The sequence below is a fragment of the Microbulbifer halophilus genome, from assembly GCF_026183675.1.
Classification (GTDB): domain Bacteria; phylum Pseudomonadota; class Gammaproteobacteria; order Pseudomonadales; family Cellvibrionaceae; genus Microbulbifer; species Microbulbifer halophilus.
In genome coordinates this window covers 102,466-153,149 of record NZ_JAPIVK010000007.1, presented here as the reverse complement: position 1 = coordinate 153,149, position 50,684 = coordinate 102,466, and the positions used below count along the sequence as shown (strand labels likewise).

Below are 50,684 nucleotides of genomic sequence, written 5' to 3'. Positions count from 1 at the left end.
ATTCGATATGCCGCATGATGCCTATTTGAATGCCGGGTTAATAGTCGACCTTTTGGCGGCCGTTCACAGGCAACTCAGACCGTAGAAGCCATAGAAGAAAATACGAACCAACTCGAAAAACTGACAGAAGACAGCAAAGCGCAAACCAAAGCTATTGGGGAGTTGACACAAAAGCTCGAAGCAGATTCCGCAATGACAGTCGTGGACACAGCAGTTATCGATTGCGAGGTAGCACGGCAGTTGGAACGCTTGCGCAAAGGTCGATTATTTGGTGTCTTTGACACAATACTCGAAACACGAAAGCTCGTTGAGAGCTTACAAAGTGGCGGCCTCGCTCTGGCAAGCAGGAGCGCCAAGGCTGAGGCCCTCGCCTGGTGCGCAAGGTTTCTTTCAATGCCAGTGCCTGATGAAGCCCAGTCAGTACTTGAAGCTATAGCGAGCCCAGTCAATGAGCTGACAGCTATCGCGCGCGGGCTAATCACGGCCGGACGCGGCCATCTAAACGAGGCACTAGGGGAGCTGACCAATGTCGGTACGCCAATAGGGCGTGGCGCTGCGTATATCAGTGTACTTAAGGTGAAGGGCTTCGATAAGGCCTACCAATGGCTCCAGGAAGCGGAGCTGGCCCCTGCCAATCTCGATAGTGATGCAAAGTTCTTCTACCTCAAAGAAGCGCTGGAAAACGGCGAATGGACTCGTGCATTTGAAGCAGCGACAGCCCTGAGCGATGCCGACTTTGAGCGCTCTCCCGCGCTAATCCTCGCAGCCGCCGACGCATACCTCATGCAGGCGGTTCCCGATGAACTGCGTATGCTGCTGATACAGCACGTCCCCTTTGATGTTGCAAACTTCCCCTTACGGAGTGAACCTGAGAGCCTTGCTCACCGGCAGGCAGCTGCCAATCTCTACAAGCGTATGCACTCGGTCGCGGAAAATCTTGGGTTGCACGCTATAGCCGGACACGCGGCCGATCGGAGTCTCTGGTTGCGACTCACGAACCCAGAGACGGCGACGGAAGCACAGAGCGAGTTGGTCGAAAGCCTAAAGGATCGGACGACACTTCTTCGACGCCTCAACTTCGCGCTCCAATTTGGTATCACTGTTGATCTAGTGCAGGTAGAAAAGGAGGTCGATCGCCTGACAGCTCTTAGCGGAGGAGCCTCCCGCGATGCGGCGATCGCCCGCTTCGCTTTGGCGGTCATGCAGAAGAGCCACGCAGATGCTGCTGACTATGTCGAACGGCATCGCGAGCAGCTCCTAGAGCACATTGGTTGGAAGAGTGTCTACTTTTTTGAGATCGAGATGCTCGTCAAATCCGATCAAACCGCACAGGCGCAGGTACGCTTGCAGGAGTCCATAGATCGGGGCCTTACCGACGCTGAGGCAAGGCGGCTTCGGCGCCAGCTGGCGGAAGCCACAGGGAGCGACCCAATCGCTGAACGGCTCGCGACTTACGGGAAAAGTAGATCCATCACCGACTTGCGTCTCCTAATTGACGCATATGAGGAGGCAAAAAACTGGGAGAAGATCGTTGCGTACAGAAAGCTGCTACTGGATCAGACAGGTGATATCACCGATGCGCGTCGCTATGCGATTGCGCTATACAACCAAGAACATCTTAGTGACGTACTCGCAGTATTTGCGGAGTATCCAGCTCTCACAGACTACGACGATGGAATTCATCTACTTCACGCACAGACATTGTTTGAGCAAGGTAACATTGAAGAAGCGCGTTCAGTGCTGGACTCACTGCGCCAGAAAAGCGACTCGGCTGATGCACGCCAATTACTAATCAATCTCACCATTGCTTCCGGAGACTGGGAGTCGCTGCAAGGATTTATCGAAAGCGAGTGGAGTGCCCGCAACGAGCGGACAGCTGTTGAGCTAGTCAGGGCTGGCGAGATCGCCCAGCATATTGGCACTGCGCGAGGAAAAGATCTTGTTCGTGAGGCAGCATGGCAAGCCTCTGATGATCCGGCCATCTTGCTAAGCTGCTATCAGGCAGCATCTACAGCCAGTTGGGAGCATAACCCCGAAGTTCATCAATGGTTCGAACGAGCGGCCACGCTCTCAGAACAGGGCAGTGACGGCCCCGTTCAGAAGTTGTGCCTTGAGGAGCTAGTTAATCTCAAACCAGATTGGGAAAAGCATGAAACCGATACTTGGAACCTACTTGTCAAGGGTGAGATTCCAATCTTCACCGCAGGCCAGCTTCTCAACCAGTCCCTCATCAGCCTCTTTCTGTTGCCAGCGCTCAGCAATCTGAGTGAGATGGATGTTCGCAAGCGGCCACTAGTTTATGGTTTCAGCGGTGGACGCGGTAAGCACACAGTCGATCCAAGGGTTATCGCCATGGATCCAACATCGCTCATGACAGCTGAATTCCTAGGTCTCCTCGATGTCTACATCGAGATATTCGATAGAATCATCATTCCTCACAATACACTCGCGTGGCTCTTTGAAGAGAAAGCAAGGATTCTTTTTCATCAGCCCAGCCGAGTAGCAGCTGCTCAGGATCTCAGGCGTATGATCGACGAACGCCACCTACAAGTCTTCGAGGGCAGCACGATCCCCCCAGAGAGCCTTATCCTTGAGGTTGGTGAAGAACTTGCCGCTCTGGTTGCTGAAGCTTCATCCAAAGATCATCTGGATTCAAGACAACGGCTAGTTGTCCGAGGACGACCCGTGCATAAGGTCAGTACGTTCATGAAGGAGGAAGCCGATCTTGGCGCTTATGAATCCTATTTCTGCAGTAGCTTGGAAGTAGTGGACAAGCTTGTGCAGAAGGGGATACTCACAACGTCAGAGGCCGAGCTTGCTCGCGCTGCACTGCAGATACGTGAAAGATCTTGGCCATCCAATCACGAGATCACCGATGGAGCTATTCTCTATCTAGATGATGTCACCATTTCACACCTCGAGCCTCTTGGTCTCTTGCCCAAACTGCATCGCGCCGACATCACAGCGGTTGTCTCACACAGAACAATTGAACAAACTGATGCTTTAATCACATACGACGCGAAAGGTGCCGATGTTGTTAACATCGTTGAACGAATGCGCATGCATGTAAAGAAGGGATTGGAAAACGGCAAGGTCAAACTTGGCAGGGTGATCCGGGGCGGCATTGAGGATGGGCCACAAAATATGATGGCGCACCCTACGGTCGCCATGCTGAAGCTTGTGGATCAGGCTGATGCAAGTGTTGTTGATGACCGTTTTGTCAACCAGCACGCCTCAATTTCGTCAGAAGCTGCCAGTAGACCGCTATTGACAACACTGGATATCTTAGACGTGCTGCAGCGTAGAAACGTACTCTCGACTGAACGCAAACAGGAAGCGCGAACCACATTGCGACGAGCAAACTTTGCCATGATACCGCTCGACTCTGCAGAGCTGTCAAGGTTGATATCCTACGCCTCCATCGCGAATGGGGTCCTCACCGAAACCGCAGAATTGCGGGCGGTACGGGAAAGCATCCTGAGACTCCAAATGAGTGAGGTTCTCCAGTCGCCAAAGGAGCTCTCATGGTTAAATAACATACTCGGCGCGTGTCTTCTAACACTGAGAAATCAATGGAAGGATGGCCTGGATGAATCTGTGACCGTTGCTCGATCAGATTGGCTTCTCACGCTGAGTGATGTGAGAGGCTGGACGCACCGCCTGAATGAGGATGCACATCATCTTATGAAGCGGTATCGGAACTGGGTTGCGCTTTTAATGATGGCGCCCGTAGCCGAGCCAGAGCCTGTCAAAGCGGCATATTGGCGCTGGCTCGACTCGCGCGTACTTGGTCCGATAGAGGAAGAAGACCCCGAGACCTATTCATTCCTGATTGGACATGCAAAGTTGCAGGTCTCACAAGGAATAGAATCTTTAGTCAAAGATCTGGAGTATTCCGATGACTAGTGAGCCGATACTTGTAGATGCGGCTCTTAAGTTGCTACCACCACGCATCAGGCATGCCCTTCTCGATGACAGGCTCTTCATTGAGCGGTGGGGTATTTCGACTGTAACCCAGGTAACGCTGGGAAAGGGCGGACCGTCGTTCCGGCGTGACCGATTCTACGATGCTATTCGTAAGGCTATTCGGAAACCTGAGATCTCGGTTCACGTTGAGGCTCAAGGCGACTCCAACTGGACTGTGCTTGTGCAGCCGCAAGACAAATCGCTATTGTTTTCAATTAACAGCGGTGACAAACACTATTCCATCACGGACCACTCTGCGATCGCAGAAGATGCAGCCGTTAGAACTGCTTGGTTTGAGAGGACCGCCAAGGAAATCAATTTCGAGGGCGCAGCCTACCAAAGCTGGTTGGCCCGGATCCCCGGCGCACCGCTCAGCGATGACGAGTTTGCGGAGTTGATGACTGACATCGAGTGGACACCCGTAAGCGTCTACCACACTCTTCACTCCAGCATGGAACAGGCAGATTTCGATGTAACAACATTGGTACCATGCGAGCTTCGCTACTATGAACGACTCGTAGGTCAGCTCGGCTCTGCCACTTCGGTCGAGGAGTTCATAGACGCCCAAGCAAAGCCGCAGATTTCAGGCCTTCAGCGCTGGGACAGTTTTCATGGATTGCTCTATGCGCTGCTAACCTGTTCAATGGAGCAGATCGCAGACTACATTCAGATCGAGAACCTCAGCTGTGATGAGCTGACCAAAGCTTATCAATGGTTGACTGAACACGGTGATCCAATTTCTCAGGTCGGCGCGGTGGAGGTTGCTCTATCACATCTTGATACCCATCCAGAACTCGCGCCGTTCATTGAACAGATGGTCGAAGGGCTTATTGCAGACGACCCGGAGAATGACAGCAGTGGCTTTGCACTGCTGTCGGCGATGATCGTTATGGTAAGCTCAGAATTGGCTAGGAGGTGCACACTAGGAAGTCCACCTCCGTTCTATCGGAAGCAGGCTGCAATAGCACAGGCTTCGCTCATAGTTCGTTCGATAAATTGTTCACGCATCGACCCTGCAAGCGTCGTACAGTGGGCTCGAAACTCAGGTCTCGGCCATACCTTCCTTCTCCAAGGGCTGATTGACCTTCGCTGTGAACCGCGCTGGCTCCCGGACTTCGCGAGTGCTGATCAACTCCGAGCCGAGTTTGTTGGACGCATCTCGAATGCAGCGACCCGGAATAAAACAAAGATCCAAACCGAGTCTTTGCGGACACTTCTTCTCGAGTCGACTTCAAAGCTTGCAAATGCCGCCCGCTGGCCGTTCTCAAACTTTCCGGGCCCACTGGAGGGCGGGGTAACGCCCAGACATGCGATCCCTGACGATATTTTGAAAGATGTCAGGGTGATGCTTGAAGCCGACCACCTCGAAGCAAACTCCTTCGCAGGCTTAGTAAATACCGCTCTGCTCTTCAATTTACCAGAAGGCCAGTCGAGCCTTGCTGCAGACGCCCTGCGCAGAGTCAAATTCTCAATTGAGAATGTGGGGGATGAAGACAAGTCATTCGGGCTCATTGGAGGCCTCGCAGTTGTAGCCGCAGTAACGAGAGGCACCGACCTAGCCAACGCGCTTCGCGTCCTTACACGCGTGATGCGGCGTCGCAAACGGCTCATGGCTAATCCCAGTGACGAGATACGCATCGCCATGATCAGTGCAGCCTCGCACGAAAACCTTGACGACTGGGCGCGATTTGCCGGTGAATGGATGACTGAAATCGCCTTCGAGACTGCAGACAAGGATGCAGCTAAAGACTTTCTCCTCACGCTGCGTAGTCTAGTTCAGATGGAGCCAGCGCTTGCTCGGCATTGTGCAATAGCTGATGCTGCCTTGGCCGCGTTCGCGTCTTGAAGACACAGCCGCAGTAGGACTAGCTTCAAAGGGTGAGAAAGGCTCACCTGAAGACACCTGAGATGTGTATCGACTGCACTTTGTATTTTGGCGGAAGTGGTACAGAACCTTAAACAGAATTCGCAACAGAATAGCTAAAGTGTTCTGGCTTTAGCCTTGTCACTGCAGGACCTAAGCTAACCACATGTGAGAATAATGTTGGGGAGATCTACATTCCCCCGGTGCCTCTGCCATTCTTGCGCGAACCGGATTGAGGTCGATATAGGTCAGGCAAGCCGCCAGAGCCCTCTCGCCCAGCTCTGGCGATTGCTGATATCTGTGCATTTATCCAGTAGAATAGCGCAAAGTTCCAATCCAAGCCTCAACCCAGAACAGTCTCTTGCCTCAAGGATTTCTCCTCAGCCGCCACAGCTTTGATCATCGCGGCAGCACCTGCTCCACTACTGGCCACGCCCGAGGGCCCGGCCAAGCTGGTCATTGAAGGTGAGCGCCCTGTCTTTATGGGGAAGGTCGAGGACCGCGCCCAGGTGACCGAGGCTCTGGCCGGCGTGCCCTACGATTGGCAGCAGCTGAGCTTCCAGAGCTTTGGCCGTGCGGAGCGGCCATGCTGTATTTTTCGACGATCGACGCCCACCGCCGGGCCCAGACTCTATTGCAAAATCGCGGCATCCAGGTGCTGGAAGGGGATTTTCGTCTCCATGACCGTTAATGCCTGCCCCTGCCTGTTCAATATTTAACCGAAATACAACTTGTAACCATCTAGTAGAGCGGCATCTGAGGTCAAATTCATTGCAGGGAAGTTAAGCCGTTGACTTAAAGGGGGACTCAAATACTATCGAAAGCAGCCATATCCAGAATTATAAAGATGCTGCTCTGCATGTTTCTTCGGAAAGCGATCTCAGTTATGGCGGCTGGTTGATTTTTAGGCTGCTTTTGTGGGCCGATATAGATTTCACATTCCAGCGACTTTTTAGTCACATTGGCGTTGCTAACCTCCCAGCGTTTCATCAAATAAATACGGCAGATGGTTGGAGGGATAGCAATATGAGCAGGCAATTGAGGCAGGTATCGCGGTTGACTCTATCGGCGCTCCTGATTGGGTGTCCACTTTTTACCCACGCAGCAGAGGCGCCCGGTGCGTTGACTTTCGTAGTCAAAGATCAGAATACTGACCGGCCACTCCCAGCCGTGCAGGTCACGATTGAGGAGCGGGATACCAATTCCACACGATCTGTAGAAACCGACGCACAAGGTCGCATCGTCGTTGAAGAGCTCGACCCGGGCCTCTACTCGGTGAGGATAGCCAAAGGCGGGTTCAATGCATTGTATGAGCCAAGCGTACGCGTGGTTACGCGCAAAAATATCAAGCTTGAATTCGAGCTTGGAGGGCAGGCAATTGAGGAAGTGTCGGTTCTCGGACAGCAGGCTGAGGCATTATCAGCTAACAGCACCTACCTCGATAGAGAAGCATTGCGAGGTGCTGTTGGCGGTGGCGCAGATCCGCTCCTCTCGCTGGACGGTTTGCCTGGCCTGGCATCCTCCAGTGAATTCGCGAGCTTTAGCGTACGCGGCCGTGGCCCAAGAGATAATTTGCTATTCGTCGATGATTTTCCCTTTGACAAAGCGATACACTTTGATGCGACTCTGGGTGAAGAAGAAGATGTCGGTGGTGGCGGCCGTTTCTCGATTTTCGCACCGAACGTGATCAGTGGTGCAGAATTTTCACCGGGTGGGTGGAGTGCGGCTTATGGTGGCCGGGCGGCATCGCTACTAAAACTGGAAGTCGCTGATGGCAATCCAAGCCCTTCAGCAAGTCTGCGCCTCGACCTTGCGGGCTATGAAGTTGGTTACGACGGCCCTACCGGTATCACTGAAGACTCTACTTTGCTCGTTTCTGCTCGACGACTGGATTTCGGTGCTTTATTTGAAACGATCGAAGAACTCGATATTGGGGAGCCTGTCTTAAGAGACGTCATCGTAAAGTCGGTCATACCAGTCAACCAGAACCACACCTTCGAAATTCTACTGATGGATACACACGAAGACTATACCCGCGGCGTGACTCACGTTTTTGCGTCACCCAATTTCGAAGATACTGCACTTCAAGATTCTGAACAAGATAGTGATTTGTACGGTCTGACATTGCGATCATTGATTGGTGAAGAAGCTGTCTGGACCAACAAGGTTTATTACCGCACAAGCGACAAGATCAGCTCAGAGGGGGAATCATTTCCTGATCTCGTACCTGCGGGATCGCCGGCGTCTAGCTTCCCGGTGCGGGAAGACATTATTACCATCGGTGAAGATGAGACAGAGATCGGCTGGAGAAGCGACTTCGAGACAGTGAATCAATGGGGCGTGTTCACTGCCGGTGCGCGGGTAACGCAAATGGAACTGGACTACAACACCGTCCTGGATGGCGATTGGATCCAATTTGTCTACGACGACGATGATTTTAGACCGGACCCCGATCAGCATTATATTGTGCTAACGCCCGCGAATATCAACTCTTCACTAATTCAGAAAGAAACGAGCTATGCAAGTTATGTAGAACAACTTTTTGAGCGGGGCGATTGGGATTTTCGCACAGGCGTGCGGTTCGAGCGGGACGGTTTTGCAGACCAAAGCTTCGCGTCGCCCAGGTTCAGCGTCAATTGGTGGCCGAGTAAAACGGTTAGATATTTTGCGACTGCAGGACTCTTTCATCAGTCGCCACGGTTTTTAGATCTTGCCGCTAACGAGTCGAACGACCTTGAGAACGAAGAAATCACGCACGGTAGTTTGGGTTTTGAGTATTTCCCGAATGATAGCTGGTCGGTGTTGACTGAAGCCTATTATCAAAACCTCGACAACCTGGTGGTAGACCTTGATCGAGCAAGCGGAACCTTTGCAAACATTGGCGAAGGTACATCGTACGGCGTCGATATCGTGGCCAACGGTACGATTCGTGAGGGTATTTACGCTACCGCGACCTATTCTTATAACGATGCCAAAGTCGACCGAAAAGACGGTCGCGGTGACCTAGCCGCCGAATTCAGCCGCGAGCATGTCGCTACCCTCGGCCTGACCTGGGAAATCAACGACCGCTGGAAGGTCGCCGGACGCTACAAATATCTTTCCGGCAGGCCAGACGATGTGTTTATTGTTCACTCAGACGTATTGGGAGCCGGACAACCTCTACGCTTCTCGAAAGAGATCACTGAGCGCAATGTCGGTCGCAATAGCGGTTCCGGCTCGTTGAATGTTCGCGTTGACTACCGGCGCGCATTTGGCCCTATAGATACAACAGCCTTTCTCGATGTCATCAACGTAACGGCAGCGTCGTCGAGCGACGACAACGAGTTTGACTATCGCCGAGGCATTGAAGTGGAAGATGAGAGCGAAGCCGAGCCGCTTATTGGCCTGCGGCTGGACTATGCCTGGTAAGTCGTGCCTGGTAAGGGGGAGCAGCAGATGGTACACGCGCTTGGTGCCGTGCCGATTAGAGTGTTGATTGTCGAAGACAACCGCGACATTTGCGAGAACATTGCCGCGTATCTTGAAAAGCATAGCTACGTTATGGATTTTGCCTATGACGGTATAAGCGCGATGCACCTGGTGTTGACGAATCGGTTCGACGTTATTGTTCTGGACCTGATGCTTCCAAGGATGGATGGCCTAAGTTTCTGCCAAAAGCTGCGAACTGATGCCGGAATAGAGACGCCCGTGCTTATGCTGACGGCGAGAGACACTCTTGACGATAAACTCAAGGGGTTCAAGGCGGGAGCCGATGACTATCTGGTCAAGCCATTCGCATTGCAAGAGCTCCATGCGCGACTGCAGGCGCTGTACAAACGTAGGCACGGAAAAGCCGACAATCTGTTGACTGTTGGTGATCTAACGATGAACAGGTCCACATTACAAGTGCATCGCGCGGGGCGGCGCATCGATCTCACCCCTGCTGGCATGAGACTACTTCAACGATTGATGGAGGAAGCGCCGTCTGTTGTGGCCCGCGATGATCTCGAAACTTTGTTGTGGGCTGACGAGCGCCCCGATGGTGATGCGCTTCGCTCGCACATGTACAAGCTGCGGCAGGCTATCGATAAGCCGTTTGATAGCCCGCTAATTCATACGGTGCATCGCATAGGGTACCGAATTGCAGAGGGTGCTCAATAATGTACCGGTACAGTTTACGCAAGCGTGTCGCAATTGCATTCGCGATGTGTGTTGCTGTGCTCAGCGTGGCCTGGGGATTCGCTTTCTTCGGTGCGATCAGGTTGAGCGAAGACCGGGTACTGGCGCAACAGCTACAGCGTGCCGCCGAAAGCTATCCCTCTCTGGCGACGAACCTTCGCGGATACGATGAGGTTGGTAGCTTGCCGGAATCACTCAGGGAATGGGCGCAGACCAACCCCGATGAAGGGTTGTACGAATTCGAAGCGGAAGAGTTGCATGTCGCGGTAATACCTACCGACAATGAACAGCAGAACGCATTTGTGGTTTTCGACGTTGCCGGGATTGAGGCTGCGTCGTCAGAGGATTGGTGGTTACTGCTCGTTATCACCGGTGTCGTGGGTACGCTGGGTGCTCTTGGTTTCGGGCTGGGGGTTCTTGTGATGCGTAGAGCGGTGGCCCCTGTCGCGCAACTCGCCAAAGTGGTCGCGGACATCGATCCGGAAAAACTATCGGCCGAAGATCACAAACGCATAGAATCCAGCCGGTTCGGCGATGATGAGGTTGGCGTGCTCGCCAGGACCATTGAGAAGACGCTTGAGCGTATCAGTGCATTTGTAGAGAGGGAGCGATATTTTACCAGTTCAGCCAGTCATGAGTTGCGGACGCCGATCACAGTGATAATAGGCGCGCTTGAGCTGCTGGAACAAAGCAATCTGTCAACGGCCGATGCGAAGGTGGTAGAACGAGTGAGGCGTGCGACGTTCGAAATGAAAGCCATGATTGAAATGTTCCTGTGCCTCGCTCGCGAAACCGACGATGGGTTGTATGAAGAGCAGTTTTTAGTGATGCCGCTGGTAAGCCAGGCGATAGATCAGCAGCGCCACCTGTTGAACGGCAAGTTCGTCGATGTTGAAATCGACTTGATCGATGTGGAAATCGATGACCTAGCAAAACCCATTGCCTGCGGGCATTCACAGGCTTTTTCTATCGCGGTCAATAATCTGGTGCGAAATGCATTCGAGCACACGCTTGACGGGCAGGGACCGATCACGATTCACATCAAAGAGCAGGTGCTATTCGTCACCAATCAGGTGAGTAGAGAAGCTGATGAGCGGAGCACACCGACCGAGGTGTCGTCGCCTAACGGGTATGGTCTGGGCCTGGGTATCGTTCAACGGCTGTGTGAGCGCAATGGCTGGTCGTTTTCGCTGCACGCTGATGAGGCGCGCGTAGCCGCCCGTCTTTCGTGGTGACGACGGCAGGCCACCAGAGCCCTCCCGTTCAGCTCTGGCGGTTGCTGATATCTGTGCATTTATCCAGTAGAATAGCGCCGATCACCAACACAAGCCTCAACCCAGTACAGCCTTTTGCCTCAAGGATTCCTCCTCAGCCGCCACAGCTTTGATCAGCGCGGCAGCACCTGCATCCACTACTGGCTGGCCACGGCCGAGGGCCCGGTCAAGCTGGTCATTGATGGCGAGCGCCCTGTCTTTATGGTGAAGGTGGCGGACCGGACCCAGGTGACCGAAGCTCTGGCCGGCGTGCCCTACGATTGGCAGCAGCTGGGCTTCCAGACCTTTGGCCGCGAGGAAGCGGCCATGCTGTATTTTCCCACGATCGACGCCCACCGCCGGGCCCAGACCCTGTTGCAAAATCGCGGCATCGACGTGCTGGAAGGGGATTTTCGTCTCCACGACCGTTACCTGATGGAGCGCTTTGCCCGGGGTGGCCTCTACTTTGAAGGTGTGGCCCGGGCCAGAGACGGCTATACGGAATATCGCCAGGTGCGCCTCAAGGGCGCCGAGGTGCAGCCGGATTTCAAGGTGGTTTCCCTGGACGTGGAGTGCTCCGGCCAGGGCGAGCTGTATTCCATCGGTCTCTACGGCGATGGCGTGGAGGAGGTGCTAATGGTGGGGTTAGCGGAGGGCCAGCCGCAGAGCGCCGGTACCGCCATCCACTGGGTGGATGACGAGCGGGCCCTGCTTAAAGCGCTGGAGGCCAGGTTCAAACAACTGGACCCGGACATCATCATCGGCTGGTCGGTGGTGGACTTTGATTTTCGGCTGCTGCTGAAAAGGGCCGGGCGCCACGGCCTGCGCCTGAAGCTGGGGCGTGGTGGCGCTGATGCCCGCTGGCGGGATGGCCGGGAAGGCAGCCAGGGCTTCGTGACGCTGCCGGGCCGCGTGGTACTGGACGGCATCGGCGGACTGAAGAGCGCTACCTACAACTTTGAAAGCTTCAGCCTGGAATTCGTGGCACAAACCCTGCTGGGCAGGGGCAAGGACACCGAAGACGTGGACAACCGCCTGGCCGCGATTGAACACGACTTTCGCCACAATAAACTCAAGCTGGCCGCCTACAACCTGGAGGACTGCCGCCTGGTTTGGGACATTTTCCAGCACACCCGGCTGCTGGATTACCTGCGCCTGCGGGCCCAGCTCACCGGCCTCGAGCTGGATCGCAGTGGCGGCTCCGTGGCGGCCTTCACCAACCTCTACCTGCCCAAACTGCACCGCAGCCGCTATGTGGCCCCCAACCTGCCGGCCGACGGCGGCCTGGCCAGTCCGGGCGGCTATGTGATGGCTTCCCGGCCGGGCCTTTACGACAACGTGCTGGTACTGGATTTCAAGAGCCTTTATCCCAGTATTATCCGCACCTTCAAGATCGATCCTATGGGCTTGGTTGAAGGATTGGCTGAGGAGCTGGAGGAGGGCGATACCATCCCCGGTTTTCGCGGTGCGCGCTTTTCCCGCGACAGGCACTTCCTGCCGGACATCATTACCAACCTCTGGGCCCAGCGGGACATCGCCAAGCGGGAGCGGGATGCCGCCCGCTCCCAGGCCATCAAGATCATCATGAACTCCTTCTACGGCGTGCTGGGTTCAGGGGGCTGTCGTTTCTACGACACGCGCCTGGCCAGCTCCATCACGCTGCGCGGTCACGAGATCATGCAGCAGACTGCCCGCTGGATAGAGGAACAGGGCCATCGGGTAATCTACGGCGATACCGATTCCATCTTTGTCTGGCTGAGCGGCCGACCCAGCGTTGATGAGGCAGATGCGATCGGCAAGGGCCTGGCCAGCGAGATCAACGGGCGCTGGCGGCACAAGCTCAAAGGGGAGCTGGCGTTGGAGTGCGAGTTGGAGCTGGAATTCGAAACCCACTACCGGCGCTTTCTGATGCCCACCATTCGCGGCTCGGAGGCCGGTTCCAAGAAACGCTATGCGGGTCTGGTGGTGAAAGGGGGCGAGGAAAAGTTGGTATTCAAGGGCCTGGAAACAGTGCGCAGCGACTGGACCGCCCTGGCCAAGCAGTTCCAGACCCAACTCTACGCGATGGTGTTTCAGGGGGAAGATCCGTCCGACACTATCCGCGAGACGGTGGAGAAAACCCGGGCCGGGGACATGGACGAGCAGCTGGTATATCGCAAGCGACTCAGGCGCAAGCTGGAGCAATACGTAAAAAACGTGCCACCCCATGTACGCGCAGCGCGACTGGCTGACGATATGCGTCGCCAGCAGGGGCTGGCACCCCGCTACCAGAACAAGGGCTGGATTCGTTACGTGATTACCCTCAATGGCCCGGAGCCAGTGGATCACCGCCAGTCGCCGATGGATTACCAGCACTATATCGACAGGCAGCTCAAGCCGGTGGCCGATGCCATATTGCCCTTCATAGAACTGGATTTCGACAGTCTGGTGGATGGCCAGTTGGGCCTGTTCGGAGTGACCGATTGAGCATCGGGATCACATCCCGCGCAAAAGGTCCGCTATTGAAGTCCCGCTCGCCATCAGTACTTCAGGCAGCGCAATTGGATCTGCAGGCAGAAATAGCGGAGAGTTGCACAGCTAGCTGAGCGTGCCCAGGGTGGCGAGAAAGAGCCAGCAGTTCCGCGTGGCGCGGATCGTGGAAGTGCTGCTGGTTAAATCGTTAACGATTTTTAACGATCAACCGAATTTCATTGTTATCCGGGAACAGTTGCTCGACAAATGCTACCGCTCGATTCAGGTCCGCCCAGCGGTGCGGCTCATTTCGGGTAGTAATTAGCTGGGAAGCTTTTTCAGTACCGCGAGCGTTCAGCACAAATTCAATCTGGTAATAGCGTTTACCTTCGTGCCTCACACGGACCAGCTTCAGGTTGGAAGCCTTGGCTCCACCCTCTATCAAAAGCGTCGTTTCGCGAGTTGTCAGCGCCTGCATCGTCAAACTACCAGCCGATCATGTGAACACCTCCGTATTGTGAATATCCTCAAAGCAGGGTAGCCATCATCGTTTTATCAATATAGTATACTTTGATTGATCAATATGGTTTATTTTGATAAATTGGTGGCCGTACAGTAGGGCTCTTCTGCGCAGTCGGTTAGAGGTGGGGCCTGGGCGAGGCTTCGGCAGTAGCTATTTGCTGACGGAGTAGTCGGCCTGCTGAGAGGTGGGATATGGGCGAAATAGATGAGCTGTTAACAGCTATGCACGGAGTTGCCGAAAACGCCAGACTGCTATCCATGGAGCTGTGCGATTTCATCACCGCCGAGTCGCTTTCCATTGCCGACGTGATATCGGATTGGTTTGATCAGTGTCCGTTAACAGATCGGCCAATTAGTGAATGGGCCATTGCGCGGCTTGTCGAACAACGTCAAACCGCTACGCGCATCAAGGCATCCCGGCGTTTCTCAGGGGGAGAGCTAGCGATACTGGACGATTGGCAGGGGCTGGAAATCAAGGCATTAACATTCTCCCTGAATGCGTTATTGAAAACCTCTTGCGTATTCCGGCGAGCATGAACACCTATTCCAGAGCGTCGTGAATACCCGGATATCCCAAGGAGGTAAGGGGCCGTTTGATGGGTGTTCAATTTGCCCTCCATAGAACTGGATTTTGACAGTCTGGTGGATGGCCAGCTGGGCCTGTTCCTCTAGTAGAGCTTGTTACCAAGACAGTTTTGTCTTCAAGTCTCAGTGTGCAGTCTCTGGATTATTCAGAAAGTCCATAACCACTTTATTAAATATTTTCGGTTGATCCATGAGCGGGAGATGGCCTGCTTGCTTTATTTTCAATAATGTAGCGTTAGGCATAACTGCTACTGCTTTAGCGCCGTATTCAGCTGGGAATAGCTGGTCATTCTCACCCCAAATCACTAATGTTTTATTGTGTATATTGCTTAGCGAGCTCTTATGAATGGTTGAAACAGCTGAACCCCGGCCTTGCGTAAATGCATTTTTTCTACCTTTACTTTTTAGCACCTCTATGGAATAACGCTCGTGATTTGGGTCTCTATTATTAGGATCAAACAAAATATAACGAGAAAAGAATCGGCTCGTTAGGGTGGAAGGGAAGATGTTCTGCAGAACCATCCCGATTGTTGCCAATGGAGGCGATTTTGCACCCAGTGCTCCAGAGTCAATAAGAATGAGCTTGTCAACCATCTCTGGATAGTCGATCGAAAACTGAAGGGCAATTGCTCCACCTTGAGATAGCCCTAAGATATGTGCCTTGGAAATTTTTAGCTTCACGAAAAACTGCTTTAGCCAAGCGGCGAAGTATTTTTTGTCATAGGTTGCATCAGGTTTATCGGACTCACCATAGCCGACAATGTCAGTAAGCGATCGATAAACCCCACCTAAAGCCCAGCGCCTCTTCCGGGTACGCTCCTGATTTTCAACAATTAGGAGATCCACATGACCACCACACAGAGCAAATCCGATTTCTGGCAGCAGCACATCAGCAGCTGGAAGGAGAGCGGCCTGTCCCAGGCAGCCTACTGCCAGCAGCATGACCTGAAGCTCAGCACCTTCACCTATTGGCGCAACAAGCAGAACAAGGGCCGGCGCAAACTGGTGCCTGTGTCGATGCCAGTCCGGGATGCCCCGGTGGAGCTGGCCCTGCCCGGTGGTATTCATATGCAGCTGCCGGCATCGGCCCTGGAACAGACCCTTCCGTTATTGTGGCGCCTCATCCGGGAGCAGGCCTGATGCTGCGGCCAAGGCAGTCGGCACAGGTCTACTTGTACATGGCGCCGGTGGATATGCGCAAGTCCATCGACGGCCTGGCGGCGCTGGTCGAGCAGGAGATGGAACTGTCACCGGCCCAGGAGGTCCTCTTCGTGTTCTGCAACCGCGGCCGGGACAAGATCAAACTGCTGTACTGGGAACGCAACGGCTTCGTGGTCTGGTACAAGCGCCTGAGTACCGGCAGTAGCCATATTGCCGCCCTCACGTTGTCCTGAATAATCTCAAATACTCGTCAAAAACAAACAGCCGGTTGCGGTTTTGCCCGGTAATTTCCAGCAATACGCCTGCCTGAACCAGGTCGGTGATCAAGGCGGCGGCGGTGTTGGTGGCAGTGCCCAACGTCTCTGTAGCCCATTTCACATCCACTACCGGCTGGGCGTAGAGTTGGCGTATCAGCTCGTGCGCCTTGTCCTGGCGCCGGGTACTGAAGCGCGGTAGCACGTCGCGTTCAATGCGCTGCTTCAATTCAATGATGGCGCGGAATACGCTGGCAGAAGCGCGGGCAGTTTCTTCAATGCCAAACAGGAAGAACACCAGCCATTCGCGCAGCTTGTTTCCCTGGCGCACCGCCATCAGGTGATCCACATAGGCGGTTTTGTTGCGTTCAAAATAATCCGACAGATACAGCGCCGGTTTATGCATCAAGCCTTCTGCCGCCAGGTACAGGGAGATCATCAGGCGTCCCAGGCGGCCATTGCCATCCAGAAAGGGGTGAATGGTTTCAAACTGGTAGTGTGCAATGGCGATACGCACCAGTGGATGCACAAAAAACTGGTCGGCGTGCAGGAATTTCTCCAAATCCCCCATCAGGTCTGGGACATGCTCATGGTGCGGCGGCACGAATACGGCGTTTTTCAGGCTCACGCCAATCCAGTTCTGGCTGCTGCGAAACTCACCGGGCAACTTTTGCTCACCGCGTACGCCCAGCATCAACTGGGCATGGGTTTGCCGTAGCAGGCGAATGGACAGTGGCAGTGACTCGAGCGTGGCAATGGCATAGTTCACCGCGCGGATATAGTTTTGTACCTCCGACCAATCATCACGCGCTTCGGGGTTCAGGTCGTCAGCGGCCTTGAAGGCATCTTCGATATTGGTCTGCGTCCCCTCGATACGGCTGGATTGAGTTGCCTCCTTGGCCACATAGGTGCGGATAAAGAAGTCGACATCGGGAATCAACTGACTAAAGGCATTCAGCTCACCCAGGGCACGGTCGGCCCGGCCCAGCAAGTCCGTCAGTTCCGGGTCGGCAATCAGCCACTCATGGCAGATGGGTTCCGGCAGGAAAGCCTGGTACTGGTAGCGCTGTTCATAGCGACCGGCCTGAAAATCCACGATGTTCATATGTCAGAAACTCTGCGTTTTTTGACGTATTGGGAATCTTATGTCAGGTTCTTGCCCGGAAGCAAGTGTTATGTCAGAAATCGGGTCATTTTTGATATATGACTTTTTGTATGTCAGAAACTCAAACCGCAGCGCCTTTACATATCCTCCATGTCAAATTCGCTATCCGTTGGATTGATGGCGAGGCCGTCGCACCGTTGGGCCAGTTCCCGGAGCAAACGCTGGTTTTGTGTCCTGCCCACGATGTTTCAGATCGAATGTTAGAATGCCTGCCTCGCTTATCACCGGAGAACAAGCGCAATGAATACGGCCCCAGCATCCTATCCAATCGGCACTCCCGGCACGCCCTGGGGCGAGGCGGAGCGCAACCAGTGGTTGTCGCGACAGACCCGCCAGCGCAGCTATGAGTCCGAGGTGGTAGGCAAGATCGAGCGCCTGCGTGATCGTTTCGACGTGGAAGAGTACGGCCGTCTGGAATACGGCTCCGAGAGCTTTCCGCTGCTGGCGATCCGCACCCGCGACTGGCGCGATGGCCTGCCGGTGGTGCTGGTGACGGGCGGCGTGCACGGCTACGAAACCAGCGGTGTACACGGTGCACTGCAGTTCGTCGATCAGCATGCCGCGGATTACGCAGGCCGCGTCAACCTGCTGGTCGCGCCCTGCGTCAGCCCCTGGGCCTACGAGCGCATCCATCGCTGGAATCCGCAGGCGGTCGACCCGAACCGCTCCTTCCACGATGACAGCCCGGCTGGGGAGTCAGCGGCGCTGATGCGACTGGTGGCGCCCATTCGCGATCGTGCGCTGTTGCATATCGACCTGCACGAGACTACCGATACTGACGAAACTGAGTTCCGCCCCGCGCTGGCCGCCCGCGATGGCAAGCCGTTCGAGCCGGGCGGGATTCCCGATGGCTTCTATCTGGTCGACGACAGCGAGAACCCGCAGCCCGAATTCCAGCAGGCCGTGATCGCGGCGGTGGAGCAGGTCACCCATATCGCTCCGGCCGATGGCAACGGCGAGATCATCGGCTCGCCGGTGGTCGCGCCGGGCGTCATCCAGTACCCGCTCAAGCAGCTGGGCCTGTGCGCCAGCATCACCAACGCCCCCTACAAGACCACCACCGAGGTCTACCCCGACAGCCCCCGCGCGACGCCCGAGCAATGCAATACCGCGCAGGTTGCCGCGGTGTGTGCGGCGATCGATTACGCGCTGGCGCACCGGTAGGAGGGGCAAGAATCGGCGGCTGCGCCGACAGGATGCATGGCACTGAGATAAGCCGGCTTTCCTTGTAGGATGGGCAAAGGAGCGCAGCGACGTGCCCATCTTCCGCGGCCTTGATGGGCACGCTTCGCTTTGCCCATCCTACGAAAATTCCTCCACCGGCTCTCCACATAGTGCCATTCGAACCTGAACCAGAGAGGGCTGATTGCCAGCAACCATGAAAGTACCCAAGAGATTACAACCGCTGGTCGACGACGGCATGATCGACGAAGTCGTTGTCCAGTTGATGAGCGGCAAGGAAGCGCAGGTGTATGTGGTGCGCAGCGGCGACGACCTGCGCTGTGCCAAGGTTTTCAAGGAGGCCAGGCAGCGCAGCTTCAAGCAGGCGGTGCAGTACCAGGAAGGCCGCAAGGGGCGCAACAGCCGCCGCGCGCGGGCGATGTCGAAAGAAGACCCGCTACGGCCAGAAAGAGCAGGAGCAGGCCTGGCTGAATGCCGAGGTCGATGCCCTGTATCGGCTGGCGTCGGCCGGCGTGCGCGTTCCCCAGCCATATGGCTTCGTCGATGGCGTACTGCTGATGGAACTGGTGGCCGACGACGAGGGCTACGCGGCCCCGCGGTTGGATGACGTCACGCTGAGCGCGGAGCAGGCCCGCGATTACCACGGCCAGGTAATGGCCGACGTCGTACGCATGCTGTGTGCCGGCCTGGTGCATGGCGACCTTTCCGAGTTCAACGTGCTGCTGGACCGCCAAGGCCCGGTGATCATCGATTTGCCACAGGCGGTGGATGCTGCCGGCAACAACAACGCCGCCATGATGCTGGAGCGCGATGTCGACAATATGCGCGCCTATTTCGGCCGCTTCGCCCCGGAGCTGTTGACTACCGAGTACGGCAAGGAAATCTGGGCGCTTTACGAGGCGGGTAGACTGCACCCGGACAGTGCCCTTACCGGGCATTTCGAGCATGACACCACCAGCGCCGATGTCGAGGACCTGATGGCCGTCATCGATGACGTTCGCGAAGAGGAGGCCGAGCGCAAGGCGCCGGCTTGGGACGAGTAGGTAATAAAAACTTCACCCATAGCCCGATTGGTATAGCCGGACGTATATAAGCCACTACTGTGTTAATTTTGAGTGTAGCCATTAGCTTCGCGGACTCTACTCTGCTTCCGACTGTACCGATATTAAAGCGGGAGCGCTGTGTGGAATTGTCCCGTAAAGAATTCAATGTCATGCCAGGAGGGGAGGCTAGAAAATGAACAATGATGTGATCTACGCCATGACAGAAAGCTTCGAGGGTCAAGGCAAAAACGGCTTGCGAAGTCTCCGGGCATGAGGTCGGCGACCATTTTGTTGGCGTCAACAAAATGGTCGAGCTCGATTCTGGCAGCCGGCGAGAGATCAGCTGTGCGGTCCCGCCAGCGGATCACTTCCACCGACGATCAACAATCGCCTCGCTCCACGACATCCCGCGCAGTATTCACAATAAGGCAGAAATTCCATGGCTACTCTGGGCACCCCGTTTTCTTCAACCGCCACCCGCGTCCTGCTTTGCGGCGCCGGCGAGTTGGGCAAGGAAGTTGTCATCGAGCTGCAGCGTCTCGGTTGCGAAGTTATTGCGGTGGACCGCTATGCCAAGGCCCCGGCGATGCAGGTGGCCGACCGCAGCCATGTGGTCAACATGCTCGATGGTGATGCCCTGCGCGGGGTGATCGAACAGGAGCAGCCCCACCTGGTGGTGCCGGAGATCGAAGCCATCGCCACCGACACCCTGGCCGAGCTGGAAGGGGAGGGGGTAAATATTGTCCCCACCGCGAGGGCGACCCAACTGACCATGAACCGCGAAGGCATCCGTCGCCTGGCGGCGGAAACCCTGGGGCTGCCCAGCTCCCGCTACCGTTTTGCTGCCGGCGAGGCGGAATTCAAGGCCGCTGTCGACGAGATCGGCATTCCCTGCCTGGTCAAACCGATTATGAGTTCCTCGGGCAAGGGCCAGAGCCTGGTGCGCGATGCCTCACAGATTGAGAAAGCCTGGGCCGACGCACAGGAGGGCGGCCGTGCCGGTAAGGGCAAAGTGATTATCGAGGGCTTTGTCGACTTCGATTACGAAATCACCCTGCTTACTGTTCGTCACAATGACGGCAGTGGCAATATCGTCACCAGTTTCTGTGCGCCTATCGGTCACCGTCAGGCCGATGGCGATTATCAGGAGTCTTGGCAGCCGCAGACCATGTCGGCAGCGGCGCTGGATCGCGCCCGGGAGATTGCCAAAGCGGTGACCGATAACCTCGGCGGCCGCGGCCTGTTTGGTGTGGAGCTGTTTGTCAAAGGCGACGATGTAATCTTCAGTGAAGTCTCGCCGCGGCCACACGATACCGGCCTGGTGACCCTGATCTCGCAGGACCTCTCCCAGTTCGCTCTGCACGCCCGCGCCATTCTCGGCCTGCCCATTCCCAATATCCAGCTGCACCGCGCCTCGGCCTCGTCGGTTCTATTGGTAGAGGGCAATTCCACCCAGATACAGTTCGGCAACCTGGAGGCCGCACTCTCCCGCCCCGATACCCAGCTGCGCCTGTTTGGCAAACCGGAAGTCGCCGGCAAGCGCCGATTGGGTGTTGCCCTGGCGCGGGCCGATGATATCGAGACTGCGCGCGATACCGCCAATGCGGTGATTGCCGATGTTGAGATAAAACTGTAGCGGCCACTATCCTGATACAGGGGGCTTGAGATGGGCAGGGGGTGCTGTAGAGCCTACAATACGCCGCCATTCCCCAACCGAGTCCCTGTTTTGACAATGCCTGATTCCGACCACCCCCGCGATTTCCAGTCCCTGCCACTACAGCAGCCCCTCCTCAAGAACCTGGAGGACCTCGGCTATACCCGCCTGACGGAAATCCAGGCCGCCGCGTTGCCGTCGATTGTCGAGGGCAGGGATGTGATCGGCCAGGCCAAGACCGGCTCGGGCAAGACTGTGGCCTTTGGTCTGGGCCTGCTGCACAAACTGCAGGTAGAGCAGTTCCGGGTGCAGGCGCTGGTGTTGTGTCCCACCCGGGAGCTGGCGGACCAGGTGGCGCGGGAGCTGCGCAAGCTGGCGCGGGCCATTCACAACATCAAGATCCTGACCCTGTGCGGCGGTATGCCGTTCGGGCCGCAGATCGGTTCGCTCAGGCACGGGGCCCATATCGTGGTGGGTACACCCGGCCGTATTGAGGATCATCTGCGCAAGGGCAACCTGGACCTGGGCGAGGTGCAGACGCTGGTGCTGGACGAGGCAGACCGGATGCTGGATATGGGCTTCCAGGCGGTGCTGGATCGGATTCTGGCGGCGCTGCCGCAGCGGCGGCAGACATTGCTGTTTTCCGCTACCTACCCCAGGACCATCGACGCACTGGCAACCAGGGTGCTGCGAGATCCGCTGAAGGTGGAAGTGGCTGCGGCGCATAGCCAGAGCACGATCGAGCAGAATTACTACCGGGTGGAAAACAACGAGGAGCGGCCCGCGGCGCTGTACCAGCTGCTGGCCGGTTTCGACGTTTCCTCCGCGCTGGTGTTCTGCAATACCAGGCGGGAAACCGAAGAGGCGGCCCAGACGCTGAAGCGCGCCGGTTTTGCCGCGCTCGCACTGCACGGGGACATGGAGCAGAAAAGCCGGGATCGCACGCTGGCGCTGTTTGCCAACGGCAGTGCTTCCATTCTGGTGGCGACGGACGTTGCCGCGCGTGGCCTGGATATTGAAGAGCTGCCGGTGGTGGTGAATTACCACCTCTCGCGGGACCCGGAGGTGCATGTGCACCGGGTCGGCCGCACCGGGCGGGCAGGGCAGAAGGGGATGGCGCTGTCTCTGGTTGGCAAGAAGGAGATCCACAAGCTGGAGCGGCTGGAAGAGTTGATGCAGCAGCCGATCACATTGCAGGAAGTTCCGCCGCTGCCCGGGGGCTTTGCGCCTTCCCGGCCGGTGATGGCTACGCTGCAGATCGACGGCGGGAAGAAGCAGAAGGTGCGTGCCGGCGATGTGGTCGGTGCGCTGACCGGTGAAGGCGGTATCGATGGGGCTCAGATTGGCAAGATTCAGTTGTTCGACTTTTCCACCTTTGTCGCGGTGGAGCGGGTGGTGGCTAAAAAAGCGCTGGGGAAACTTGCGAATGGGAAGTTGAAGGGGCGTAAGTTTCGGGCGCGGATTGTGGGTGTCTGAGTTTTTCAGTGTTGGCGGGATCGTCTAATGCGAGACCGTAGGGTGCGCCGTGCGCACCGGGAAACCAGAAACCGTTGCCAGGCTTCCGGCGGTGCGCACGGCGCACCCTACGGGGGCGGGCCTTCGGCCCGCATGCCGAGCTGGAGCTCGGCGCGCCCAGGGGGGAAACGGTCGTGGTCAGCTTCCTCCGTTGCCGCCGGGATATCCCCGCAGTAACAACCGCCGCACGCGGCGGCTTTCCGCCGCTACGGTGATGACGGTGACTATATGCCGCTCGCGCCACGCCATCATCGCGAGATCCATGATGGCCGGTTCGCGGCTGAAGAAGCGGCTGTGGTTGCCGGCGTAGTTTTCGAGGGTAAAGCCCTCGAAATCCCCGAAGTGATCGTAGAGCAGGCCCGAGACTTTGCCGGAGAAGGCCTTCGCACCGGCATCGTCGGGCGACGAGAGACCCTTGGTGTCGTCCAGCCAGGCGTCGTCTCCCGGTTCCAGGAAGGGGCCATCACTCTCGCCGCCGTCTGTCGGGCCGCCGCCGTCATCGCCGGGTTTGCCGTGGCCGGGGGGCCGGGGATTGGCAGACGGTGGGACGGAAAAGGGATCGGCGCCCAGCGCCCGCACCTTGTCGGTCAATAGCGCGATATAACGCTGGAAGGTGGTATACCAGCGGCTCGAGGGCTTAAGGAAGTCGGCGCGCCAGCGCAGCAGGGCCAGCAGGCGCAGCAGTTCCGGGGCCAGGGTCTGTTTGTCTGAAACGGGAATCCCCAGTTGGAAAGCGCCCAGGGTTTCGCGCCAGCGTCCGGACTGCCGCGCAAAGCGCTCGAGTGCCTTCTTGCCGGGAACCTTGATCAGCACCGGGCTATCCCCATCCATATCAAATACTTTGGTATCCGTGACCACCACCTGGTCATTGCCGATATGGAAGGCACCGCGGGGCAGTTGCTCGCGGAATTCGCCACTGTCCTGAACCGAGGCGAGCAGCTTTAGGGCTTCCGCTCGGGAAATTTGGCGACCCTCGAATTTCGGGCGTTCTACCGCCCGGTCGCGATAGGTGACCTGGCGGACGGACACATCATAGCGTTCTCCCTTGTGCACACCGAGGGGGAAGTGCACGTGCAGCACACCGGTCTGTCGCTTCAGGTGTCGCGGCACCGGCAGGTAGCGGATGCCGCCGCCCGGCACGGCCACGGTGTGCTCGTCCAGTTCGTACAACTCGTGGCGGGGGTAAAAGCGGTCGGCGAGTTCGATCACCTGCGCGGCCTGCCAGGTGGGGATATAGACGGCAGTGAAGGTGCCGTCCGGTACGGAGCCATGCCATTCGAGCAGCAGTTCGTCGGGCCAGTAATCGTCGGTGATCGGGCTCGGTGTCGCATCGATCTCGAAGGTATGCAGGGCCATGCGCGAGGCGTCTATGCCCGGGTTGGCAATGGCGCTCATCGCGATATTGCGTTGGGAAAGCTTGTCCGAGGTGGAGGGCCTGGCGGAATCCGGGATCGGCGTGCCGCTGAATTCGATCTGTGCAACCAGGCACTGGTGCGCGTCCATCAGCAGGGATGCCGGGCTCACTGCCATTCCGCCTCCCGGACTGGGCGGCAGGTAGGGCGGTGAATCGAGATTGTTATCGACCAGGGCGCCGAAAAAGGTGGTGACCTCGCTGTCCTCTACAGGTGCGATCGACTTGACGTTGTCGCCGTCGCTCTGGCCGTCGGGCGATGCGGCGCGCTCTGTTGCGAACATCGGGAAGGAGAGCCATTCGTCGCCGCCGGCGGTCTCGCCCGGCAGCGCGATCGGGTTGGCACCGGCGGTCTGCTTGTATCCCGCCGTGGGTGTGCCATCGATCGGTGTGTCGCCGCCGGTGCGCCGGAATGTCAGTGCCGCGGTGGTCTGTGTGGTGAAGATGCGGAAGAAAACCCGGACGTCGTCGGCTGTCACGGTTTCGCCGTTCAGGCGAACACGGGCGATGGCAAAGTTGTAGACATTCTTGTTGCTCACTGTGGTGGTGGCGAAAGGGCTGAGCTGCGATTCCGCCTGGGCAGCGGGGAGGTTCTCGAACTGTGCCGGCGACAGATCGGCGAGGACGCTCTGCAGGTAGCTGCGCGCCTGATCGGGTGTGGCGGCATCGGGCAGCATGTGACCGAGTTTCGATTCGCCGGCAACCACTGTGAACACCCGGATATCCGAGCTGAGCCAGTGCTTTTCGTTGTCGTTGGCGAGATCGAGCATAAAGGGGTTGGCGGCCTTTACCAGCTGAAACCAGGCGCTGTCCGCAAGCGGCGCACTGACGCCGGATGCGTCCAGTTCCGCATCCAGTCGCAGGGTGCGGATTTCACCGCCGAATTCGAAGGCCGCGTCTGCATCAACCATCACCCGATAGGTGAAGGTGAAGCGCTGCAGTCGTGCGGGCAGTGCCGGGTCGTCGCTGTCGATATCCGTGGGGACAATCGAGATGCCGGTACTGTCTTCGGGCGTAAGCTCCGGCGCCCAGTTGTTGAGCTGCGTCTGGGAAGGGCTCAGGGTGGTGATGCCGCCGCCCGGGAACTGGTCGGGCTTCAGGCCGTCGACGGTGACGAGGAAAGCGCCGTTGAACTGGCCATCGGCGATCGACTCGTCCTGGCTGAAGGTGCTGCGTTCGAGAATGAGTTCGATCCGCGGTCGCGGTCGTGCGAGCCACCTGGTGATATTGATATAGGCGGCCTTGATATCGGAAAAGGTCTCCTCGGCGCCGGGGTAACCAAATCCCTGCCCCTTGGCTGCGTCTGGCCCGGTGAGGTCAAACTCATCCTCCGTATCGATATCCGAGTCGCCGGTCAGGTTGATGTCGATATAGTGGTGGAAGGTAGCCCCGGTGACGATGCGACCCATACCCACCGTGCGGCCGTCGTAAGTGCTCAGGGTATTAACGGTCTTGGGGCTGGGCAGCACCGGCGTGAGAAAGTCGCCGCCAGTGGCAAATTTTGAATGCTGTGCAAACGATTGCCCCGTGGCGACTACCCGGGGCAGTTCCAGGTGGCCATCGAGGGAGGGGAAGTCAGTCAGTGTGCCGCCGTCGATGAAGGGCGCCAGTTCGTCTTCGCCGAGCGTATTGCCCTCGTGCATATGGTCGGGAAAGACTGTGATGTCGTTTCCGTCCCGCCGCAGTACCGGGTGCGCCGGTGAGCCGCTCGGCGTTATCGGCTGCGGTACTGAGTCGGACTGGTTCTCGAAGAACCTGAAAGGCTGGTCTTCGCCGCTGTAATCGCCCTGGGGGTTCCCCTGTACTGTATCTGCCTGCTCCAGGCCGACCACGTCGTGGTTGCGCGGAAAGCCCGCTGGAAGAGTATCTCCCTGGGAATCCCCGGCACCAAACCAGGTGCGCATCGCGCGCACGCGTTTTATATGGCCGCCGGTGTCTGCACCGATACTGTCGTGATCGCCGGTGGCAAAGATGCCGCCGCCCGCTTCCATGAATGCATCGATAGCCGCATGTTCTTCGGGAGTGAGCAGGTGATTGCCGCTGGAAACTTCTGATCCCGGAAACTGGTTGCGTCCATGATGCCCGAAAAGCCAGATTACGTCGTATGCCAGCAGATCCTGTTCAGAGAAGTCGAAATCATTGATATCTGCAGTTACGTCCGTATCGCGATGGCCCTTGGTAACGCTCATACCGGCACTTTCGAGTGTCGTTACCAGCGTGCTGTAAGTGAAATCCTGTGTCCCCGTGTACGGCTCTGATTCGTGTACGGAAAACCGGTAGTCGCCATCGAGGACAATAAGAACATTGATTGGCATGGAAATCCCTCCCCGGTATGATTCGACTCCTGCGTGTGGCACGGAGATTTTTCACGATAAGCGGGGATTTCGGAATTGTCGATATGAGATATTCAAGAAGAAGGATTTTGTCTCGAGTTTCATTTTTGGATCATGCTTACCCAAGTATTTTCGGCGATAAGTTCTGATTTACGTAAAGTTTTGCTCCCGCATAGAAAAGTTGATGTGAGTGTCAGGACGTTATTAGTTGTCTCAAAGTTGTTTTGACCAAAGCCTGCCCTTTTGCGGCGCCTTCCGGCTATATCCGCCCAGTGAACTATTCTTCTCCCGCATGCAGGAAAGCCTGTCTGCACAGGGGCCGCCAGAGGATCGTCGCCATCGGGGACAGGTCGGCCGGTCGATTTCGCGGCGGGAGGTTCGACCAGGGAGTGACACCGACCAAACACAGTTCAGAGGAAATAGTCATGACGACAACCGACGATGAAAACCAGATCCGCACCCTGATCAATCGCTGGGCAGAAGCAGCCTGCAGCGGCGATCTGGATCGTGTTATGGCCTGCTATGCCCCGGATGTAGTGGCCTTTGATGCCATCGTGGCTCTGCAATTCCGGGGCGTGGACGCCTACCGAAAACACTGGGAGTACTGCATGGGATTCGCGCCGGGCGACATGCTGTTTACCATCCCCGAGATGAACATCAGTGTGGGTGGCGATATCGCCTACTGCCACTTCCTGGTTTCCTGCGGTTGTACCGATGAGAAGGGCAATGAGCAGACCGGCTGGATGCGCGGCACTGTCTGTCTTCGACGCCTGAAAGGGCAGTGGCGTATAGCGCACGAACACTACTCGGCACCCTTCGACCCGGAGAGCATGAAGGCCCTGACTGATCTCGAACCCGAGTGATATCGACAGCGCCCGGCGGGCCGCTGCTGCGGATTCCCGTTTACCCCGAGAAGGAGTCGGATATGAGTGCCAATGTCGACCGGAATGTCCGTCCGGACTACGACCGGGTCATCCGGGATATCGCCAATTATGTCCTGGACTACCGGATCGATTCGGAGGAAGCCTGGGATACAGCGCGCAATTGCCTGATGGACACCCTCGGCTGCGGCCTGCTGGCGCTGCGCTTTCCCGAGTGCACCAAACACCTGGGCCCGATTGTCGAGGGCACCGTGGTGCCCAATGGCGCGCGGGTGCCGGGCACGCAGTTCCGCCTGGACCCGGTCAAGGCCGCCTGGGATATCGGTTGTATCGTCCGCTGGCTGGATTACAACGACACCTGGCTGGCGGCGGAGTGGGGGCACCCTTCCGACAACCTGGGCGCGATTCTGGCGGTGGCGGATTACCTGTCGCAAAAGAATCTCTCCAGGGGAAAAAAGCCCCCTGTGATGCGCGATGTGCTGGATGCGATGATCCGCGCCCACGAGATCCAGGGCGTGCTGGCGCTGGAGAACAGCTTCAACCGCGTGGGGCTGGATCATGTGTTGCTGGTGCGTGTGGCCTCCACCGCGGTGGCGGCAAAACTGATGGGCGCCAATCGGGACCAGATGATGGCGGCCATCTCCCACGCCTGGGTGGACGGAAGCGCGCTGCGCACCTATCGCCACGCGCCCAACGCCGGCTCGCGTAAGTCCTGGGCGGCCGGCGATGCCACATCCCGCGGCGTGCGGCTGGCGGATATCGCCCTCCGCGGCGAGATGGGGATTCCCGGCGCGCTCACGGCGAAGCCGTGGGGTTTCTATGAAGTGTGTTTCAGTAAGACTAACGCCGACCAGCAAATCAAGCCAGAAGCTGACCGGGCGTTTAAGTTCCAGCGTGACTATGGCAGTTACGTGATGGAGAACATCCTGTTCAAGATCTCTTTCCCGGCCGAATTTCACGCGCAGACGGCGTGCGAGGCGGCAGTGATTCTACACCCGCAGGTAAAGGACCGGATCGACGAGATCGACAAAGTGGTGATCACCACCCACGAATCCGCCATTCGCATCATCTCCAAGCAGGGCCCGCTGGCCAATGCCGCCGACCGGGATCACTGCCTGCAGTATATGACGGCAGTCCCCCTGCTGTTTGGCGAACTGGCGGCGGAGCACTACGAGGACGGCTTCCACGAGTCGCACCCGCAGATCGACGATTTGCGCGGGAAAATGGAGGTGGTCGAGGAGAAACGTTACTCGCGGAACTACCTGGATCCAGACAAGCGCTCCATTGCCAATGCAGTGCAGGTGTTCTTCAGGGATGGGACTTCGTCAGACAGGGTCGAGGTTGAATATCCGCTCGGCCATCGCCGGCGTCGGCAAGAGGGGATTCCGCTACTCGAGAAAAAGTTCCGCGATAACCTGGCAGCGCGCTTCCCGGCCGGACGCTGCGAAAAAATTCGTGCGCTGTGTGAAGACCGGGAGAAACTGGAGGGGACATCGGTACACGAATTTCTGGACCTGTTTGTGACTTGACTTTCTCCTTATTTGAAAAATTATCCTTTATTTTTGCAATAAAAGTTTATCACAGTAATCCGGAAGGGCTGTAGACGCACGGCATTTTTTGGGATAGGTTTTTTGTGTCAATGTGCAATGGAATGCCTTTCGGGTGCCTGCCTATGCCACTCTATTCCGGTCCCGGTTTTCCCGGGATTAACGAAGACTCTGAACTGCTCGAAGGGCTTGGGGAAATTCCCGTTCGCCCGATCTTTATCATGGGCCTGCATCGATCGGGCACCACCTTTCTGTACGACTGCATCGCCAGGTCTTTTCCCCTGGCACAACTCAGCCTCTACCACCTTTTTTATTACCATCGGTTGCTGGTTTCCCACCGCGACGGCAGCGCCCGGCGCGACCGGGAGCGCCTGGATAAATGCTTTCGCGCCCGGGGGATCGCGAATCGCAAAATCGACCGGGTGGCCGTGAATGCCGACGAGGTGGAGGAGTACGGTTTCCTGCTGCGCCGGCACAGCGGCAGTTTCAGGCTGGGGCCCGGCAATGCGGCGCTGTTCGGGGAGCTGTGCCGCAAGTTGCTCGCGGTACAGCCCGGCAGCCGGGCTGTACTGCTCAAGAACCCGTGGGACACCGGCAATGCCGCCTGGATTCTGGAGCGTTTTCCCGAGGCGCGTTTTGTTTACATCCACCGGGACCCGATAGCCGTGCTGAACAGTATGCTGAATGCGCTGCAATCCTACCTGGATGGACCCCAGCCCTACCTGGAAATGCTGCTGAGTACGGACGGCAGCCGGCGTGGTTACCGAGCCGGTTATGCCCTCTGGTGGCTGCTGCGCGGCCTGCGCGCCCTGGTAGGGCGGCGGGGGATGGCGCTGCTGTTTCGCGGGCGAGTGGCGCGGGCGCTCGCCCGACAGGTGGCGGCCTACCGTGCCGACCTGCAAAAGCTGCCGCCCGGTCGTGCCATCGAGCTGGACTATGACGAACTGGTAGCGAATCCGGAAGCGACGATGCTTCGCCTGCAGGTTTTTTTCAATTTTCCCCTAACCGGCGCGACGGCAACACCGGCAGTGCGCCGGCGAAATTACCTGAATCCGGTATTGAAAAACTATCGGGATCGCCTTGACGGTTTGCTGGCGGAAATCGCCGGCTAGGGAACCCGGGCTACAGAATGATGCACAGTAAAAGAGGATTTTATTACATTAAACTTTCTCAAAAAACAAAAAGGATCGGTTTTTTTTATTCCATTGCCTGTTTGTGACCGGATCAGATTGCCGCGCCGAAAATATGGCGCCGTATCCCCGGTTTATGCCGCATGATGTCACGGAAGTGTAAGTAGGGACTTTTAAGCTGAATCGCATCGCTGGCCCCGAGTTGGGTGCCGGTGAGAGTTGTGACGGAAACGATTTGGCCGGGAAAATCAAGGAGCTGATGCCATGGAAGGAAATACTGTTCGCAAGGAACAAGCCGGGCAATCCCGGCCTGGCGGGGAGAGTGATCGTATCGCGATCGAGAGTTCCGGCCCAATCCATCCCCGGGCCGGCCTCTCTGCACCCGACTCTCCCGAGAATTCCGCTTCACCGAAACTCCTGCCGCTGGCATTTTCCCAACGGGGCATGTGGGTGGGAGAGAAAATCGGTGCCGACGACGCTATCTACAATCTCGCCGAGTACACGGAAATTTCCGGACCGTTGAACGCGGAGCTGTTTATCGCCGCGCTGCGCCGGGTTGTTGTAGAGGCGGAAGTCTGCCGCGCACAGATAATCGAGGACGATGCCGGTCCCCGCCAGGTGGTCTATCCCGATTACCGGGGCGAACTGCCCTTCATCGACTTCAGCGGTGAGGCCGATTCCCGCTCTGCCGCCGGGGGCTGGATGATGGACGACCTGTCCCGGCCCGTGGACCTGGCGAGGGACCCGCTCTGGTCCAGCGCCCTGTTGCGCGTCGACAACGAATGCCATTACTGGTACCAGCGCTGCCACCACGTGGTACTGGACGGTTTCGGCGGCGGGCTGATTTCCCGGCGGGTGGCGGAAATCTACAGCGTCCTGGCAGAGGACCGCGAGCCGGAACCCTCGCCGTTTTTCTCCCTGTCTGTCCAGCTACAGCGGGAAAGGGCGTACCGGGAGTCGGCGCGTTTCCGGCGAGACCGGGACTACTGGCTCGAACAGATGGCAAATCTCCCCGAGCCCGTTTCCCTGGCGCGCCGCGGCGTCGAGTCGGTGGGCGGACTGCGACGGAGCAGCGCGCGCCTGTCGGCGGCGGACGCCGAGAAACTGCACCAGCTTGGCGAGGCTGCCGGCGGCAGCCTGCCCCAGATACTGGTCTCCCTGCTGGCGGCCTATATCCACCGCGCCAGCGGCGCCACCGACCTGGTGTTCAACCTGCCGGTGACGGCCCGTACCGACCGCGCCCTGCGCCGCATCCCCGGCATGATGGCCAACGCCGTGCCCGTCCGCCTGGCGATGTCGCCGCAGATGATCCTGTCGGAACTGGTGCGTCGGGCGGGCAGGGCGGTGCGCGGGGCCCTGCGCCACCAGCAGTATCGCCACGAAGATCTGCGCCGCGATCTGGGGCTGCTGGAACGGGGCCGGGAAATCGCCCGGCTGGGCGTGAATATCGAACCCTTCGACTACGACCTGCGTTTCGGCGGCAATCCTTCGGTCACCCACAACCTGTCCAACGGCACCGTCGAGGATCTGGCGCTGTTCGTCTACGATCGCGGCGACGACCGCGGGCTGCATATCGACCTGGATGCCAACCCCGCGCTCTACGAGCAGAGCGAACTGGATGCCCACCGCGACCGCCTGCTGCGGCTGATCCGCTCGCTGCTGGCGGACCCCCGGCAGTCCATCGGCACCGTGGATCTGCTGGCGCCGTCGGAGTGGACGCTGCTGGAGCGCTGGAACGCCACCGACCGGCCGCTGCCGGAGCAACCCTGGCCGGTGCTGTTCGAACAGCGGGCGGCCGCCAGCCCGGCGTCGATCGCCGTGCAGGCGGGGGAGCGGGAACTCAGTTACGGCGAACTGAACGCCCGGGCCAACCGCCTGTGTCGCGCACTGCTGGCCCGCGGTGTGGGGGCCGGGGATATTGTCGCGGTGGCCCTGCCGCGGGACGAGTGGGTACCGGCGGCACTGCTGGCGATACTGAAAAGCGGCGCCGCCTACCTGCCGCTGGATCCCTACAACCCGCCGGAGCGTCTGCAGACGATCCTGCGGGAAGCCCGCCCCCGGCTGCTGCTCACTGCGGCGGCCGTGGCCGACCGGCTGCCCGGGGGCGACTGGGAATCCCTGCACCTGGAGCGCCTGCCGCTGCAAGACTTTGCCGCCGACAACCCCGGCGCCGGAGACCGCCGCGCGCCGCTGCGGGCGCAGACTCCGGCCTATGTGATCTACACCTCCGGCTCCACTGGCCGGCCCAAGGGCGTGGTGATCGGCCACGGGGGCCTGGCCAACCTGCTGCTGGCGATGGCGGACGAACTGAAGCTCACCGCCGCCGACCGGCTGCTGGCGCAGACCACGCTCTCTTTCGATGTCGCCGCGCTGGAGCTCTTCCTGCCGCTGCTGGCGGGGGCCCGGGTGGTGATGGCCGGCCGCGACCAAGCCCGCGATCCCCGGGCGCTGGCGGCGCTGATCCGGCGCAGCGGCGCCACGATGCTGCAGGCGACACCGTCCCTGTGGCAGGCGCTGGTGGCCGAGTGCGGCGACGAGCTGAAGGGCCTGCGGCCACTCACCGGTGGCGAGGCGCTGTCGGGGAAACTGGCGCGCCAGTTGCGTCGCCTGGGCTATCCTGTGGTCAATCTCTACGGCCCCACGGAGACCACAGTGCTCTCCACCCTGATGGTGCTGGACGGCGACGACCTGGACGCGCCGCCCATCGGCCGGCCCATCGCCAATACCCGGCTGTACGTGCTGGATGCCGCCATGCAGCCGCTGCCGCCGGGGGAGGCCGGGGAACTGTATATCGGCGGTGCCGGCGTCGCCCTGGGCTACCTGAACCGGCCGGACCTGACCGAGGAGCGCTTTCCGCCCAATCCCTTTGGCGACGGCTACCTGTACCGCACCGGCGACCTGGTGCGCCAGCGGCCGGACGGCGCGCTCGAATACCTGGGCCGCAACGATTTCCAGATCAAGCTGCGCGGGTTCCGCATCGAGGCGGGCGAGATCGAGGAGCAGCTGGTTCGCTGCCCCGGGGTGGATCGGGCGGTGGTGGTACTGCGGGAGGACGCGCCGGGCGGCAAATGCCTGATGGGCTATGTGCTGCCGGAGCGGGTCGATGGCGAAGCCCGCGCGATCGACACGGAGTTGCTGCGCAGCCGGCTGCGGCGGACGCTGCCCGACTACATGGTGCCCGCGCAGTTCGCGATCCTGGACCGGTGGCCGCTGAACGCCAACGGCAAACTGGACCGCGGGGCCCTGCCGGCGCCCGGGTGGCAGCCGCGCGGCGCCTACACAGCACCGCGCAGCGAACTGGAGGTAAAACTGGCGGATCTCTGGAGCGGCATTCTCGACGTGGAAACGGTGGGCATCCACGATAGCTTCTTCGATCTCGGCGGCGACTCCCTCAGCGCCGCGCGCATGTTGTCCCGGCTGCGGGAAATCACCGGCCGCGAGATTTCCCTGGGGGCGGTTTTCGAGTCCGCCACCATCGCCGAACTGGCGCAGAAGCTGGAGCAATCGCAGGCGCGGGACCCGCTGTCGGTGCTGCTGCCACTGCACGGCGGCGGCGACCCGGCACCGCTTTTCTGCATCCACCCGGCGGCGGGGCTCAGTTGGGGTTACGCCGCCCTGTCCCGCTACCTCGGGGAGCGCCCGCTCTACGGGCTGCAGGCCGCCGGCCTGGACGGCAGCGGCGAACTGCCGGGGAGTATCGAAGACATGGCCGCCGACTATCTGCGCCGCATCCGCCGGGTGCAACCGGAGGGCCCCTACCATCTGCTCGGCTGGTCCCTGGGCGGCCTCGCCGCCCACGAAATGGCGCGGCAACTGCAGGCCGGCGGGGAGGAGGTGGCCTTCCTGGGCATGCTCGACGCCTATCCCTTTGTACAACTGGGGGACCGGCAGCGGGACGAGGCGCAGATGGTGCGGGCGGCGCTGGCTTTCCTGGGCTTCGAGCGCGGGGTCCTGGACGCGTCCGACTGCAGTATGGATGCGCTGGCCGACTTCCTGTGGCGCGAATACCGGGTGTTCGATATGCCCGCGGTGCGGGAGCTGCAGCGGTCGAATCCGGATTTCGTCGCCGGCGTGCGCCGGGTGATCGAGAACAACCTGGAGCTGGTGCAGCGCTTCGTGCCCGGCCGGGTGCGCGGCGACCTGCTGTTCGTGCAGGCGACCCGCACGGCACACTCCGAGCTGCTGCACCACGATCCGGAGCACTGGCGCCGCCATATCGACGGCCGGTTGCGGCTGCAGCCGGTGGCCTGCCATCACCAGCAGGTGCTGGAGACGGAGCCGCTGGCGCGTATCGGCCCGCTGCTCGCCGACGTCCTGGGGGAGCGCGCGCTGTGCGGATAACCATTTTCTCCATCGGCACCCAGGGAGACGTGCGCCCCTTCGTCGCCCTCGGCCGCGGCCTGCAGCGGGCGGGTTGTCGGGTGCGCATCGCCAGTGGCAATACCTGCGAGCCGCTGATTACCGGGCACGGGCTGGAGTTCGCGCCGTTGAATGCGGACTTCCTCGACATCATGGCTAGGGATCCGGGGGCGTTGCAACGGGGGCTCAACCCGCTGGCACTGCTCGCCACGGCGCGGCGTGAACTCGGTGCCATGGCGTCTGGGTGGCCGGAGCAGGGGCGGGCGGCCGCGGAGGATGCAGACCTGCTGCTGGGCAACGGTATGGTGGCGCCGCTGGCATCCTCTTTCGGGGAGCTGCTGGGGCGGCCGGTGGTGGAGACCCACCTGCAGCCGATCACCCCCTGCCCGGATATCCCGCCGATGATGCTGCCGCCGCCGGAGCGGCCCCGCCCGGGCGCGGTCAACCGGCTGCTGTTTCATTTCTGTCGCCTGCTCACCTGGCAGATGCTGAGCCCGGCCTACGCCGGGGTGCGCCGGGAGCTGGGCCTGCCGGCCTTTCCCCGGCGGGGGCCCACCTACAGCGTCGGGCGCGAGAGCCAGAAGTTGCTCTACGGTTTCAGCCCCCTGCTGGTGCCGCCCTCGCGTCACTGGCCGGCATCGGTGCGGGTAGCGGGCAACTGGTTCCTGGACGGGGAGCGGGACTGGCGGCCGCCGCCGGCGCTGGCGGATTTTCTCGCCGCCGGCCCGAAGCCGGTGTACGTGGGGTTTGGCAGTATGCGCAGTGGCGATTCCGGGGACTTTACCGCCAGGGTCCTGGAGGGGCTGCGCCGCAGTGGTCGCCGGGCCCTGATCGCCACCGGCTGGGGCGGGCTGTCGAGGGAAGTGGTGGAGAGGGCGGGGGACGGGAACTTCTTCGCCATTGACGCCGCGCCCCACGACTGGCTGTTTCCCCGCGTTGCCCTGGCGGTGCACCACGGCGGCGCCGGCACCACTGCCGCGGCCCTGCGCGCCGGTATTCCCTCAGTGGTTGTCCCTTTCTTCGGCGACCAGCCCTTCTGGGCCTGGCGCCTGGCTGAGGTGGGCGTCGCGCCGCCGGCGGTCAGGCGCAAAGAGCTGACCGCTGCGGCGCTCGCCGATGCCATCCGCTCCGGTCTCTCCGGCTCCATGGGTCGGCGGGCGGCGGCTCTGGGCGAGTGTTTGCGAGCGGAGGACGGCGTCGCCAATGCGATTGCACAACTGCGGTCATGGGGACTGTTGCCCGAGCCCGCGGGCAGCGCAAGGGCGCCGTCGGGCATGCACTATAGCTGACCAACCTGCCCGCAGCTTGCCCCTATCCTTAACTCTCTCCCCGGGGGAGGGAACATCAAACCCGGCTTCAGAATTTGAACTCGGTACCGATACCGAAGTAACTGCGATCGTAATCGTCAGCAGCGGTCTCGTCGGTATAGAAGCCGAACACCTTGGCCGCGCTGGACAGCTTGTAGTCCAGGCCCAGGCTGTAGGTTTCCGCATCGGCCACCACCACATCGGACTGGCCGTACTGGGCTTTCGCGGTCCACCGGTTGATGCTGTAGGCGGCGGAGGCCATCCAGCCGTCCTGGGTGCTGCCATCCGCCTTTTCCTGCTCCTCAAAGAGGGCCCCCACCTGAACCGGGCCGATGTTGTACTGGCCCGCCAGGCGTTGCACATTCCAGTCGTTGGCTTCGACATTCCGGTCTATACCATAGGCGAGGTAGATCCCGTTTTTATCGTAGGCCAGGGACATGGAGGTACCGTTATCGCGGGTGATATCCCGGCCGAGTTGGTCCTGTCCGATCACTTCGTCGCCGTGGCTGATATGCGAGGCGGCCAGGGTAAAGCCTGAAAATGCAGGCGTCGTGTATTGCACATGGCCGGATTCGCGATTCTCGCTCCGGGTGATGACGCTACCGATATCGCCTTCCAGGTCGTTGAACAGATCCACTTTTTTCTGGGCGAGCCGCATGGGGGTATCGAAACGACCGGCGATCACCTGGCCGAAACCGCCCTCCAGCCCCGCATAAAGATTGCGCCGCTTGAGCGTCTCCTCCGAATCGCCGTCGATATCGACACCATATTCCAGCTTGTAGATGCCCTTGACGCCGCTGTCGAAGGGCAGTTCGCCCTTGGCGCCCAGACGGGAGGCATTGCTCTCGATATCGGTAGTGGCACCGTCGCCCTCGTCCGCGGATTGGAAATCCACATTCGCCTTGCCGTAAAAGGTGAAGGTGTCGGCGCTGGCCAGCGCGGGCAGCGCTGCGGCTATGGCCAGGGAAACAGCGGTCTTCTTCATCGGTCGCCTCGCACAGTTTATGGTTGTCGCCGAGAGCCGGTGGTTATGGGTCCGAATCCTGACCGCCTCTCGAGTTGGTGCGAATTCTGCGATCCAAATATTACAAACAAGTTAAAGATGGCACTTTTTTTAATTTTTTATGACCATGCAGTACCTGAAAAACAGGTTGGACAGGTTGTGAAGATGTCGAGGTGTCGAGAGACTTAAAGGTGTGCCTTTACAGGCTGCCATCGCCTCTGGCACAACCGGGGCTCGAGGACAGGGAAGTGATGCATTGATGGAGCGAGTCGGCAAAACCCGGGAAGGAGTGCCGTGCCGGTGGCGTACGGCGACGCCGCTGTTGCCGTTGCTGTGGTGTTATGCGCTCGCCATCATCGCCGCCGGCAGCCTGCCGCGGTTGCCATCGCTGTGGTCCGCCGCTGCGCTCGGCGGTTTCCTGTCGATCGTTTGCCTGGTGTTGCCTGCCCGCGCCCGTCTCGCCCCGCTGGCGATCGCCATTGTCGCCGGCAGCCTCTGGAGCCTGTACCACAACCATCGGGCCCTGGCGGAGCGGCTGCCGCTGGCGCAGCACGGCGCCGATATGGTGCTGCCGCTGCGAATTGTCTCCCTGCCCGATACACGCCCCGGCAATTCCCGCTATGGCAACGGGGAGGCGGGGACCGACGTCCGCTTTGCCGCCCGGGTTCTCACCCGGGCGGGGGATTTTCGCGCGCCGCCGGCAATGGCTGACCAGCTTCTGTATCTCACCTGGTACCGCGCGCCGGACAGCGCAGTGCGGCAGTTGCGCGCGGGCAGCCGCTGGCTTGTGCCATTACGCCTCAAGCGCCCGCGCGGCAGCGTCAATCCCCACAGCTTCGACTACGAGGGATGGCTACTGCGGCGCGGTGTCTACGCCACCGGCTATGTGCGGCCGCAGGACGGGGAGGCGAGATTACTGGGGCGGAATGCAGGCCTGCCGGCACTGCGCCACTGGCTGCGGGACCGGTTGCTGGCGGCATCGCCGCCGCGGCCGGACCTGTTGAGTGCGCTGTTGCTCGGTGATCGCTCGGGGCTTTCGCGCAGCGACAAGGAGCTGTTGCGGGATACCGGCACGGCCCATCTGCTGGCGATCTCCGGGCTGCATGTGGGGATGGTGGGCGGCTTCTGCCTGCTCCTCGGCGGCCTGTTGGCACGGGCCGCGGGGGCGCTGTCGGGTAGGGCGCCGCTGTCGATTGGCACCGCGGCGGCACTGGCGGGAACGGCGGTTTACACCCTGCTGGCGGGTGCGCCCCTGTCGGCCCAGCGGGCATTGGTGATGACCTGGGTGCTGTTGCTGGCCTGGCGCTGGCGGCGCCGGATCTCCGCGGGTCTCGCTTTCGCGCTGGCGCTGGCCGCGGTGCTGACACTGCAGCCGCTGGCGTTTTACGGCGCCGGTTTCTGGTTGTCTTTTGTGGCTGTCGGGGCCCTGTTGCTCGGTTTCAGCCACCGCCTGCGGCTGAATACCCGGGAAACCGGGGAGGTTGATCATTCGGAGCCCGCGGGCCGCCGGTTGTGGCGCTGGTTCTGTGGGCTGGCGCGCAGCCAGTGGGTCATCTGCCTGGCGCTGCTGTTGCCGTCGCTGTTCTTTTTCTCCGGCTTCAGTGTCAGCGGGATGCTGCTGAACCTGTTGGCCATCCCCTGGATGGGGCTGGGGATACTGCCTGCGCTGATGGTGGGGGCGATGCTGGCCGGCACCGCCCCGGGGGACTGGTGCCTGTGGCTCGCCGGCAGGCAACTGCAACTGTTGATGCAGCTGCTGGAGCAAGGGCAGGGGATGTTGGCGGCCTGGCAGCCCCTGGGCGCGCCGCCGGGTGTGACGGGACTGCTGCTGGCGGGTGCTTGTCTGCTGTTATTGTTGCTGCCGGCGGGCCTGCCGGGCAGGCAGCTCGGCTGGCTGTTCGCGCTGCCGCTGTCGCTGCCGTTCTGGCCGGGTGCGGCTACGGCGCCCGAGGTGGAATCCCTGCGGGTGGCGGTGCTGGATGTGGGCCAGGGCCTGGCCGTGACGGTGCGTTCACCGGAGCAGCGGCTGGTCTACGATGCCGGCCCGCTGTCGGCGTCCGGCTGGAGTGCCGGCAGCCAGATAGTGACGCCCTACCTGCTGGGGGAGGGCGAACGCCGGTTGGACCGGTTGGTGCTGAGTCACGGCGACAGCGATCACGCCGGTGGTCTGCGCGGCTTGAGCGAGTCGCTGGAGATTGGGCAGCTGCATGCGCCGGGGCAGCTGGCGGGCCGCCTGGGTGGTGAGCGGTGTCGAGCCGGCCCGCCGCGGCGCGTGGGTGACCTGAGGATTCAGTGGTTGTGGCCGCAATCGCTTCGGGTTTCCGGGGAGGAGAACGACCACAGCTGTGTCGTACTGCTGCAGTGGCGCCATGTGCGCATCCTGCTGGCGGGGGATATCTCCCGCTCGGTAGAGCGCGAGCTCGCCAGCCGCTTTGCCGGTATGGAGCCGGTGGATCTATTGGTGGCGCCACACCATGGTTCCCGTTCGTCCTCGTCGCCGGCATTGATCGACTGGGCGAAGCCGCGGCGGGTGGTGTTCAGTGCGGGCTTTCGCCATCACTTCGGCCATCCGCACGGGGATGTCGTGGCGCGCTATCGCCGCAGCGGTGCGCAGTTGTTCAATACGGCGGCGAACGGTGCGGTTGAACTGGTCTGGCGGGGCAGTGGTGCGAAGCCCGAAATCGCGCTTGCCCGGGAGGCACCGCGATTCTGGTATGCGGATCACAAGGATGAAAATGGCGACGACCGGAGACTTAGCCGCCGGGGCGAGCTGTGGTAGAGTTCCTGTCCATTAATTCCCTTCCGCAGTCTGGGACCGAGAACAGTGTTAGAAATCATAAAATCCGGCGGCTGGCTGATGCTGCCGATCCTGCTTTGTTCCGTCGCCGTTATCGCCATCTGTATCGAGCGCCTCTGGACCCTGAACCCGCGCCGCATCGCGCCGCGCACACTGCTGGGTGAGGTCTGGGGCTGGTTGAAAAACAATCAGGTCGACGGCGAAAAGATCAAGGAGCTGCGCGATTCCTCCCACCTCGGCCGAATTTTCGCCGCGGGTCTGTCCAACTCCCGCCACGGTCGCGATGTCATGAAAGACAGTATCGAGGAGGCCGCGAGCCAGGTGATACACGAGTTGGAGCGTTTTCTCGGCGCGCTGGGCACCATTGCCGCGGTGGCACCGCTGATCGGTCTGTTGGGCACCGTAGTAGGCATGATCCAGGTGTTTACCGCCATCATGCTCGAGGGCACCGGCAATGCCGGCGTGTTGGCGGGCGGTATCAGTCAGGCGCTGATTACCACGGCCGCGGGTCTGACGGTGGCGATTCCGGCGCTATTGGCGCACCGCTATTTTCAGCGCCGGCTGGACAGCATTGTCGTCGCCATGGAGCAGGAGGCGGTGAAACTGGTGGACGCGCTGCACAGTGACCGCCGTATCGAAACGGCCTGAGCGGAGAGCGTAAGATGCAATTTCGCCGCCAGGCCAAAGAGCAGGACGGGGTCAACCTGACACCGCTGATCGACGTGGTATTCCTGCTACTGATCTTCTTTATGGTGTCCACCACCTTCACCAAGGAGAGCCACCTGGAACTGAACCTGCCGGAGGCGGCGGGGCCGGAGGCGCGGGAGGCTCCGCGCTCGGTGGAGGTGTTGATCAACGCGGACGGTTCCTATTCCGTGGACGGCCGCGCCCTGATCAACAAAAAGCTGACTACCCTGAAATCGGCGCTGTCGGAAGTTTCCGCGGACGAGTACAATCGCCCCCTGGTCATTACCGCCGACGCCACCGCCGAACACCAGGCCGTGGTGCGCGCCATGGATGCCGCCGGGCAGCTGGGATTCGTCAACCTCAGCATTACCACGCGGCAGCCGGAAGAAAATTAGTTCGCGACGCCCGCGCGGTTTTCCCGCCAATCTAAGGGACAGGCTGCGCCTTGCCCATCCTACCGGGTAATTTCGGGGTGGGCTCCAGATATGAATTTGTATGGATAGAGCCGACACGCCCCCGAGCAAACCACAGCACGGGGCGAAAACTTACCGCCGCCTGCTTTCCTATGCCCTGCCACACTGGCCGATCTTCGCCCTCGCGGTGTTCGGCTTCCTGTTGTTTTCGGTCATGGGGGTCAGCCTGATTGCGGTGACCGAGCTGCTGCTCGACACCGTCGGTTCCGGCATCGAGGAAACCCGCGGCTTTCTCGCCAAATATGTCGCCGCCTGGTTTCCCGGTGGCGTCATGCCCAAGGAGACCGCGCGCTGGCTGATTCCGCTGGCAATGCTGTCGATTATTGTGCTGCGCGCCTGCGGCAATTTTATCGGCAGCTATGGCCTCGCCTATGTGGCACGCGCGGTGATTCACAGCCTGCGCACCGAGCTGTTTGCCAAAATCGGCCAATTGCCCAGTGCCTATTTCGATCGCTACACCGGCGCCTACCTGATTTCCAAGGTGTCCTACAATATTGAGCAGGTCACCAATTCCATCACCAAGGCGGTAAAAACCCTGATTCGCGAATCCTTCACCACCATCGGGTTGCTGGTCTATCTGCTGCTGGTGAACTGGAAACTCACACTGACGTTTTTTGTGTTCGCGCCCATCATCGCCTTCATCGTGCGCACCGTAGGCAAGCGATTCCGCAAGCTCAGCCACCGCATCCAGAACACTATGGGCGATGTCACCCATGTCACCCAGGAAGCCATCAATGGCTATCAGGTGGTGCGTATGTACGGGGGGCAGAAGTACGAGAACGCCCGCTTTCACACCGCCAGTGACAAAAATCGCCAGCAGTTCATGAAGCTGGTGGTGGCGAACAACGGCAGCGTTTCCGTCATCCAGATTCTGGTGGGGTTGTCGACCGCCACCATTGTCTGGCTGGCACTGGCGCCGGGCATGGTGGAGTCCATGACCGCCGGTGTTTTCGCTGCCTATATCGGTGCGGCTGCCTCCCTGGCCAAGCCGGTGCGCAGCCTGTCGGAAGTGTTTGCGGATATCCAGAAAGGTATCGCTGCGGCGGAGAGTATTTTCGAGGTGTTCGATGCGCCCGGGGAGCCGAAGGGCGGAACCGCCGCCTTGCCGAAACCGGTGTACGGCGCTGTCACCTTCGATCGGCTCGGCTTCCGCTACGACGAATCGGCACCGGCGGTGCTGACCGATATCAGTTTTGCCGTGGAGCCGGGGCAGACGGTGGCCCTGGTGGGGGCCTCCGGTTCCGGCAAGAGCACCCTCGTGAGTCTGCTGGCCCGCTTCTACGAACCGACCAGTGGCCGCATCCTGCTAGACGGCGTGGATATCAGCCAGGTGCCGCTGGAATCCCTGCGCCGCCAGATCAGCATGGTGTCGCAGAATATCGTACTGTTTAACGATACCGTCTACCGCAACATTGCGTACGGCGAACTGGAAGATGCCACACCCGAGCAGGTGTGGCGGGCCATCGAGCTGGCCCACGCCACGGATTTTGTCGATGAGCTGCCCAACGGCCTGGATACCGCGCTCGGGGACAATGCGCAGATGCTCTCCGGCGGCCAGCGCCAGCGCCTGGCCATTGCGCGGGCGCTGTTGAAGGATGCACCGATCCTGATCCTGGATGAAGCCACCTCGGCGCTGGACAACGAATCCGAACGCGCCATCCAACTGGCCCTCACCGAGGCGATGAAGGACCGCACCACCTTCGTGATCGCCCACCGCCTGAGCACCATCGAAAGTGCCGACCGCATTCTGGTGATGGAGCAGGGCCGGATCATCGAGAGCGGCAATCACGCCGAGCTGCTCGACCAGGGCGGCCGCTACGCGACTTTGTTACAACAGCAAACAGCAGGATAGAGCCCCGGAATGTCACTGGAAGACTGGTTCAATCAACGCTGGTATCCGGGGGAGGGCAGGCAATCCTCCCTGCCGCTGCTGGCCCCTCTGTCGTCCCTGTACCGGTGGGCCAGTGACAGGCGCCGCGAGAAGAATCGACAGAATCCGCCGCAGCCGCTGTCGGTACCGGTAATCGTGATCGGCAATATCACCGTCGGCGGCGCCGGCAAGACGCCGCTGGTGGCGGAGCTGGCGCGCTGGCTGCATGAGCGCGGCATGAATCCGGGCATCGTCAGCCGCGGTTACGGCGGTCGCGCCAAGGAATATCCCTACCAGGTCACCGCCCAGTCCCATCCGCTGGAATCCGGTGACGAGCCGCTGATGCTGCACCTGATTACCGGCCTGCCGGTGATGGTCTCGCCCGATCGCAACGAGGCGGCGAGGGCCCTGATCGACTATCACAACTGCGATGTCATCCTGTCCGACGACGGCCTGCAACACTATTCGCTGTGGCGCAGCCTGGAGATCTGCGTGATCGACGGCCAGCGGGGCCTGGGCAACGGCAGGATACTGCCGCGGGGGCCGCTGCGGGAATCGACTGATCGCCTCGATAGCGTCGACCTGATCGTGGTCAACGGCGAGCCGCAACAGCGACTGCGGGCACAGTGCGGCCATAGACTCGAATTCATCATGACGCTGGAGCCGGACAGCTGGCACCAGTTCAACCTGGACCAGACCTCCACTGTGAAACTGAGGTCCGGGCCGGAGCCGGGCCCCTGTCACGGCGTGGCGGCCATCGGCAATCCGCAGCGGTTTTTCCGCGAACTCGAACAGCTGGGATTCGGGGTGATGCCGCAGGCCTACGCCGACCACCACCAGTACTGCCAGCAGGAGCTGCAGTTTGACGGCGAAACCCCGGTGATCATGACCATGAAGGATGCGGTCAAGTGCCGCGATTTCTGGCAGAGTCACTGGTGGGCGCTGGAAGTGCGGGCCAGGTTGCCGGATCTGTTCTACCAGCGCGTTCACCAGCACTTACAGAAGCCATCAGAACATGAATAACGCCACTGCCTTCGATATCATCATTCCGGCCCGCTACGCCTCCAGCCGCCTGCCGGGCAAGCCGCTGGCGGATATCGGTGGTCTCCCGATGGTGCAGCGCGTCTACCAGCGGGCGAAAGAGAGTGGTGCCGAACGGGTGATCGTCGCCACCGACGATATGCGCGTGGCGGAAGTGGTGCGCGGTTTTGGCGGCGAGGTGTGCATGACCTCCGCAGAGCATGCCTCGGGCACAGACCGGCTGCAGGAAGTCGCGGCCAACCTGGGGCTCGAAGACGAGCGCATCGTGGTGAATGTGCAGGGCGACGAACCGCTGATTCCGCCGGCGGTGATCGACCAGGTGGCCGGCAACCTGGCCGCGAACCCGGCTGCCGGCGTAGCTACCCTGGCGGAACCCATCCGCACGCTGGAGGACTTCCGCAACCCGAATATCGTCAAGGTGGTAGCGGCGGAATCCGGCCTGGCCCGCTATTTCTCCCGCGCGCCCATCCCCTGGCCGCGGGATGCCTTCGCCGCGGATACCGGTGCGCTGCCGCCGGGTCTGGAACCCCGCCGCCATATCGGCATCTATGCTTACCGGGTAGCGCTGCTCGGCCGGTTCGTGTCCTGGCCGGTGGCGCCGCTGGAACAGTTTGAATCGCTGGAGCAGCTGCGTTTCCTCTACCACAACGAAAATATTCACGTGGCGGACGCGGCCGAAGAGGTGCCCGGCGGTGTGGATACAGAGGCGGATCTGCAGCGAATGCGCGAGTTGTTTGATGATTGACGGGTTGTTTGATGATTGAAAGTAACGCCGACCTGCAGCCGCTCAATACCCTCGCCGTAGCGGCGCGGGCGGCGCACTTTGCGCGGGTGGAAAATCTCGAACAACTGCGCGAGGCACTGCAGTTTGCGCGGGACAGAAAACTGCCGATCCTGCCCCTGGGCGGTGGCAGCAATATCGTGTTCACCGGCGACTATCCCGGCCTGGTGATTCACCTGGATATGCGCGGCCTGGAGCTTCAGAAAATCGACGGCGCCACGCAGGTGACCGCCGCCGGCGGCGAGAACTGGCACCGGCTGGTGATGCACACCGTGGAACGGGATCTCGGCGGCCTGGAAAACCTGGCCCTGATCCCCGGCCGCATCGGCGCCGCACCAATCCAGAACATCGGCGCCTACGGTGTGGAGTTGCGGGATACCTTTTGCGACCTTCAGGCTGTGCATATCCCCACCGGCGAATTACACGAGTTTTCCGCGGATGACTGCCGCTTCGGTTACCGCGACAGCGTCTTCAAGGGGCCTGCGCGGGACCAGTACATCATCACCCGCGTGCGCCTGCGGTTGCCGGACGACTGGCGGGCGCGGCTGGAGTACCCGGCGCTGAAACAGTACCTGGACGAGCACCACGAGGGAGCCGGGGAACTGACGCCGGTGGAGATCGCCCGCGCGGTGATTGCCGTGCGCAACAGCAAGCTGCCGAATCCGCAGGAGATTCCCAACGCCGGCAGCTTCTTCAAGAATCCAGTGGTGGACGCGGAGATTTACGAGCGACTGAAGCGCGCGCATCCCGACCTTGTTGCCTTCGCTGTAGGTGAGCGCTGGAAACTGGCCGCCGGCTGGCTGATCGATCGCGCCGGCTGGCGGGGCCGCCGCCGCGATGGCGTGGGCGTACACGACCGCCAGGCCCTGGTGCTGGTCAACCCCGGTCGCTGTGCCGGGGACCGGGTGACAGGCCTGGCGCGGGAGATTACCGAGGATATCCGCAACAAATTCGGCGTGGAGCTGGAGCCGGAGCCGCGTTATTACCCCTGAGGGGCGTGTAGGGGAAGAAGGGGCCTCGGCCTTTCCCCCTCTCCCTAACCCTCTCCCGGTGGGAGAGGGGACTGGCATGAGCCTCAACGGAGCCCGGTGGCTAGATTCGAACTTGTAATGCCTCCGACATAGCTCCCCTCTCCCATCGGGAGAGGGGCCGGGGGAGAGGGCCATGAACGAAACCACCTTTACCAATCACGCCGCAGCCCTGGCCGAACACTTCGCCGATACCGAATGGTTGGACCTGTCCCCCGGTCGGGCACTCCTGATCCGCTACTGGCTGGGCCGCGGAGACTCCGGGGCACTGCTGCACGATTGTCTTGACCGCCTCCCCTGGGAGAGCCCCAGAATCCGCCTGTTCGGCAAGGAGCACCCGATTCCGCGCCGTCACGCCTTTGTCGGCGATCCGCAAGTGACCTATCGCTGGTCCGGTCTGCGGCAGGAAGCACACCCCTGGACGGCGTCCCTCGACGCGGTGCGCGGGCGGCTGGATGCGGCCGGCTTTGCATTCAATTCCGCGCTGGTCAATCACTATCGCAGTGGCACCGACAGCATGGGCTGGCACTCGGACAGGGAGCGGGAGCTCGGTGACAACCCGGTGGTGGCAACAATCAGCCTGGGCCAGGAACGCAGACTGGCGTTCAAGCGCCGCGATGGGGAAGGGCGCCTGTCGGTCAGTCTGCCGGACGGTTCGCTGCTGTTGACCTCCGGCGCGGTACAGCATCACTGGCTGCACCAGGTTGCCAAAAGTGCCCGCCAGTTGGACCACCGGATCAGCCTAACTTTTCGTTATATCTACCCCTGAAAGTGCACAACTTATGTCTTGTCGGGCTGCTTTGCACATTCGGGTTTGTCTGGTATGTTGCTGAAAGGCTCTGTGGATGGATCTTGCGAGGTATTCGCCTCGCTAGTCTGGACAGCGCACAGGGACTTCGGCGATCGAGCCGGGCCCCTGTGTTGCGATATCCGGACTAAGGCAATAACAAGAATTTGCAGCTAACAGTGCAACGCAATAGCGCTGAGATGCGGGCGGCTGGGGAAGCCGCGACGCAGCCGCTGCATTATCCGTAGTTGGGGCTAATTTGATTAAAGTCTTAGTGGTGGACGATCACGATCTGGTGCGCATGGGTATTTCGCGCATGCTCGGTGACGTCTCTGGTATACAAGTCATGGGCGAGGCCGACAGTGGCGAAGAGGCCCTGGCCTTCGCGCGTCAGTCGGAAATCGATGTAATTCTGATGGACGTCAAGATGCCTGGCATCGGCGGCCTGGAAGCAACCCGCAAGCTGGTCGCGCGCTCTCCCAAATCCAGGGTCATTGCTGTCAGTGGCCTCGACGATCCGCAGTTCGCCCGGCGGCTGCTGGAAGCCGGAGCCAGCGGTTATCTCACCAAGGGTACCGATATGGAGGAAATGGTGAGGGCCATCCAGACAGTGATGTCCGGTAATCGATACATCAGCCCTTCCATCGCCCCCCAGTTGATTCCGGGCCTGGGGCCGGGTAGTTCCGATTCGCCGTTCGATTGCCTTTCCGAGCGCGAGCTGCAGACGGCGGTGATGATCGTCAACGGCAGCAAGGTGGCGGAAATCGCCGACACCCTGTCCGTGAGCCCCAAGACGGTCAACAGCTATCGCTACCGGATCTTCGAAAAGCTGGATATCCACAGCGATGTCGAACTGACGCTGCTGGCGGTAAAGTACCAGCTCCTGGACCCCGAGGCCGCCCTTTGATTGAGTGGTTAGCGGCCAGTGGTTGGTGGTAAAGTGACGGCTTCCACACCGACCACTGCCAGAGATGTTCGACAGTAAACGTTTCCTGCCTACCGTTACCCGCAAGCCCGGCGTCTACCAGATGTTCGACGCCGACGGCAAAATTCTCTACGTGGGTAAGGCCAAGAATCTTCGCAATCGCCTCTCCAGCTATTTCCGGGCGTCGGGCCTGACCGCCAAGACCATGGCGCTGGTGCAGCGCATTCACAATATCGAGGTGACGGTCACCCGCAGCGAGACCGAAGCGCTGGTGCTGGAACAGAGCCTGATCAAATCCCAGCGGCCGCCCTACAATGTCATGCTCAAGGACGACAAGGGCTACCCGTATATTTTCCTGTCCGGCCGTGACACCTATCCGCGCATTGCCCTGCACCGGGGGGCCAAGCGGAAAAAGGGCCAGTATTTCGGGCCTTTTCCCAATGCGTCGTCGGTGCGAGACAGCCTCAACTTCCTGCAGAAGACTTTCCGCATCCGCTCCTGTGAAAACAGCGTCTTCCGCAACCGCTCGCGCCCCTGCCTGCAGTACCAGATTCAGCGCTGCACGGCCCCCTGCGTCGACTTTATCAGCGAGGAGGATTACCGCCAGGATGTTCGACACGCCGAAATGTTCCTGACCGGCAAGAGCGACGCCATCGCGCGCGAACTGGCGGATGAGATGGACAGGGCATCGAAAGCGCTGGAGTTCGAAAGGGCGGCGCACCTGCGCGACCAGATTTCCGCGTTGCGGCGGTTGCAGGCGGACCAGGTGGCGGAAGGTTCCAGTGGCAATGTGGATGTGCTCGGTATTGCCAGCGTCGGTGGTTCCAGCTGTGTGCACATCCTGTTTGTCCGCCAGGGACGCATTCTCGGCAGCCGCAGTTACTTTCCCGACGAGCGGCTGGGCCTGTCAACCGTGGAGCTGCTGTCTGCGTTTATCCCGCAGTTTTATCTCGGCAACCAGCGGGAGGTGCCGAGGGAGATTCTCACCTCCGAGCCGGTCGACGATGTCGAGGTATTGCAACAGGCGCTGAAGGAGCAGAGCGGCCGCGAGATATCCGTGGTTCACCGCCTGCGCGGCAACCGGGCCACTTGGGTAACCATGGCGCAGCAGGCGGCGGAACAGAACCTGAACAGCCGCACCGCCGCCCAGCAGAAACTGCAGAACCGTTTCGAGGCATTGCAGGAGGCGCTGGAGCTGGAGCAGTTGCCGGAGCGGCTGGAATGCTTCGATATCAGTCACTCCAGTGGCGAGGCGACGGTGGCCTCCTGTGTCGTCTTCGATACCGGTGGCCCGGTCAAGTCCGACTACCGCCGCTTCAATATCGAGAATATCCAGGCCGGCGACGATTACGCGGCCATGGGCCAGGCGCTGAAGCGTCGCTATACACGGCTGTCGAGCGGGGAGGGCAAATTCCCCAATATCCTGTTGATCGACGGCGGCAAGGGCCAGGTGCGCCAGGCGGTGGAAACCCTGAACGAACTGGGCGTCGTGGGCGTGCAGATTATCGGCGTGGCCAAGGGAACGACGCGCAAGGCGGGTTTCGAAGTGTTGCATGTGGTGTCCACCAACAGGGAGCTGGTGCTGGCCGCGGATTCCCCAGCGCTGCACCTGATCCAGCAGGTCCGCGACGAGGCGCACCGTTTCGCCATCACCGGCCACCGCCAGCGCCGCGACAAAAAGCGCCGTGAATCGCCGCTGGAAGGTATTGCCGGTGTCGGCGCGGCCCGCCGTCGCGCACTGTTGCGCCACTTCGGCGGCTTGCAGGAAATCCGCCGCGCCTCGGTGGATGATCTGGCCGGCGTCGAAGGAATCAGCCGCAAGCTGGCACAGGATATATACTCGACACTACATAGCGAGTAGGCACCTATACTCCTGTCTCCCCGGGGGGAGAGGAGTGTGCAGGCGGCAGTGAGTGGAAATGGCGCAAGCCGAAACCCCGGCACGCCGGTTTCCTTTTACTCCATGCCTTGCTAAGTTACGCCCAATTTGCAGGAGCCTGTCGGCAGGCGAAAATAGGACCAGCAGTTCGCATGACACTAGCCAATCAACTGACTCTTCTCCGCGTCGCCCTGATCCCGGTATTCGTGCTGGTTTTCTATCTTCCCTACAAATGGAGCTATATCGCCTCGGCCATTATTTTTGCGGCGGCTGCAGCGACAGACTGGCTCGATGGCTATCTTGCGCGCAGGCTCAACCAGAGCACGCCGTTCGGCGCCTTCCTCGATCCCGTCGCCGACAAGCTGATGGTGGCCACCGCGCTGGTGCTGCTGGTGGGCCTGCACCAGAGCCCCTGGTTCACCGTTGCCGCGGCGGTCATCATCGGCCGAGAAATCGCGGTTTCCGCTTTGCGGGAATGGATGGCGGAGCTGGGCAAGCGCAGCAGCGTGGCAGTGAGCTATATCGGCAAAATCAAGACCACCGCCCAGATGGCGGCGATCATCGTGTTGCTGGCATTCGATGTGCGGGATTACCCGGCGATGGAATCGATCGGCTATATACTTTTATATATCGCCGCGGGGCTGACGCTGTGGACCATGATCCTGTATCTGCGGGCGGCCTGGCCGACACTGATGGGTGACGATTCCTCCGAATCGCCCTAGCCAAATACAACTGATGACTGATGGAAGCCGGCGACTTTTCCCGTGGGAGGGAAGGGCCCGGGTTTTTCATGGCCCCGGGAGGTGGTATCAGGTGAAGCCCTCTACCCGCAGCGGATAGAGCTGCGTCTCGCATCCTTCCACGGCGCATAAAAACGGGCAGTGTCCCCGATCGAAATCCTCTCGCAACTGCCGGACGATGGCTCTCGCCGACTCGTAATCCCCGACGTCAATCGGGTTGTGGCTCTCGCGTCCACATTGCGGACAGGTCCAGATGATGCTCGCCATAGTGATCCCCTCGCCACGCTGCGCCTCGACGAAATTCGGGTACCGATATGCTGAGTGTAGGAGCAGATGTCGACACCCGGCGAGTTCAGGCGGTATAGGTGTGCGCCCTGCGGAAACAGGTAGCTTCACGGCTGGGTAAATGGGCGCAGGACTCCGGGGGATTGATTCTTCTGGGGAGGTGGTGCCCGGGGCCGGACTTGAACCGGCACGAAGTCTACCTTCGGGAGATTTTAAGTCTCCTGTGTCTACCGATTCCACCACCCGGGCGGGGAGGTGAGCGAGGTGCTTCCGGGTGGGCCCGATGCCGGGCGCAGCCCTCGCTGATTGCCGGCTTCACAGGGGGAAGCCGGCGATGGGAAAATGGAGGCTAGGGTCGGAATCGAACCGGCGTACACGGAGTTGCAGTCCGCTGCATAACCACTCTGCCACCTAGCCATATAATGTCGAACTTTGTGCTTCCATTCCGCCGGTTCGACTCACCGGCACTCTCTATCGGCCGCGGGCGCTGGAGTTGCAGTCCGCTGCATAACCACTCTGCCACCTAGCCATATAATGTCGAACTTTGTGCTTCCATTCCGCCGGTTCGACTCACCGGCACTCTCTATCGGCCGCGGGCGCTGGAGTTGCAGTCCGCTGCATAACCACTCTGCCACCCAGCCATATAA

General features: G+C 60.2%; 36 protein-coding genes and 2 tRNA genes. 30 read left to right on the top strand and 8 right to left on the bottom strand.

Annotation, left to right across the window (positions count from 1 at the left end):
* Positions 1-192: 192 nt before the first annotated feature.
* The 7 genes from OQE62_RS05650 to OQE62_RS05620 all read left to right on the top strand — a co-directional run bounded on the left by OQE62_RS05650 (position 193) and on the right by OQE62_RS05620 (position 13,707).
* Positions 193-3,906 (top strand): HTH domain-containing protein, encoded by a 3,714-nt coding sequence (locus OQE62_RS05650; protein WP_265721024.1) that lies wholly within the window; start codon positions 193-195, stop codon positions 3,904-3,906.
* Positions 3,899-5,812 (top strand): hypothetical protein, encoded by a 1,914-nt coding sequence (locus OQE62_RS05645; protein ID WP_265721023.1) that lies wholly within the window; start codon positions 3,899-3,901, stop codon positions 5,810-5,812. Before OQE62_RS05650 ends, OQE62_RS05645 begins: the two co-directional genes overlap by 8 nt.
* 413 nt (positions 5,813-6,225) lie before the next feature.
* Positions 6,226-6,549: a hypothetical protein gene (locus tag OQE62_RS05640; RefSeq protein WP_265721022.1), complete on the top strand. Its 324-nt coding sequence runs from the start codon at positions 6,226-6,228 to the stop codon at positions 6,547-6,549.
* Positions 6,550-6,856: 307 nt separating this feature from the next.
* Complete coding sequence (locus tag OQE62_RS05635; protein WP_265721021.1) at positions 6,857-9,238, top strand: TonB-dependent receptor; 2,382 nt, start codon at positions 6,857-6,859, stop codon at positions 9,236-9,238.
* Positions 9,239-9,265: 27 nt separating this feature from the next.
* The gene (locus tag OQE62_RS05630) at positions 9,266-9,970 is read left to right on the top strand and encodes a response regulator transcription factor (RefSeq protein ID WP_449288962.1); all 705 of its coding nucleotides are present in this window, start codon (positions 9,266-9,268) and stop codon (positions 9,968-9,970) included.
* A complete protein-coding gene (locus tag OQE62_RS05625) occupies positions 9,970-11,223 on the top strand; it encodes a sensor histidine kinase (protein WP_265721020.1) in 1,254 nt (417 codons plus the stop codon). Before OQE62_RS05630 ends, OQE62_RS05625 begins: the two co-directional genes overlap by 1 nt.
* Positions 11,224-11,337: 114 nt before the next feature.
* A complete protein-coding gene (locus OQE62_RS05620) occupies positions 11,338-13,707 on the top strand; it encodes a DNA polymerase II (RefSeq protein ID WP_265721019.1) in 2,370 nt (789 codons plus the stop codon).
* 193 nt (positions 13,708-13,900) lie between these two features.
* On the opposite strand, the gene OQE62_RS05615 is transcribed toward OQE62_RS05620, so the two are convergent.
* Positions 13,901-14,170 carry a hypothetical protein gene (locus tag OQE62_RS05615; RefSeq protein WP_265721018.1) on the bottom strand — a complete coding sequence of 90 codons (270 nt, stop codon included), beginning with the start codon at positions 14,168-14,170 and terminating at the stop codon, positions 13,901-13,903.
* 236 nt (positions 14,171-14,406) lie between these two features.
* On the opposite strand from OQE62_RS05615, the gene OQE62_RS05610 reads away from it, so the two are divergent.
* Complete coding sequence (locus OQE62_RS05610) at positions 14,407-14,751, top strand: hypothetical protein (RefSeq protein WP_265721017.1); 345 nt, start codon at positions 14,407-14,409, stop codon at positions 14,749-14,751.
* A 171-nt stretch (positions 14,752-14,922) separates the two neighbouring features.
* Here OQE62_RS05610 and OQE62_RS05605 read toward each other — a convergent pair whose 3' ends face one another.
* Positions 14,923-15,645, bottom strand: a complete 723-nt coding sequence (locus tag OQE62_RS05605; protein ID WP_265721016.1) for an alpha/beta fold hydrolase — start codon at positions 15,643-15,645, stop codon at positions 14,923-14,925.
* Here OQE62_RS05605 and tnpA point away from each other — a divergent pair, their 5' ends adjacent.
* Together tnpA and tnpB are read left to right on the top strand one after the other, a co-directional pair.
* Positions 15,646-15,939: an IS66 family insertion sequence element accessory protein TnpA gene (gene tnpA / locus OQE62_RS05600; protein WP_265721015.1), complete on the top strand. Its 294-nt coding sequence runs from the start codon at positions 15,646-15,648 to the stop codon at positions 15,937-15,939.
* Positions 15,939-16,193: an IS66 family insertion sequence element accessory protein TnpB gene (gene tnpB, locus OQE62_RS05595; protein ID WP_265721014.1), complete on the top strand. Its 255-nt coding sequence runs from the start codon at positions 15,939-15,941 to the stop codon at positions 16,191-16,193. The genes tnpA and tnpB overlap by 1 nt, the downstream gene beginning before the upstream one ends.
* Here the strand turns inward: tnpB and OQE62_RS05590 are convergent.
* Positions 16,180-17,319 (bottom strand): Fic family protein, encoded by a 1,140-nt coding sequence (locus OQE62_RS05590; protein WP_265721013.1) that lies wholly within the window; start codon positions 17,317-17,319, stop codon positions 16,180-16,182. The genes tnpB and OQE62_RS05590 overlap by 14 nt on opposite strands.
* A gap of 300 nt (positions 17,320-17,619) precedes the next feature.
* Between OQE62_RS05590 and OQE62_RS05585 the strand changes: the two genes are divergently transcribed.
* From OQE62_RS05585 to dbpA, 4 genes are all read left to right on the top strand, one after another.
* Positions 17,620-18,543, top strand: a complete 924-nt coding sequence (locus OQE62_RS05585) for a M14 family metallopeptidase (protein WP_265721012.1) — start codon at positions 17,620-17,622, stop codon at positions 18,541-18,543.
* Between the two features lie 308 nt (positions 18,544-18,851).
* Positions 18,852-19,604 (top strand): RIO1 family regulatory kinase/ATPase domain-containing protein, encoded by a 753-nt coding sequence (locus tag OQE62_RS05580; protein WP_449288961.1) that lies wholly within the window; start codon positions 18,852-18,854, stop codon positions 19,602-19,604.
* Positions 19,605-20,043: 439 nt separating this feature from the next.
* Complete coding sequence (gene purT / locus OQE62_RS05575; RefSeq protein ID WP_265721011.1) at positions 20,044-21,240, top strand: formate-dependent phosphoribosylglycinamide formyltransferase; 1,197 nt, start codon at positions 20,044-20,046, stop codon at positions 21,238-21,240.
* Between the two features lie 96 nt (positions 21,241-21,336).
* On the top strand, positions 21,337-22,734 hold the full coding sequence (dbpA, locus tag OQE62_RS05570; protein ID WP_265721027.1) for an ATP-dependent RNA helicase DbpA: 1,398 nt from the start codon (positions 21,337-21,339) through the stop codon (positions 22,732-22,734).
* Positions 22,735-22,911: 177 nt separating this feature from the next.
* Here dbpA and OQE62_RS05565 read toward each other — a convergent pair whose 3' ends face one another.
* Entirely contained in the window at positions 22,912-26,499 is a 3,588-nt protein-coding gene (locus OQE62_RS05565) for a type 1 glutamine amidotransferase family protein (protein ID WP_265721010.1), read from the bottom strand.
* 443 nt (positions 26,500-26,942) lie between these two features.
* Here OQE62_RS05565 and OQE62_RS05560 point away from each other — a divergent pair, with 443 nt between their 5' ends.
* From OQE62_RS05560 to OQE62_RS05540, 5 genes are all read left to right on the top strand, one after another.
* On the top strand, positions 26,943-27,380 hold the full coding sequence (locus OQE62_RS05560; protein WP_265721009.1) for a YybH family protein: 438 nt from the start codon (positions 26,943-26,945) through the stop codon (positions 27,378-27,380).
* A gap of 62 nt (positions 27,381-27,442) precedes the next feature.
* Complete coding sequence (locus tag OQE62_RS05555; protein ID WP_265721008.1) at positions 27,443-28,927, top strand: bifunctional 2-methylcitrate dehydratase/aconitate hydratase; 1,485 nt, start codon at positions 27,443-27,445, stop codon at positions 28,925-28,927.
* A 143-nt stretch (positions 28,928-29,070) separates the two neighbouring features.
* Entirely contained in the window at positions 29,071-30,057 is a 987-nt protein-coding gene (locus tag OQE62_RS05550) for a sulfotransferase family protein (RefSeq protein WP_265721007.1), read from the top strand.
* Between the two features lie 282 nt (positions 30,058-30,339).
* The gene (locus tag OQE62_RS05545; protein ID WP_265721006.1) at positions 30,340-34,416 is read left to right on the top strand and encodes an amino acid adenylation domain-containing protein; all 4,077 of its coding nucleotides are present in this window, start codon (positions 30,340-30,342) and stop codon (positions 34,414-34,416) included.
* Complete coding sequence (locus OQE62_RS05540; protein ID WP_265721005.1) at positions 34,407-35,723, top strand: glycosyltransferase; 1,317 nt, start codon at positions 34,407-34,409, stop codon at positions 35,721-35,723. Before OQE62_RS05545 ends, OQE62_RS05540 begins: the two co-directional genes overlap by 10 nt.
* 67 nt (positions 35,724-35,790) lie before the next feature.
* On the opposite strand, the gene OQE62_RS05535 is transcribed toward OQE62_RS05540, so the two are convergent.
* On the bottom strand, positions 35,791-36,726 hold the full coding sequence (locus OQE62_RS05535) for a porin (RefSeq protein ID WP_265721004.1): 936 nt from the start codon (positions 36,724-36,726) through the stop codon (positions 35,791-35,793).
* 277 nt (positions 36,727-37,003) lie between these two features.
* On the opposite strand from OQE62_RS05535, the gene OQE62_RS05530 reads away from it, so the two are divergent.
* The 11 genes from OQE62_RS05530 to pgsA all read left to right on the top strand — a co-directional run bounded on the left by OQE62_RS05530 (position 37,004) and on the right by pgsA (position 49,734).
* On the top strand, positions 37,004-39,523 hold the full coding sequence (locus tag OQE62_RS05530; protein WP_265721003.1) for a DNA internalization-related competence protein ComEC/Rec2: 2,520 nt from the start codon (positions 37,004-37,006) through the stop codon (positions 39,521-39,523).
* Positions 39,524-39,568: 45 nt separating this feature from the next.
* Positions 39,569-40,189 (top strand): MotA/TolQ/ExbB proton channel family protein, encoded by a 621-nt coding sequence (locus OQE62_RS05525; RefSeq protein WP_265721002.1) that lies wholly within the window; start codon positions 39,569-39,571, stop codon positions 40,187-40,189.
* Between the two features lie 14 nt (positions 40,190-40,203).
* The gene (locus tag OQE62_RS05520) at positions 40,204-40,623 is read left to right on the top strand and encodes an ExbD/TolR family protein (RefSeq protein ID WP_265721001.1); all 420 of its coding nucleotides are present in this window, start codon (positions 40,204-40,206) and stop codon (positions 40,621-40,623) included.
* 100 nt (positions 40,624-40,723) lie between these two features.
* Positions 40,724-42,553 (top strand): lipid A export permease/ATP-binding protein MsbA, encoded by a 1,830-nt coding sequence (gene msbA / locus OQE62_RS05515; protein ID WP_265721000.1) that lies wholly within the window; start codon positions 40,724-40,726, stop codon positions 42,551-42,553.
* 9 nt (positions 42,554-42,562) lie between these two features.
* Entirely contained in the window at positions 42,563-43,594 is a 1,032-nt protein-coding gene (lpxK, locus tag OQE62_RS05510; RefSeq protein ID WP_265720999.1) for a tetraacyldisaccharide 4'-kinase, read from the top strand.
* Positions 43,587-44,357, top strand: a complete 771-nt coding sequence (gene kdsB, locus OQE62_RS05505; protein ID WP_265720998.1) for a 3-deoxy-manno-octulosonate cytidylyltransferase — start codon at positions 43,587-43,589, stop codon at positions 44,355-44,357. The genes lpxK and kdsB overlap by 8 nt, the downstream gene beginning before the upstream one ends.
* Before the next feature lie 11 nt (positions 44,358-44,368).
* Positions 44,369-45,385, top strand: coding sequence for a UDP-N-acetylmuramate dehydrogenase (gene murB, locus OQE62_RS05500; RefSeq protein ID WP_265720997.1), 1,017 nt, complete (start codon positions 44,369-44,371; stop codon positions 45,383-45,385).
* Positions 45,386-45,557: 172 nt separating this feature from the next.
* Positions 45,558-46,190 (top strand): alpha-ketoglutarate-dependent dioxygenase AlkB family protein, encoded by a 633-nt coding sequence (locus OQE62_RS05495; RefSeq protein ID WP_265720996.1) that lies wholly within the window; start codon positions 45,558-45,560, stop codon positions 46,188-46,190.
* 277 nt (positions 46,191-46,467) lie between these two features.
* A complete protein-coding gene (locus OQE62_RS05490; RefSeq protein WP_265720995.1) occupies positions 46,468-47,115 on the top strand; it encodes a response regulator in 648 nt (215 codons plus the stop codon).
* Between the two features lie 64 nt (positions 47,116-47,179).
* The gene (uvrC, locus tag OQE62_RS05485) at positions 47,180-48,994 is read left to right on the top strand and encodes an excinuclease ABC subunit UvrC (RefSeq protein WP_265720994.1); all 1,815 of its coding nucleotides are present in this window, start codon (positions 47,180-47,182) and stop codon (positions 48,992-48,994) included.
* A gap of 170 nt (positions 48,995-49,164) precedes the next feature.
* A complete protein-coding gene (pgsA, locus tag OQE62_RS05480; protein ID WP_265720993.1) occupies positions 49,165-49,734 on the top strand; it encodes a CDP-diacylglycerol--glycerol-3-phosphate 3-phosphatidyltransferase in 570 nt (189 codons plus the stop codon).
* Between the two features lie 87 nt (positions 49,735-49,821).
* On the opposite strand, the gene OQE62_RS05475 is transcribed toward pgsA, so the two are convergent.
* From OQE62_RS05475 to OQE62_RS05465, 3 genes are all read right to left on the bottom strand, one after another.
* Positions 49,822-50,019: a hypothetical protein gene (locus OQE62_RS05475; protein WP_265720992.1), complete on the bottom strand. Its 198-nt coding sequence runs from the start codon at positions 50,017-50,019 to the stop codon at positions 49,822-49,824.
* A 179-nt stretch (positions 50,020-50,198) separates the two neighbouring features.
* Positions 50,199-50,286 (bottom strand) — tRNA-Leu (locus OQE62_RS05470).
* A gap of 94 nt (positions 50,287-50,380) precedes the next feature.
* Positions 50,381-50,454: transfer RNA gene (locus tag OQE62_RS05465), tRNA-Cys, on the bottom strand.
* Positions 50,455-50,684 lie beyond the last annotated feature (230 nt).

What these genes read in the sequence shown, in the direction of transcription:
- OQE62_RS05650 (WP_265721024.1), top strand. Translation starts at nt 193, where the DNA reads ATGACAGTCGTGGACACAGCAGTTATCGATTGCGAGGTAGCACGGCAG.
- OQE62_RS05645 (WP_265721023.1), top strand. Translation starts at nt 3,899, where the DNA reads ATGACTAGTGAGCCGATACTTGTAGATGCGGCTCTTAAGTTGCTACCA.
- OQE62_RS05635 (WP_265721021.1), top strand. Translation starts at nt 6,857, where the DNA reads ATGAGCAGGCAATTGAGGCAGGTATCGCGGTTGACTCTATCGGCGCTC.
- OQE62_RS05630 (WP_449288962.1), top strand. Translation starts at nt 9,266, where the DNA reads ATGGTACACGCGCTTGGTGCCGTGCCGATTAGAGTGTTGATTGTCGAA.
- OQE62_RS05625 (WP_265721020.1), top strand. Translation starts at nt 9,970, where the DNA reads ATGTACCGGTACAGTTTACGCAAGCGTGTCGCAATTGCATTCGCGATG.
- OQE62_RS05615 (WP_265721018.1), bottom strand. Translation starts at nt 14,170, where the DNA reads ATGCAGGCGCTGACAACTCGCGAAACGACGCTTTTGATAGAGGGTGGA.
- OQE62_RS05610 (WP_265721017.1), top strand. Translation starts at nt 14,407, where the DNA reads ATGGGCGAAATAGATGAGCTGTTAACAGCTATGCACGGAGTTGCCGAA.
- tnpA (WP_265721015.1), top strand. Translation starts at nt 15,646, where the DNA reads ATGACCACCACACAGAGCAAATCCGATTTCTGGCAGCAGCACATCAGC.
- tnpB (WP_265721014.1), top strand. Translation starts at nt 15,939, where the DNA reads ATGCTGCGGCCAAGGCAGTCGGCACAGGTCTACTTGTACATGGCGCCG.
- OQE62_RS05590 (WP_265721013.1), bottom strand. Translation starts at nt 17,319, where the DNA reads ATGAACATCGTGGATTTTCAGGCCGGTCGCTATGAACAGCGCTACCAG.
- OQE62_RS05585 (WP_265721012.1), top strand. Translation starts at nt 17,620, where the DNA reads ATGAATACGGCCCCAGCATCCTATCCAATCGGCACTCCCGGCACGCCC.
- OQE62_RS05580 (WP_449288961.1), top strand. Translation starts at nt 18,852, where the DNA reads ATGTGGTGCGCAGCGGCGACGACCTGCGCTGTGCCAAGGTTTTCAAGG.
- purT (WP_265721011.1), top strand. Translation starts at nt 20,044, where the DNA reads ATGGCTACTCTGGGCACCCCGTTTTCTTCAACCGCCACCCGCGTCCTG.
- dbpA (WP_265721027.1), top strand. Translation starts at nt 21,337, where the DNA reads ATGCCTGATTCCGACCACCCCCGCGATTTCCAGTCCCTGCCACTACAG.
- OQE62_RS05565 (WP_265721010.1), bottom strand. Translation starts at nt 26,499, where the DNA reads ATGCCAATCAATGTTCTTATTGTCCTCGATGGCGACTACCGGTTTTCC.
- OQE62_RS05560 (WP_265721009.1), top strand. Translation starts at nt 26,943, where the DNA reads ATGACGACAACCGACGATGAAAACCAGATCCGCACCCTGATCAATCGC.
- OQE62_RS05555 (WP_265721008.1), top strand. Translation starts at nt 27,443, where the DNA reads ATGAGTGCCAATGTCGACCGGAATGTCCGTCCGGACTACGACCGGGTC.
- OQE62_RS05550 (WP_265721007.1), top strand. Translation starts at nt 29,071, where the DNA reads ATGCCACTCTATTCCGGTCCCGGTTTTCCCGGGATTAACGAAGACTCT.
- OQE62_RS05545 (WP_265721006.1), top strand. Translation starts at nt 30,340, where the DNA reads ATGGAAGGAAATACTGTTCGCAAGGAACAAGCCGGGCAATCCCGGCCT.
- OQE62_RS05535 (WP_265721004.1), bottom strand. Translation starts at nt 36,726, where the DNA reads ATGAAGAAGACCGCTGTTTCCCTGGCCATAGCCGCAGCGCTGCCCGCG.
- OQE62_RS05530 (WP_265721003.1), top strand. Translation starts at nt 37,004, where the DNA reads ATGGAGCGAGTCGGCAAAACCCGGGAAGGAGTGCCGTGCCGGTGGCGT.
- OQE62_RS05520 (WP_265721001.1), top strand. Translation starts at nt 40,204, where the DNA reads ATGCAATTTCGCCGCCAGGCCAAAGAGCAGGACGGGGTCAACCTGACA.
- msbA (WP_265721000.1), top strand. Translation starts at nt 40,724, where the DNA reads ATGGATAGAGCCGACACGCCCCCGAGCAAACCACAGCACGGGGCGAAA.
- lpxK (WP_265720999.1), top strand. Translation starts at nt 42,563, where the DNA reads ATGTCACTGGAAGACTGGTTCAATCAACGCTGGTATCCGGGGGAGGGC.
- kdsB (WP_265720998.1), top strand. Translation starts at nt 43,587, where the DNA reads ATGAATAACGCCACTGCCTTCGATATCATCATTCCGGCCCGCTACGCC.
- murB (WP_265720997.1), top strand. Translation starts at nt 44,369, where the DNA reads ATGATTGAAAGTAACGCCGACCTGCAGCCGCTCAATACCCTCGCCGTA.
- OQE62_RS05495 (WP_265720996.1), top strand. Translation starts at nt 45,558, where the DNA reads ATGAACGAAACCACCTTTACCAATCACGCCGCAGCCCTGGCCGAACAC.
- uvrC (WP_265720994.1), top strand. Translation starts at nt 47,180, where the DNA reads ATGTTCGACAGTAAACGTTTCCTGCCTACCGTTACCCGCAAGCCCGGC.
- pgsA (WP_265720993.1), top strand. Translation starts at nt 49,165, where the DNA reads ATGACACTAGCCAATCAACTGACTCTTCTCCGCGTCGCCCTGATCCCG.
- OQE62_RS05475 (WP_265720992.1), bottom strand. Translation starts at nt 50,019, where the DNA reads ATGGCGAGCATCATCTGGACCTGTCCGCAATGTGGACGCGAGAGCCAC.